Source organism: Xanthomonas sp. WHRI 8932A (assembly GCF_035012785.1).
Lineage (GTDB): Bacteria > Pseudomonadota > Gammaproteobacteria > Xanthomonadales > Xanthomonadaceae > Xanthomonas.
Genome location: NZ_JAYGQQ010000005.1, coordinates 173,015 through 230,685 on the forward strand (window position 1 = coordinate 173,015; position 57,671 = coordinate 230,685).

Annotated in this window: 48 protein-coding genes, 3 other RNA genes and 1 riboswitch (2 of these 52 running past the window's edge); of the genes, 23 read left to right on the plus strand and 28 right to left on the minus strand. The window is 64.1% G+C overall.

What is annotated here, in order from left to right:
• Positions 1-64, plus strand: a riboswitch (SAM riboswitch) (it extends 57 nt beyond the left edge of the window).
• A gap of 71 nt (positions 65-135) precedes the next feature.
• The 3 genes from VC212_RS09790 to VC212_RS09800 are packed head-to-tail and all read left to right on the plus strand — an operon-like array spanning position 136 to position 3,466.
• A complete protein-coding gene (locus VC212_RS09790; RefSeq protein ID WP_115528610.1) occupies positions 136-1,167 on the plus strand; it encodes a homoserine O-succinyltransferase in 1,032 nt (343 codons plus the stop codon).
• Positions 1,164-2,381 carry an O-succinylhomoserine (thiol)-lyase gene (locus tag VC212_RS09795; protein ID WP_323515402.1) on the plus strand — a complete coding sequence of 406 codons (1,218 nt, stop codon included), beginning with the start codon at positions 1,164-1,166 and terminating at the stop codon, positions 2,379-2,381. The genes VC212_RS09790 and VC212_RS09795 overlap by 4 nt, the downstream gene beginning before the upstream one ends.
• Positions 2,378-3,466 (plus strand): homoserine dehydrogenase, encoded by a 1,089-nt coding sequence (locus VC212_RS09800; RefSeq protein WP_323515401.1) that lies wholly within the window; start codon positions 2,378-2,380, stop codon positions 3,464-3,466. The genes VC212_RS09795 and VC212_RS09800 overlap by 4 nt, the downstream gene beginning before the upstream one ends.
• Before the next feature lie 350 nt (positions 3,467-3,816).
• On the opposite strand, the gene VC212_RS09805 is transcribed toward VC212_RS09800, so the two are convergent.
• Both VC212_RS09805 and VC212_RS09810 read right to left on the minus strand, forming a co-directional pair.
• Positions 3,817-4,812, minus strand: a complete 996-nt coding sequence (locus tag VC212_RS09805; protein WP_323515400.1) for an alpha/beta hydrolase — start codon at positions 4,810-4,812, stop codon at positions 3,817-3,819.
• Positions 4,813-5,382: 570 nt separating this feature from the next.
• Positions 5,383-6,765, minus strand: coding sequence for an L-serine ammonia-lyase (locus tag VC212_RS09810; RefSeq protein ID WP_055849375.1), 1,383 nt, complete (start codon positions 6,763-6,765; stop codon positions 5,383-5,385).
• An 86-nt stretch (positions 6,766-6,851) separates the two neighbouring features.
• Here VC212_RS09810 and VC212_RS09815 point away from each other — a divergent pair, with 86 nt between their 5' ends.
• The gene (locus VC212_RS09815) at positions 6,852-7,085 is read left to right on the plus strand and encodes a glutaredoxin family protein (protein WP_323515398.1); all 234 of its coding nucleotides are present in this window, start codon (positions 6,852-6,854) and stop codon (positions 7,083-7,085) included.
• Positions 7,086-7,551: 466 nt separating this feature from the next.
• Here VC212_RS09815 and VC212_RS09820 read toward each other — a convergent pair whose 3' ends face one another.
• The 4 genes from VC212_RS09820 to VC212_RS09835 form a co-directional block, all read right to left on the minus strand.
• Positions 7,552-8,136, minus strand: a complete 585-nt coding sequence (locus VC212_RS09820; protein WP_323515396.1) for a cold shock domain-containing protein — start codon at positions 8,134-8,136, stop codon at positions 7,552-7,554.
• A gap of 131 nt (positions 8,137-8,267) precedes the next feature.
• Positions 8,268-8,837 carry a YceI family protein gene (locus tag VC212_RS09825; protein ID WP_311238697.1) on the minus strand — a complete coding sequence of 190 codons (570 nt, stop codon included), beginning with the start codon at positions 8,835-8,837 and terminating at the stop codon, positions 8,268-8,270.
• A gap of 9 nt (positions 8,838-8,846) precedes the next feature.
• Positions 8,847-9,410: a cytochrome b gene (locus tag VC212_RS09830; protein WP_055849383.1), complete on the minus strand. Its 564-nt coding sequence runs from the start codon at positions 9,408-9,410 to the stop codon at positions 8,847-8,849.
• A complete protein-coding gene (locus VC212_RS09835; protein WP_323515395.1) occupies positions 9,407-10,069 on the minus strand; it encodes a YceI family protein in 663 nt (220 codons plus the stop codon). The genes VC212_RS09830 and VC212_RS09835 overlap by 4 nt, the downstream gene beginning before the upstream one ends.
• A 96-nt stretch (positions 10,070-10,165) precedes the next feature.
• On the opposite strand from VC212_RS09835, the gene VC212_RS09840 reads away from it, so the two are divergent.
• The 3 genes from VC212_RS09840 to VC212_RS09850 all read left to right on the plus strand — a co-directional run bounded on the left by VC212_RS09840 (position 10,166) and on the right by VC212_RS09850 (position 21,363).
• A complete protein-coding gene (locus tag VC212_RS09840) occupies positions 10,166-13,723 on the plus strand; it encodes an ATP-binding protein (RefSeq protein ID WP_323515394.1) in 3,558 nt (1,185 codons plus the stop codon).
• Between the two features lie 82 nt (positions 13,724-13,805).
• Entirely contained in the window at positions 13,806-17,354 is a 3,549-nt protein-coding gene (locus VC212_RS09845) for an ATP-binding protein (protein WP_323515393.1), read from the plus strand.
• A gap of 469 nt (positions 17,355-17,823) precedes the next feature.
• Positions 17,824-21,363 carry an ATP-binding protein gene (locus tag VC212_RS09850; RefSeq protein WP_323515391.1) on the plus strand — a complete coding sequence of 1,180 codons (3,540 nt, stop codon included), beginning with the start codon at positions 17,824-17,826 and terminating at the stop codon, positions 21,361-21,363.
• Positions 21,364-21,453: 90 nt separating this feature from the next.
• On the opposite strand, the gene mdtD is transcribed toward VC212_RS09850, so the two are convergent.
• Positions 21,454-22,875: a multidrug transporter subunit MdtD gene (gene mdtD, locus VC212_RS09855; RefSeq protein ID WP_323515390.1), complete on the minus strand. Its 1,422-nt coding sequence runs from the start codon at positions 22,873-22,875 to the stop codon at positions 21,454-21,456.
• 694 nt (positions 22,876-23,569) lie between these two features.
• Here mdtD and VC212_RS09860 point away from each other — a divergent pair.
• Positions 23,570-25,102: a helix-turn-helix domain-containing protein gene (locus VC212_RS09860; RefSeq protein ID WP_323515389.1), complete on the plus strand. Its 1,533-nt coding sequence runs from the start codon at positions 23,570-23,572 to the stop codon at positions 25,100-25,102.
• A 17-nt stretch (positions 25,103-25,119) separates the two neighbouring features.
• Here the strand turns inward: VC212_RS09860 and VC212_RS09865 are convergent, their stop codons facing one another.
• From VC212_RS09865 to VC212_RS09955, 19 genes are all read right to left on the minus strand, one after another.
• Entirely contained in the window at positions 25,120-26,370 is a 1,251-nt protein-coding gene (locus VC212_RS09865) for a hypothetical protein (protein WP_323515388.1), read from the minus strand.
• Positions 26,371-26,594: 224 nt separating this feature from the next.
• Positions 26,595-27,218 (minus strand): hypothetical protein, encoded by a 624-nt coding sequence (locus VC212_RS09870; protein WP_323515387.1) that lies wholly within the window; start codon positions 27,216-27,218, stop codon positions 26,595-26,597.
• A gap of 213 nt (positions 27,219-27,431) precedes the next feature.
• A complete protein-coding gene (locus VC212_RS09875; protein ID WP_323515386.1) occupies positions 27,432-29,360 on the minus strand; it encodes a hypothetical protein in 1,929 nt (642 codons plus the stop codon).
• 36 nt (positions 29,361-29,396) lie between these two features.
• Complete coding sequence (locus tag VC212_RS09880) at positions 29,397-30,080, minus strand: glycoside hydrolase domain-containing protein (RefSeq protein WP_323515385.1); 684 nt, start codon at positions 30,078-30,080, stop codon at positions 29,397-29,399.
• 172 nt (positions 30,081-30,252) lie between these two features.
• Positions 30,253-30,600 carry a hypothetical protein gene (locus VC212_RS09885; RefSeq protein WP_323515384.1) on the minus strand — a complete coding sequence of 116 codons (348 nt, stop codon included), beginning with the start codon at positions 30,598-30,600 and terminating at the stop codon, positions 30,253-30,255.
• Positions 30,601-30,875: 275 nt separating this feature from the next.
• The gene (locus VC212_RS09890; RefSeq protein ID WP_323515383.1) at positions 30,876-31,958 is read right to left on the minus strand and encodes a hypothetical protein; all 1,083 of its coding nucleotides are present in this window, start codon (positions 31,956-31,958) and stop codon (positions 30,876-30,878) included.
• A 19-nt stretch (positions 31,959-31,977) separates the two neighbouring features.
• Positions 31,978-32,325 (minus strand): hypothetical protein, encoded by a 348-nt coding sequence (locus VC212_RS09895; RefSeq protein WP_055850379.1) that lies wholly within the window; start codon positions 32,323-32,325, stop codon positions 31,978-31,980.
• A gap of 79 nt (positions 32,326-32,404) precedes the next feature.
• The gene (locus VC212_RS09900; RefSeq protein ID WP_082473490.1) at positions 32,405-33,055 is read right to left on the minus strand and encodes a RebB family R body protein; all 651 of its coding nucleotides are present in this window, start codon (positions 33,053-33,055) and stop codon (positions 32,405-32,407) included.
• Positions 33,052-33,270 (minus strand): RebB family R body protein, encoded by a 219-nt coding sequence (locus VC212_RS09905; protein ID WP_228324248.1) that lies wholly within the window; start codon positions 33,268-33,270, stop codon positions 33,052-33,054. Before VC212_RS09905 ends, VC212_RS09900 begins: the two co-directional genes overlap by 4 nt.
• Before the next feature lie 50 nt (positions 33,271-33,320).
• Positions 33,321-33,608: a hypothetical protein gene (locus tag VC212_RS09910; protein WP_323515382.1), complete on the minus strand. Its 288-nt coding sequence runs from the start codon at positions 33,606-33,608 to the stop codon at positions 33,321-33,323.
• 148 nt (positions 33,609-33,756) lie between these two features.
• A complete protein-coding gene (locus VC212_RS09915; protein WP_104614476.1) occupies positions 33,757-34,035 on the minus strand; it encodes a RebB family R body protein in 279 nt (92 codons plus the stop codon).
• Positions 34,036-34,087: 52 nt separating this feature from the next.
• On the minus strand, positions 34,088-34,354 hold the full coding sequence (locus VC212_RS09920) for a RebB family R body protein (protein ID WP_055849430.1): 267 nt from the start codon (positions 34,352-34,354) through the stop codon (positions 34,088-34,090).
• Between the two features lie 30 nt (positions 34,355-34,384).
• Positions 34,385-34,654, minus strand: a complete 270-nt coding sequence (locus tag VC212_RS09925; RefSeq protein ID WP_115528595.1) for a RebB family R body protein — start codon at positions 34,652-34,654, stop codon at positions 34,385-34,387.
• Between the two features lie 38 nt (positions 34,655-34,692).
• Entirely contained in the window at positions 34,693-34,980 is a 288-nt protein-coding gene (locus VC212_RS09930; RefSeq protein WP_055849437.1) for a RebB family R body protein, read from the minus strand.
• A gap of 995 nt (positions 34,981-35,975) precedes the next feature.
• A complete protein-coding gene (locus VC212_RS09935; RefSeq protein ID WP_323515381.1) occupies positions 35,976-36,278 on the minus strand; it encodes a hypothetical protein in 303 nt (100 codons plus the stop codon).
• Entirely contained in the window at positions 36,278-37,342 is a 1,065-nt protein-coding gene (gene hemE, locus VC212_RS09940) for a uroporphyrinogen decarboxylase (protein WP_055849442.1), read from the minus strand. Before hemE ends, VC212_RS09935 begins: the two co-directional genes overlap by 1 nt.
• A gap of 13 nt (positions 37,343-37,355) precedes the next feature.
• Positions 37,356-37,607 carry a WGR domain-containing protein gene (locus tag VC212_RS09945; RefSeq protein WP_039414382.1) on the minus strand — a complete coding sequence of 84 codons (252 nt, stop codon included), beginning with the start codon at positions 37,605-37,607 and terminating at the stop codon, positions 37,356-37,358.
• 1,156 nt (positions 37,608-38,763) lie between these two features.
• On the minus strand, positions 38,764-39,876 hold the full coding sequence (gene aroB / locus VC212_RS09950) for a 3-dehydroquinate synthase (RefSeq protein WP_323515295.1): 1,113 nt from the start codon (positions 39,874-39,876) through the stop codon (positions 38,764-38,766).
• Positions 39,873-40,415 (minus strand): shikimate kinase, encoded by a 543-nt coding sequence (locus VC212_RS09955; protein ID WP_055850381.1) that lies wholly within the window; start codon positions 40,413-40,415, stop codon positions 39,873-39,875. The genes aroB and VC212_RS09955 overlap by 4 nt, the downstream gene beginning before the upstream one ends.
• Positions 40,416-40,619: 204 nt before the next feature.
• Between VC212_RS09955 and pdxH the strand changes: the two genes are divergently transcribed.
• The 9 genes from pdxH to VC212_RS10000 all read left to right on the plus strand — a co-directional run bounded on the left by pdxH (position 40,620) and on the right by VC212_RS10000 (position 46,877).
• Positions 40,620-41,219: a pyridoxamine 5'-phosphate oxidase gene (gene pdxH / locus VC212_RS09960; RefSeq protein ID WP_323515293.1), complete on the plus strand. Its 600-nt coding sequence runs from the start codon at positions 40,620-40,622 to the stop codon at positions 41,217-41,219.
• 335 nt (positions 41,220-41,554) lie between these two features.
• Positions 41,555-41,971: a YjfI family protein gene (locus tag VC212_RS09965; protein WP_055849451.1), complete on the plus strand. Its 417-nt coding sequence runs from the start codon at positions 41,555-41,557 to the stop codon at positions 41,969-41,971.
• A gap of 12 nt (positions 41,972-41,983) precedes the next feature.
• Positions 41,984-42,757 carry a PspA/IM30 family protein gene (locus VC212_RS09970; protein WP_115513536.1) on the plus strand — a complete coding sequence of 258 codons (774 nt, stop codon included), beginning with the start codon at positions 41,984-41,986 and terminating at the stop codon, positions 42,755-42,757.
• Positions 42,758-42,823: 66 nt separating this feature from the next.
• A non-coding RNA gene (locus tag VC212_RS09975) (sX9 sRNA) lies at positions 42,824-42,899 on the plus strand.
• 31 nt (positions 42,900-42,930) lie between these two features.
• Positions 42,931-44,010 carry an ion channel gene (locus tag VC212_RS09980; RefSeq protein ID WP_115554296.1) on the plus strand — a complete coding sequence of 360 codons (1,080 nt, stop codon included), beginning with the start codon at positions 42,931-42,933 and terminating at the stop codon, positions 44,008-44,010.
• Positions 44,007-44,684, plus strand: a complete 678-nt coding sequence (locus VC212_RS09985) for a YjfK family protein (RefSeq protein ID WP_323515292.1) — start codon at positions 44,007-44,009, stop codon at positions 44,682-44,684. Before VC212_RS09980 ends, VC212_RS09985 begins: the two co-directional genes overlap by 4 nt.
• A gap of 34 nt (positions 44,685-44,718) precedes the next feature.
• Positions 44,719-45,123 (plus strand): DUF350 domain-containing protein, encoded by a 405-nt coding sequence (locus VC212_RS09990; RefSeq protein WP_115513533.1) that lies wholly within the window; start codon positions 44,719-44,721, stop codon positions 45,121-45,123.
• Between the two features lie 13 nt (positions 45,124-45,136).
• A complete protein-coding gene (locus VC212_RS09995; RefSeq protein WP_115513532.1) occupies positions 45,137-45,709 on the plus strand; it encodes a DUF1190 domain-containing protein in 573 nt (190 codons plus the stop codon).
• Position 45,710: 1 nt separating this feature from the next.
• The gene (locus tag VC212_RS10000; RefSeq protein ID WP_323515291.1) at positions 45,711-46,877 is read left to right on the plus strand and encodes a glutathionylspermidine synthase family protein; all 1,167 of its coding nucleotides are present in this window, start codon (positions 45,711-45,713) and stop codon (positions 46,875-46,877) included.
• Between the two features lie 464 nt (positions 46,878-47,341).
• Here the strand turns inward: VC212_RS10000 and VC212_RS10005 are convergent, their stop codons facing one another.
• Entirely contained in the window at positions 47,342-48,712 is a 1,371-nt protein-coding gene (locus tag VC212_RS10005; protein ID WP_323515290.1) for an MFS transporter, read from the minus strand.
• Between the two features lie 97 nt (positions 48,713-48,809).
• Here VC212_RS10005 and soxR point away from each other — a divergent pair, with 97 nt between their 5' ends.
• The 3 genes from soxR (at position 48,810) to VC212_RS10020 (ending at position 51,999) form a co-directional block, all read left to right on the plus strand.
• The gene (gene soxR, locus VC212_RS10010; RefSeq protein WP_055850382.1) at positions 48,810-49,256 is read left to right on the plus strand and encodes a redox-sensitive transcriptional activator SoxR; all 447 of its coding nucleotides are present in this window, start codon (positions 48,810-48,812) and stop codon (positions 49,254-49,256) included.
• Between the two features lie 450 nt (positions 49,257-49,706).
• Positions 49,707-49,782: non-coding RNA, sX9 sRNA (locus VC212_RS10015), on the plus strand.
• Between the two features lie 210 nt (positions 49,783-49,992).
• Positions 49,993-51,999: a M1 family metallopeptidase gene (locus tag VC212_RS10020; RefSeq protein ID WP_323515289.1), complete on the plus strand. Its 2,007-nt coding sequence runs from the start codon at positions 49,993-49,995 to the stop codon at positions 51,997-51,999.
• Positions 52,000-52,616: 617 nt separating this feature from the next.
• Here VC212_RS10020 and VC212_RS10025 read toward each other — a convergent pair.
• Positions 52,617-52,693: non-coding RNA, sX9 sRNA (locus VC212_RS10025), on the minus strand.
• Between the two features lie 174 nt (positions 52,694-52,867).
• Here VC212_RS10025 and VC212_RS10030 point away from each other — a divergent pair.
• The 3 genes from VC212_RS10030 to VC212_RS10040 form a co-directional block, all read left to right on the plus strand.
• The gene (locus tag VC212_RS10030; RefSeq protein WP_323515286.1) at positions 52,868-56,023 is read left to right on the plus strand and encodes a TonB-dependent receptor; all 3,156 of its coding nucleotides are present in this window, start codon (positions 52,868-52,870) and stop codon (positions 56,021-56,023) included.
• A 468-nt stretch (positions 56,024-56,491) separates the two neighbouring features.
• The gene (locus tag VC212_RS10035; protein WP_323515285.1) at positions 56,492-57,253 is read left to right on the plus strand and encodes a SapC family protein; all 762 of its coding nucleotides are present in this window, start codon (positions 56,492-56,494) and stop codon (positions 57,251-57,253) included.
• Positions 57,254-57,257: 4 nt separating this feature from the next.
• Positions 57,258-57,671, plus strand: the start of a protein-coding gene (locus VC212_RS10040) for a cupin-like domain-containing protein (protein WP_323515284.1). Its footprint extends 615 nt past the window's final position; the window shows 414 of its 1,029 coding nt (coding positions 1-414); it begins with the start codon at positions 57,258-57,260; the stop codon falls past the right edge of the window.

The window sequence follows — 57,671 nt, forward strand, 5'->3', positions numbered from 1 at the left end:
GCGCAAGCGCCCGCGTTTGGTGCCAAATCCTGCGGGGACCTCCGCGTCCGCCGAAAGATGGTTCGAATCGTGCCTTGTGCACCTCGAACGCGAGCTCCCGCGAAGCTCGATGGCCGATCCACCCCGGATATCGCCATGAGCCTCGTGACCACAGCATCGCCAACTATCACTGATTACCTGGATACACCTGCCGCCGACATCGACGGCGCCATCGCGTTGCGCGGCGACATTGCCGTGTCGTTGCCGATGCGCCATGCCGGTATGCGCGAGGTGCGCCTGCGCTACGAGCTGATCGGCGCTGCCAATGCGCCGGTGGTATTCGTTGCCGGCGGCATCTCTGCCCATCGGCATCTTGCGGCCAGCGATGTGTTCCCCGAAAAAGGCTGGGTGGATGGCCAGGTCGGTGCGGGCCGCGCGCTGGATCCTGCATCGCGCCGTCTGTTGGCATTCGACTTTCTCGGCGCCGATGGCACGCTGGATGCGCCGATCGATACAGCCGACCAGGCTGACGCGATTGCGGCGCTGCTGGACGCGTTGGGAATCGCCCGCCTGCACGGCTTTGTCGGTTACTCGTATGGCGCGCTGGTCGGGCTGCAATTCGCCACCCGTCATGCTGGCCGCGTGGGTACCTTGATTGCGGTGAGCGGGGCGCATCGCGCGCATCCCTATGCCGCGGCATGGCGCGCACTGCAGCGCCGCGCAGTGGCGCTGGGCCAGCTGCAATGCGCGGAAAATCATGGGCTGGCGCTGGCGCGGCAGTTCGCGATGCTCAGCTATCGCACGCCGGAAGAGTTCAGCGAGCGCTTCGATGCGCCGCCGGAAGTGATCAATGGCCGCGTGCGTGTGGCCGCCGAAGACTATCTGGATGCCGCCGGTGCGCAGTACGTGGCGCGCACGCCGGTCACCGCATACCTGCGCCTGTCCGAATCCATCGACCTGCACCGTATCGACCCGGCGCAAGTGAGCGTGCCCACCGTCGTGGTGGCGGTGGAAGGCGATCGCCTGGTGCCGTTGGCCGACATGGTCAGCCTGGTCGAAGGTCTTGGCCCGCGCGGCAGCCTGCGTGTGTTGCGCTCGCCATATGGGCACGACGCCTTTCTGAAAGAAATCGATCGCATCGACGCGATCCTCACTACTGCCCTTCGCATCACCGGAGAAACCGCATGAGCTATCGTGACCCCGCCGACGCCCCTTGTACCGCCGCCACTGCCGCCGTGCGCGCGGGCATCGACCGCGATACCGCCTACGGTGCGGTGACCCCGCCGATCGTGCTGTCGTCGAACTTCTCCTTCGACGGGTTCGGCAACAAGCGCCAGTACGACTACACCCGCAGCGGCAACCCCACCCGCGATCTGCTCGGCGAAGCGTTGGCCGAGCTGGAAGGCGGCGCGGGTGGGGTGATCACCTCCACCGGCATGGGCGCGATCAATCTGGTGCTCAATGCGCTGTTGCAGCCCGGCGATACGCTGGTGGTGCCGCACGATGCCTACGGCGGCAGCTGGCGTCTGTTCAATGCGCTGGCCAAGAAGGGCCATTTCGCGCTGATCACCGCAGACCTCACCGACCCGCGCTCGCTGGCCGATGCATTGGCGCAGTCGCCCAAGCTGGTGTTGATCGAAACCCCGTCCAACCCGCTGCTGCGCATCACCGATCTGCGCTTTGTCATCGAAGCGGCGAAGAAGGTGGGTGCGTTGACGGTGGTCGACAACACCTTCCTGTCGCCGGCGCTGCAAAAACCGCTGGAATTCGGCGCCGACGTGGTGCTGCACTCCACCACTAAATACATCAACGGCCATAGCGATGTGGTGGGCGGTGCGGTGGTGGCGCGCGATGCCGAGCTGCATCAGCAACTGGTGTGGTGGGCCAATGCGCTGGGCCTGACCGGCTCGCCGTTCGATGCTTTCCTCACCTTGCGCGGCCTGCGCACGCTGGATGCGCGTCTGCGCGTGCATCAGGAAAATGCCGATGCGATCGCTGGGTTGCTGGACGGGCACGCGGTGGTCAATCAGGTGTATTTCCCGGGACTGGCATCGCATCCGGGCCATGCGCTGGCGGCGCGTCAGCAGAAGGGCTTCGGCGCGATGATGAGTTTTGAGTTGAATGGTGGCGAAGCGGCGGTGCGCGCCTTCGTCGATGGGTTGCGCTACTTCACGCTGGCCGAGTCGCTGGGCGGAGTGGAAAGCCTGATCGCGCATCCGGCTTCGATGACGCATGCGGCGATGACCGCCGAGGCACGTGCGGCGGCCGGAATTTCCGATGGTTTGTTGCGGTTGTCGATCGGGATCGAATCGGCCGAAGACCTGCTGATCGACCTGCGCGCCGGTCTGGCGCGTGCCGAAGCGACCCTGACTGCGGCCTCCCGCAAACAGGTCGACGCGTGAGCAGCGTATTGCCTGTTTCGCGACGTGCATCCGCGGCGACGGTCACCCCCACGCCACGTTTGGCATTGCTGGGTACTGGTACCGTGGGACGCGCCTTCGTGACGCGCTACACCGCCCTGCAGCAACGCCAGCTGCGGTTGCCGCGCTTCGATTGGCTTGCCAACTCGCGGATCGCTCAGGATTGTGGCGTGAGTGCGGAGCAGGCATTGCTGCAGGCCAACGCGGCGCCGCGTGGCCAGGCGGTGTTGCAGCCGTGGGCCGAAACCGTGGCGCTACGTGCTGGTGACGTGCTGGTGGATGCCACGGCCAGCGATGTGGTGGCCGATTGGCATGTGGAGTGGTTGGGGCGCGGCGTGCATGTGGTCACCGCCAACAAGCTGGGTCAGGGCACGGCGTTGTCGCGTGCGCAGGCGCTGCTTGCCGCCCGCCATGCCAGCGGTGCGCATTACGGCGACAGCGCCACCGTGGGCGCAGGCTTGCCGGTGTTGAGCAGCGTGCGCGCACTGGTGGCAGGTGGCGACCATATTCATTCGATCGAGGGCGTGCTGTCGGGATCGTTGGCATGGCTGTTTCATCGCTACGACGGCAGCGGCGCGTTTTCGCAATGCGTGCGTGAGGCAGTGGCAGCGGGGTACACCGAGCCGGATCCGCGGATCGATCTGTCCGGCGAGGATGTGCGGCGCAAGCTGTTGATCCTGGCGCGTGCGGCCGGTTGGCAGCTGGAGGCCGAACAGGTGCATGTTGAGTCGCTGGTGCCCACCGGCTTGGCCAGCGTGTCGATCGCTGAACTGGACGCGCGATTGGGCGCGCTGGATGCCGAGATGAGCGCGCGTTGGCAGCAAGCACGCGCAGCAGGGCGGTGTCTGCGCTTTGTAGGCCGCGTGGACGCGCATGGCGCAAGCGTGGGTCTGCGTGAGCTTGCGTTGGACCATCCCTTGGCCGGTGGCGCCGGCACCGACAACCGTGTCGCCATCAGCAGCGACCGTTATCGCGAGCAGCCGTTGTTGATCCAGGGCCCGGGTGCGGGTGCGGAGGTCACTGCGGCCGCGTTGCTGGACGATGTACTGCGGATCGTGGCTGGTTGATTTGGGGAGTGGGGTCGCGAGACGTGCGGTATCTCTCGCAAGCGTGTCCGGGTTGTGTGCAGGCGTCTGGGTTGTTGGCGGTCGAGGACGAGAGAACGTCTGCGCGTTCTCTGCGTCTTGTCGCTTGACCGGCGTGTGTGCGGCTCCCAGCGCTGTAACGCGCCTCGTCGCTCGCAAGACGACGATTCAGTCACGACAAGCATCCGACCGATTCGATCCCGGTGGCCTGCAGCCGTCTTCTGCAGTAATCGTCTGACCAACGCTGCGCGATGGCCGCAACCGGGAGCAATCCGGCTGCGGTTCGCACAAGGCATTCACCCACGGCATCGGTCTGCCGCGCGCTGTGGCGGTTACGGCGTGAGCGCCTTCAACAGCGCGGCGTTGAAACGCGCCGGGTCCTGCACCTGCGGCGAGTGCCCCAGGTCTGCAAATTCGATCAAGGTCGCATTCGGAATGGCCGCAGCTGCCTGCTTGCCCAGTTTGGTGTAATCGCCGACGCGCGCCTTGACCTCTGGCGGGGCGGTGTCCTTGCCGATTGCGGTGCGGTCCTTGAGACCGATGAACAGCGTGGTCGGCACCGCCAACTTGGGCAGCTCATAGACGACCGGTTGGTTGAAGACCATGTCGTAGGTCAGGGCCTGATTCCAGGCGACCGCCTGTTTGCCGTCGCCCAGCGACATGCCTGCCTGCATGCGCGCCCAGCGTTCGAATTCGGGCTTCCATTGACCGGCGTAATACACGTCCATCTGGTACTTCTTGATACGGTCGAAGCTGATCTTGAGTTCGTTGTCGTACCAGGCATCCACGCTGCGCCACGGAATGCCGGCGGCCTTCCAGTCTTCCAGGCCGATCGGGTCGACCAGGGCGAGGTGTTCGGTGGCCTGCGGGTACATCAGCGCGTAGCGGATCGCGAGCATGCCGCCCATCGAATGGCCGACGACCACGGCGCGGTCGATCCCCAGCTTTTGCAGTAGCGCGTGTGTGTTGTCGGCGAGCTGCGCAAACGAGAACTGGTAGGCCGCCGGCTTGCTCGATTTGCAGAAGCCCACCTGATCCGGCGCGATCACGCGATAGCCGGCCTGGCTCAGGGCCGCGATGCTGGATTCCCAGGTGGCCGCGCAAAAATTCTTGCCATGCAGCAGCACGGCGGTGCGCCCGTTCGGCTTGCCGGTGGGGGCGACATCCAGATACGCCATTTCCAGCGCTTGCTGCTGCGACGTGAACGCGTAGGTCTTGACCGGGTAGGGGTAATCGAAGCCTTCCAGACGCGGGCCATAGCTGGCTTGCTGGGCCATCAGCGGGCCGCAGGCCAGGGTCAGTGCGAGTGCACAGGCGAGGTGTCGCATCGTGTTTCTCCATCCGGGATCCGTGCGGGAAGGCTACATGGCGCACCGTGGTGGAGGCGTGGATCCGGGCGTTGCCGCGGCAGTGCGCACGTTGTGGTGGAAGCCGCGGGTGCGTGCGGGTTGTCCTCATCCGCCCTTCGAGCAGCTTCGCGCGTGGCGGGATGGGCAGATGCCGTCTTGCTATTTTCGCTGCTGCGGTTTCAGCTAACTACAGACAGTGCGTGGTGTCTTGAGCCATGCGAACGAGGCGCGCGCTGTCGCTGGTCTTCTCAGGGCAAACTGACGTGCAGTGTGACTTTTCGAAAGAAGCGCAAGTGCGATTTAGCGCTGTTGTTCGCCAGACGCGCAGGGCGGCAGCGTGGTACGCAAGTGGGTGTCGCACTGCGTGGTCGAGATGCCGCTTTGCGCTGCGCGTCGGGCAGACGCGCGCGGACGCTGCGCTTGCTGCATCGTGCAGACCGACCACGCCTTGCGCTCACCGCGGCGCGGCTAGTCCCTGCATTTCGCTACGACGCACAAACGCATTCCAATGCTGGGCACAGACGCCGCATCAAAATGCTATCGGCAGACTCAGCACTCGATCACGTTCACCGCCAGGCCGCCGCGGCTGGTTTCCTTGTATTTGTCCTGCATGTCGCGGCCGGTGTCGCGCATGGTCTTGATGACCTTGTCCAGCGAGACCTTGTGCTTGCCGTCGCCGCGCATCGCCATACGGCTGGCGTTGATTGCCTTCACCGCGCCCATCGCATTGCGTTCGATGCACGGGATCTGCACCAAGCCACCGATCGGATCGCAGGTCAGGCCGAGGTTGTGTTCCATGCCGATTTCGGCGGCGTTTTCGATCTGGCCCGGGTTGCCGCCAAGTGCGGCAACCAGGCCGCCGGCTGCCATCGAACAGGCCACGCCCACTTCGCCCTGACAACCGACTTCGGCGCCGGAGATCGAGGCGTTTTCCTTGTACAAGATGCCGATGGCCGCTGCGGTGAGCAGGAAGTCGAAGATGCGTTGTTCGGACGCGCCGGCGCAAAAACGATCGAAGTAATGCAACACCGAGGGAATGATGCCGGCCGCGCCATTGGTCGGCGCGGTGACCACGCGGCCGCCGGCTGCGTTTTCTTCGTTGACCGCGAGTGCGTACAGGTTGACCCAATCCAGCGTGGTCAGTGGGTCGCGCATGGCCGCCTCGGGTTTGGACGAGAGCTCGCGATACAGTGCCGGCGCGCGACGCGACACGTTCAATCCACCGGGCAACGTGCCTTCCTGGCGGATACCACGCTCCACGCAGGACTGCATCGCCACCCACAGTTCGCGCAGGCCGGCGCGGATTTCGTCTTCGCTGCGCCAGCTCTTTTCGTTTTCGAACATCAGCGCGGCGATGCTCAGGCCGCTGCGTGCGCACTGGGCCAGCAGTTCGTCACCACTGAGAAACGGATACGGCAGCGGCGTTTCGTCGGCCACGATGCGGTCGTCGGCGGCGTCGTCCTGATTGACCACAAATCCGCCGCCCACCGAGTAGTAATCGCGAGTAGCGATCACGCCTTCATCGGCATCGTAGGCAGTGAAGCGCATGCCGTTGGTGTGGTACGGCAACTTCTGCCGCTTGTTCATCGGCAGGTCGCGCTTTTCGTCGAAGCCGATCTCGTGCTGCCCCATCAGTGTGATGCGCTTGCTGCTGCGGATACGATCGAGCGTGGCAGGAATGACGTCCGGGTCGATCAGGTTGGGGCGATGGCCTTCCAGCCCGAGCAGCAACGCCTTGTCGGTGCCGTGGCCGCGGCCGGTCAGCGCCAGCGAGCCGAACACCTCGGCGCGGATGCGCACCACATCCTGCAGGCGGCCGGCATCGAGCAACCAGCGATGCACGAAACGCTCGGCGGCGCGCATCGGCCCCACGGTGTGCGATGAACTCGGACCGATGCCGATCTTGAACAGGTCGAACGTGCTGACAGCCATGGGTGCCGGAGAGGTGAGCTTAAAGGCGGTTATTCTAGTCGTTCGACGATTGCGGCACGGCTGCAGCGCAGCATGAGACCTGTTCGATGGCCCTGACCCTGTACCAGCGCGACGATTGCCATCTCTGCGACCTGGCGGTGGAAGTACTGGCGCAGGCGCGTGCCGGCGAGTTCAGTAGCGTGTTTATCGACGACGATGTGGCGCTTGAGGCCGCTTATGGCGCACGTGTGCCGGTGTTGCGCGACGTGCACGGACGCGAGCTGGACTGGCCGTTCGATGGCGCGCGGTTGCGAGAGTGGTTGAACGCCGGTACACGCTGATGCGGCGTATGCGCATGCGATATGCGCCAGCTTAGGGATTTGGAGCGGCTGAAAACGACTTCATGCCGGTCTGGTGCGGAGCTGCGGGTCTGCGACTTGGCTGCAGGGTCCTTGCCCGCCCACCGTCGCGGGACACGCTGCAAGTACGTCCTTGTAAGTTCTTACGCGGCATCCATGCCGCGTAAGGTCCCGCGACGGTGGGCGGGCAAGGACCAGTCGAGAGTGTCGGGGTGCACGGCTTTAAAAAAAGCCACCGACTCACTCGCTGGAGCGGTGTCCTTGCCGATCGCGGGACCGTATGGCGGCATGGATACACGGACGTACTCGCGGCGTGTCCCGCGAGCGGTGAGGGTACCGCGCCCTCGACCGACTCGGCCTTTGACCTGGGCTTTTGACTGCATCTAACAAGATGCGGCTAACACACGATTCTTGTCGGCCGACCGTTCAATGTGTCAGCCGCATTGATTCAGCGGCACCACTGGTCCTCGCACGGCACACCATCGTGGTCGCCGTCCATTACGGTGTTTGGGCAGTGCTGCAGTACGTAAGTAGCTTCGGCGCAGGAACTCATCTGTGTGCAACGCGTGCGCCCGCCACAGCTGTATTGCGCGGTGGGCGCAGACGCGGGAGCGGTTGCTACGGACGGTGTTGGCGACGACGTTTGCTCCAATGCCGGTGTCGGGGTGAACACATCGATCAAGTAATCGCGCTGCTGATAGGCAAACGCCCCGCAACCGAGCGCCAGCATCATGAGCAAGGCCTTGCCAAGCCCGATCTGCCCTTTTGCCGGCGGCGTGCGTGTCGTATTGCTTCGTGCAGGGGCGTTGTATTTTGGCGCGTGCGTACCGGCACGCACGACCCGCACCGCGCGCGGGCGACCATCCGGACCCGGCTCTGTTTCGAAAGAGACCACTTCGCCGATACGTGGCGCCTCGGCGCTGCGCGCAAACGCAGAAATGTGCGCGAACACGTCATCGCCCGGTTGAGCAGGGGTGATGAAGCCGAAGCCACGGTCGGTATTCCAGCGGGTCAACGTTCCATGTGTGCGCATTGGCGGCGTCCCCGAGTAGACGCCAAGTCTAGCTGTCGTGCGGTGTCATCCCGCATGCGGGCATAAAAAAGCGGCGGACCCGACGAGGTAGTCCGCCGCTCAGTGGCCGCGTCCGGTTGCGGCCTGTGGCTTTACTTCGCCTTCAACACGACCTTGGTGCTGATCGCGGTTTCGTTGGGGATGGTCTTGGTGTCGGCCCAGTCGCCACCGCCCACGCCGAAGTCCAGCCGCTTCACCAATGCCTTGCCGGCCAGCACGGGCTGCGCGCCCGGTGTCCAGGTAAAGGTCAGCGTGACCGGCTTGCTGACGCCGCGCAGTTCCAGGGTGCCGTCGGCCGCGTACTGATTGCCGCCGAGCGCACGGAACTTGTCGGCGCGATAGCGCGCGGTGGCGAACTTGGCGACGTTGAAAAAGTCCGGGCCTTGCAGGGTCGAATCGCGATCGTTATTGCCGCTGATCGCGCTGGCCAGCGGGATGCGCACATCGAGCTTGGCGGCGGCCAGATTGGCCGGATCGAAACTCAGCGTGGTGTCGAAACCTGGGAATTTGCCGGTGAACACTTCGCCTTCGTACTTGCTGGCGAACACCAGCGACGAGCCGGGCGCCTGGACGTAGTCGGCGGCCAGCACCGGCGCGGTGGCGAAGGTGGCGACCAGCGACGCGGCGACCAGCAGGGGAGAGGCGAACAACTTGGACGACATGGGAAATCCTTAGGGTTTGGAGGACAGCCAGCCGCGCGGCAACATCCGCGCCAGGGTGGCATCACGCTGGAAAATGTGGTGGTACAGCGCAGCGCCGGCGTGTGCCAGCACGACAGCGATCAACAGCCAGAAGCCCCACTCGTGGATGGCATGGGAGGTGGCGCGTAGCTGCTCGTCCGGGCCGCTGAGCTTGGGCACCGCGAACAGGCCGAACCAGCGGAACGGGCGCAAACCGCTGCTGGAGTCGTACAACCAGCCAGAGAGCGGCATGGCGAAGATCATTGCGTACAGCAGCCAGTGGGTCAGCCCGGCGATCCGTTCCTGCCAGCGCGGGGTGCCCGCCACCGGCGGCGGCGCGCCTGCGTACAGACGCCAACCCAGCCGCGCGATCACCAGCGCCAGCACGGTCAGCCCCACCGATTTGTGCGCGGTATAGACCCAGAAGTATTTCGGTGTCTTGGGCAGTTCGCCCATGGTCAGGCCGACGATGCCCAGCACCAGAATCAGCAAGGCGATCAGCCAATGCAGGGTCTGGCTGACACCGCCCCAGCGCTCGTTGTTTTTCAGGCTCATGTTCCCGATTCCTGGGCGGCGGGCGCGTCAGTGGTGGCAGGTTCGGCTTGCGGTGGCGCTGCGTCGTCGTCGGCACGGCCTTCGCGCACGGCTTCGGCTTCGATGCGCAGTTCCACGCTGTCGCCGATCATCGATTTCCACGCATCGATGCCGAACTCCGCCCGACTCAGCGTGGCGGTTGCCGAGAACCCGACAGTGCGGCGAAACGGCGGCAGCGGATGGCGTTTGAGTGCGTTGAGGGTGACGTCCAGGGTCACCGGGCGGGTGACGCCGTGCAGGGTCAGGTTGCCGGTGACCTTGGCGTGGTTCTCGCCGCTGGCTTCCACGCGCGTGGAGACGAAATGCGCGTCGGGAAAGCGCTCGGCGTCGAGTAGGTTACGTGCCAGGGTGGCCTCGTTCCACTTGGCATCGCCCAGGTCGGCGCGGTGTATCGGCACGGTCACGTCCAGCCGCGCGGCTGCCCAGTCGTCCGGGTCGAACACCAGGGTGCCGCTACTGCCCGATACGGTGCCCAATGCCTTGGAAAAGCCGGCATGTTCGACCGCAAACAACACGCGGGTGTGCACCGGATCCAGCGCATAGCGCACCGGTGCGGCGGAGGCGGCCAGGCTGGTCAATGCCAGAGCGGGAAGGAGCAACAGGCGGGCGAGGGGTGTCATGGGCGGATTCTAGACACATCCCGGCGCTGCGCGCGCGGCTTGCGCTTGCAACGATCCATTGCGAGCATGCCGGCTGGACGTGGAAAGGATTCCCGCATGCGCGGTCTGTTATTGGGGTTGCTCGTTGCGTTGATGGCGTTGCCGGCCCTGGCCGAGGTGCCGGCCATCCCGCGCTTTCGCATCGTGGGTGCCGCCGAAGGGCTGCCCTCGACCATGATTACCGCAATCGCACAGGATCGTGCGGGCTATCTGTGGATGACCACCACCGATGGCCTGGTTCGGTATGACGGCGCCGAGTTCAAGGTATGGCGTAACGATCCGACCGATCGCTACTCGCTGCGCAGCAATAACCTGCAGGCGATGTATATCGACGACCAGGATCGCATCTGGCTGGCGCTGGCGGGTGCCGGGTTGACAATGCTGAGCGCCGATCGCAACAAATTTACCGCCTATCTGCCCGACGACGTTCCCGCGCTGTCGTTGGGAGACATCTATGCCATTGCCGGCCGCGGCGATGAGATCTGGCTCGGCATGTCGACCGGGAATGTCTTGCGCCTGAATGCCAAGGGAAATTTCAGCTCACTCGATCTTGCCAAGATGGAAGACCCACTAGACCCCAATCCGGTCTATGCCCTGGCCCTGGACGACCGTGAGCGCATGTGGATCGGGACGCTCGGCGGTTTGGCGTACTACGACGGGCTGGCCTTGCACCGCGTGCGACCGGATGGCGATGCCGGCGGCATCAATGCGCTGCAGTGGGTAGGGCAACGGCTGTGGAGCTCCTCGGACACCGGGTTGCGCTATATGGATTCGTCCGGTGGGTGGCATACGCCCACCTGGGCCTCGATGTTTGCGACAGGCAATCGGGTCTGGACGGTGGCCGATGCCGGAGATGGCGAATTCTGGCTCGGCACCGAGCAGGGGTTATGGCACACCCGCGCCGGTCATCCACCGACGCCGGTCAACAACGGGGATGAACCGTTGGTTTCCAATCGTCATGTCACCACCATCTGGCGAAGTCCGCATGGAGGGATCTGGGTGCCCCTGCATGGCCGCGGGCTTGCCTACCTGCGCGAAGACTGGCGTCGGACGGCAGCCTTCAAGCAGGTCAACGATCAAGGCAAAGGCATCTCTTGCAGTCTTGCATTGGCCAATCGCTCTGGTGGTCTGTGGCAATTCGACAGCAGTGGCAGGTTGCTGCGCTACGACACGTCGTCTGGTGCCTTGGTGCAGACCGGAATCCAGCATCCGGATTTGCGTGAGATGGCAATCACCTCCGCACTGGAAGACAGTCGCGGGCAGCTCTGGCTTGGTAATGGACGGCATGCACTGTCGCGTCTGGATCTGACCACTGGTGGGCTGACCCATTTCACCGGGGATGGACCCGACGAGGCGGTGTTCTGGATCGGGGAGCCGGGCGATGGCACCGTGTGGACAGCGTTCGAGCAAGTGATCCAGCGACGCGACCTCGTCAGCGGGCGCGTCCTGGAGACGATCTCCCCAAACGATCTGCATGGCCTGAAGGAGTTGCCGTACTACCAGATCAGCCTGGGGCCGGATGGGCGCGTGTGGATCAGCGGTACTGGCGGAGTGTATGCCTGGCATGCCGACACGCATCGATTCATGCTGGTGCCGGGGCTGGATGTCGACTTCATCCAGCGCTTTGTCGTCAAGGATCGCAATCGCATCTGGCTTTACATCGCCGGCAGACTCGAGCGCTGGGAGCAACGTAATGGTGTCTGGAAACGGGTAAGCCGCATTCGCGCTGCCGAAGGATTTCCTGCCATGGATGCCTACGGTCTTGAGCTGGATGCGCTTGGGCGTGTGTGGATGTCCGGCCCGCGTGGCCTATGGCGTATCGACCCCCGCACGACGCCTGCCAAGATCCGCAGTTTCAGTGCACGTGACGGGTTGACCAGCCAGGAGTTCAGTCGCCGCTGTCTGCTGATGTCCAACAACGGTGTGTTGGTGGGCGGGACCGCCGACGGATTCACGCTGCTGATCGATACCAATGCGCCAGACGTTCCCTCGTTTACCCCGCAGATGCGACTGGAAGCGGTGAGTGTCCAGCAGGGCGATCGACGTCGCGCATTGCCGATCGGCGGTGGTTTTTCGCTGGTACCGAGCGATCGTCAGTTGCGCATCAATATGCGGCTGCTGTCTTTCATCGACCCGATGGCGAACCGTTACCGCACGCGATTGAACGGCTTCGACACCGATTGGGTCGAGCATGGGGCTGCGGGGATGCGCGAGTTTTCATCGTTGCCGCCGGGCAATTATGTGCTTGAGATGCAGGGTGTCGATCCACTTGGCAATGCATCGCAGGTGCAATCGTTGCAGTTCTCGGTGCTGCCACCCTGGTGGCGCAGCGATATCGGTATTGCAGTGATCTGCATGCTCGGCCTGCTGCTCAGTGCACTGCTTGCCGCGGCCTACCGGCATCGTGTGCGCATGCGGGCGCAGTGGCAGCTGGCCCAGCACAAGCGCGAGTTGGCAGAGCAGGCGTCGTTGGCCAAGACACGCTTTCTGGCGACCTTGGGGCATGAGGTGCGCACGCCGATGACCGGTGTGCTGGGGATGAGCGAGCTGTTGTTGCAGACACCGCTGGATGCGCGCCAGCAGGGCTACGCCGGCGCGATCCAGTCGGCCGGCAAGCACTTGCTGCGACTGGTCAACGATGCCCTGGATCTGGCGCGGATCGAAGCCGGCAAGCTGCCGCTGGACAATCGCGATTTCGATCTGCGCCTGTTGATCGGGCAGGTGGTCGAACTGGTTCGTCCCAGTGCCGAGCAGAAGCAACTGGCGTTCGCGTGCGAACTGGATGACACGCTGCCGCCGGCACTGCATGGCGATGCCAGTCGGGTGCAGCAGATTCTGCTCAATCTGCTGTTCAATGCAGTCAAGTTCACCGAGCGCGGCGGCGTGCATTTGCGCGTCTCGGCGTTGCCGCAGAGCCCGACGCAAGGCATCCGGGTGGAGGTGCGCGACACCGGCCCCGGCATGAGCGTCGAGCAGCGTGGGCGCCTGTTCCAGCGCTTCGAACAGGCCGAAGGCGCACTGACCCTGGCCCGGCATGGCGGCAGTGGGCTGGGCCTGGCGATCTGCCGTGAGCTTGCTGCGGCGATGGGCGGCGTGGTGAGCGTGGACAGCGAATTGGGGCAGGGCGCGTGCTTCGTGGTGGAGCTGCCGCTGCGTTGGGTGGCGACGTTGCCTGCGGCGGCACCGGCTCCAGCACGCGCGGTCGCTGCCCGGGATCAGGCACCGCTGCAGTTGCTGCTGGTGGAAGACGACCCGACCGTGGCGCAGGTGATCGTGGGGTTGCTGCAGACGCGCGGGCACCAGGTCACCCATGTCTTGCATGGGTTGGCCGCCTTGGCCGAGGTGAGCACGCGTAGCTTCGACGCCGGATTATGCGATCTGGATCTGCCTGGCCTGGACGGTGCCGCGCTGGTGGCGCAACTGCGCGCGCGCGGGGTGCGCTTCCCGATCGTGGCGGTGACCGCGCGGGCCGACGCCGATGCCGAGCCGCAGGCGATGGCGGCTGGCTGCAATGGTTTCCTGCGCAAGCCGGTCACCGGTGAACTGCTGGCGAACGCGCTGGCAAGAGCGCTTGCCGACGCTGCCGACTCGCCGGACGACAGCGCCGCCGACTAGGGGCAAGTGTGCTGGAGCGGGTAAAGTGCAGTCCGGCCGGGGAGTGCGCGCGATCGCGCAAGTGGCCGCGACAAGGACGACCATGAAGACGCTAGTGCGGTGTTTGCTGGCATCCATGCTGCTGCTGTTTGGCATGGATGCGGTGGCAGTCAATCAAATCGAGACGCCGCGGATGCGCCGGTTCGGGCCGGCCGAAGGTCTGCCTTCGCGCATGGTGCTGGCAATGGCGCAGGATCGGCAGGGCTATGTCTGGGCGGCGACCAGCGACGGCCTGGCGCGTCATGACGGTGTCGGCCTGGAGGTGTGGCAGCACGACCCGCACAATGCCCGCTCGATTCCCGGCAACGAGGTGGAAACGCTGCTGGTCGACGATCGCGACCGGGTGTGGTTGGGCGTCAACGACTCGCCACTCAGCATGCTGGATGCGGACCGTGCGGTATTCACGACCTTTCCGGACGTTGCGCAAGCCTGTGTCGGGCAGGTCTGGGCGCTGGCGCAGGCACAGGGTGCGCTGTGGATCGGCAGCAGCGGCGGTGGCCTGTGCCGCCGTGAGGAAAATGGCCGCATCACGGTCTTCCGTGCCACGCCTGACGCAACGGACGGGCTGCCCAGCGACACCATCTTGAGCATGCTCACCGATGCGCGCGGCAGCTTGTGGATCGGTACCGCGGGCGGGTTGGTGATGCGCGACGGCGAGCGCTTCGTACGCGTCGCACCCGACCGCCTGAGCGCGACTGTCTTCAAGCTCAGCAAGGATCCGGACGGCACGCTGTGGGTGGGAAGCGGCAAAGGCCTGTACCGGGTGACACCGGCCGGCGTGTTCGAACCCGCACCCTGGGAAGGAGCTTCCAGCGTGCGTGCCGGCAGCGTGGTGCACGACGTGCATGGCGGTTACTGGGTGGGTGCAGCCGATGGGTTTTTTCGCATTGCCCCGGGCGAAACCACGCTACGCGTCATGGAGGGCGATCGGGGCAGCGGCTTTCTCACCGCCCACAGCGGCGTACTCGATGTGATGCAGGACCGTCAGGGCGGTCTGTGGTTGGGGCTGATTTCGCAGGGGTTGGCCTATCTGCCGCCGGACTGGCGGCGTTTCTCCACGATCCTGCAGGCGCAGGGCAAGCCGCTGGAAAGTCTGTACCTGATGAACGCGGCCGCTGACGGCGACAGCTTCCTGGTGACAACCGGCGAAGGGGTGTATCGCGTCGGCGATCAAGGCGAGATCGTCCCTGTGCTGCATAGCGATGTGCTGGGCGGCGGCAGCGTGCAGTCGGTGCTGCCGGCCGGCGACGGCAGCCTGTGGGTGGCGCTGCAGAACGGCGTGACCCGCTATCAGCCCAAGACCGGAGAAAAACACCCACTGGCAATGCAGATCGACACCTCCGACGCGCATCGCGTGGAGCTGATGACGCCGGGCATCGATGGTGAGTTCTGGTTGTCGATCGTCGAAGGCGGCGTGCAGCGGCGTGCGGCCGATGGCCGCCTGCTGGCCACCTTTCGCTTCGGTACCGACCTCAGCGAAGTGGGTGACATGGTGCAACAACTGCTCGTGCGTCCGGATGGCTCGGCATGGGTGGCCGCCGGTGACGGGCTGTGGGTCTGGCAGGGCGAGCGCTTTCGCAAGGTGATCGGCGGCGCCGGCGCTGCGTCTGAAGTCTATGCGTTGGCGTTCGTGTCGCCGCGCGAGTTCTGGGCCGGGCGGCCTGGGGCGATCGAGCGCTACCGCTGGGATGGCCGGCAGGCACATCTGCTGGAGCGGGTGGGCCACGCGCAGGGCATGCCCTCCACCGAGATCCGCGGCCTGGCGCTGGGCGGCACCGACACCGTATGGGCGACCACCTCGCGCGGCCTGTACGCCTACCGGCGCGGGCAACCGCAGGTGCGCATGTTCGGGCAGCGCGACGGCCTGCCGGACAGCGAATTCTCGATGCGCCCACCGGTGACCGGCCCCAGCGGGCAGGTGTTGGCATTGACCACCAGCGGCATCGTGTTGTTCGACCCTGCGCAGCCATTCGCGCCGGCACCGGTGGCGCGGCTGGTGATCGAATCGGTGCAGGTCCGCCGCAACGATGCCGAGCGTCCGCAGGCACTGCCGCACAAAGAGACGATCGTGCTGCAGGCACGCGATCGCGATCTGCGCATCAGCGCGCGGTTGTTGTCGTTCGTCGATCCTGCCTCGGCGCGCTATCGCTACCGTGTGGAGGGCTACGACGCGGGGTGGGTGGAGCAGGGCGCTACCGGCGAGCGCGTGATGTCGCGGCTGCCGCCCGGCGACTACCGCATCGACGTGCAGGCGCGTTCCGGCGACGGCGACTGGATCGCCGCACCGTCCCTGCACCTGCAGGTGCGTCCGCCGTGGTGGCTGAGTACGCCAGCGCAATTGGTTGCGGTGCTGCTGGGCGTGCTGCTGGTTTGCATGGGCGTGTGGGGCTGGCGGCGACGCGTGCGGCGCCAGCAGGAGTGGGTGCTGGCGCAGCAGCGCCAGCAACTTGCCGAGCAGGCCTCGATCGCCAAATCGCACTTTCTGGCCACGCTGGGGCATGAGGTGCGTACGCCGATGACCGGTGTGCTGGGCATGAGCGAGCTGTTGCTGGCCACGCCGCTGGATGCGAAACAGCGCAGCCATGTCGATGCGATCCGCAAGGCCGGCGCGCATCTGCTACGGCTGGTCAACGATGCGCTGGATCTGGCACGGATCGAAGCGGGCAAACTGGAATTGGTGCAGCAGCCGTTCGATCCATCGCAGCTGACCCAGGACCTGGCCGACTTCATGCAGCCCATCGTCGAGGCGCGCAGGCTGCGGTTTCATTACCGCAATCAGCTGCCCGCCAATCTGTCGGTGATGGGCGACGCCACGCGCGTGCGGCAGATCCTGATCAACCTGCTCGGCAATGCGATCAAGTTCGCCGAGCGCGGTGAAGTGGGGCTCTCCGTCAGCCGGCATGGCGACTGCCTGCGCTTCAAGGTGCGCGATTCCGGCCCCGGCATCGGGCCCGAGCAACAGAAGCATCTGTTTCAACGCTTCGAACAGGGGGAGGGCGCGCGTACCAGTTCGCGCTATGGCGGCAGTGGGTTGGGGCTGGCGATCTGCCAGGAGCTCACGGTGGCGATGAAGGGTCAGATCCGCGTCCGCAGCCGACTCGGCGTCGGGACCCAGTTCACTGTGGATTTGCCGTTGCCGATCGATCGGTCGGCCCCGCGTAGTGCTGCGGGCGAAACACGCACGCTGGCCGGCGCGCCGCTGCGCATCCTGCTGGTGGAAGACGACCCCACCGTGGCCGAAGTGATCAGCGGGCTGTTGATCGGGCGCGGCCATCGCGTGGTGCATGCCGCACACGGTCTGGCGGCATTGTCCGAAGCGGTCGATGGCGGCTTCGATGTCGCGTTGCTGGACCTGGATCTGCCAGGCCTGGACGGCTTTGCGCTGGCCTCGCAACTGCGCCGGCTCGGTCACGGCTTCCCGTTGCTGGCGGTCACCGCACGCGCCGATGGCGATGCCGAACGCCAGGCACAGATCGCCGGCTTCGACGGATTCCTGCGCAAACCGGTGACGGCGGACATGTTGATCGAGGCGATTGCGGCGGCATGCGCAACGGCGCGCGCGCGCGATCAGTCCATGTCTATGCCAGGCTGAGCTGGCGGACAGCGCTCACCGCGCACGGCCTGCTTCAGTGCCATGACGGAGATGGCACTGAAGCACTGGAGGTGGCCCGCATCGGGATGGGCATGCGGGCAGTGGGCCGCACATCGACGCTGCCTGACAGTGCGCGCCACGGGTATGCCAACCCGGCCGCGCAAGCCTTGTGATCTGCCGGGCAACGACAGTTGGCCGAAGCTTGAGCCCATGGCCTTGCGGTCCAGGTGCCGCTGGCGATGCTGCAATCTGGCCAAATGACCATGGTGCCCATCCTGCGTGGGCTCGACACCCTGTGCCGCTAGCCGCGGCGTCGCGATCGAATTGCTGGCGCTGCCGGCGCTGCTGGAGCGGCTGCTTGAGGCCGCTTGGGCTTGCCCGCGTACCGCGCGGCCCGCACTATGCGGCGACTTGTCGTGAAACGTATCCAGTGCGCCTTTTTTTGTCTTTTCTCTATCGGTTATCGGTCTTGCTGCCGCTTGGCTTGTGCATCGGTGTGCCAACCGCATTGGCAGTACGCGCACCGGTGACTCCGGTGCCTACCCAGATCACGCTTGCGGATGGGCTGCCGTCGGAGACCATCAGCGAACTCGCCGAAGACAAACAGGGCTATCTCTGGCTTGCCAGCGATGATGGTCTGGCCCGATTCGACGGGCGCAACTTCCGCATCTGGCGCATGGAAGAAGGGCTGCCCAGCAATGCGGTCTGGACGGTCTGCGTCAGCGCCGACAATCGGGTGTGGATGGGCTTCGAGAACGGCGGTGCCGGTTTCCTGGAGAACAAGACGCGCATCTTCAAGCCGTTTGAGAGCCCGCAGTTTCCGGAGTTGCGCGAAATCACGGTGTGGGCATTGGCGCAGACCCCGAACGGCGACATCTGGCTGGGCACCGCAACCCATGGTCTGTATCGGCGGCGACCCGATGGCAGCGTGCAACGCTTCTCCTATGTGCCGGGCGATGACACGAGCCTGCCGGCTGACAGCGTCATGGGGTTCGAGGTGGCGCCAGATGGAACGTTGTGGATTGGCACTCCTGGCGGGGTCGCACGCTGGAACGGCACGCGGCTCGAACGTGTGGCGCTTCCCGGAAACTCCCAGGCCGTCAACCGGCTGTACCTGGAGCGTAGCGGCGACACACTGTGGGTGTCGGATGTTACCGGCGATTTTTTCGGGGTGAAGGCCAACGGTCAGGTCCGTCCCCAGCCATGGCGTGACATCTCGCGCAAACAACGCATCCTGGGCGTGCTGCTGCACGATCGCAGTGGGCGGTACTGGCTGGACGCCAATCGTGGCATCGGCTTGGCGGTTACAGGGCAAAACATTCGTAACGTGCCGATCTACAGCTTTTCGGCACACGGCCTGGTCGAGCGGAACTGGATGTCCGCCTACGAAGACCGCGAAGGTGGACTGTGGTTTGCGGCGCTCGAAGGAGGGCTGTGGCACCTGCCTCCCCACTGGGACATGTTTGCCGTGCTGTCTCACCATAGCAACGCTCTGCAGTCGCCGGCCAATCCGTCCATCACGGCAACGACGTCGGCGGCCTCTGGCGGCATCTGGTTGACGGGCACGAAAGGCGTGCTGGAATACCTCGACCCGGCAACCGGGAACCTGCGGCAAGAGCGGCCCAAGATCGGCAAGTACGTTGCCGCGGACTACATGCTCGAAAGCCGGGCCGGCTACGTCTGGATTGGGGTCCACGACGAATTGGTGCGGTATGACCCGCGCTCGCGCCAGGTCAAACGCTGGCAGTTGGGCAGCAATGTCGATGCCGATGCATCCCTGGAGCGGGCAGGCCGGATGGCCGAGGATGCGCAGGGGCGACTGTGGGTCACCGTTGTGCAGCAGGGGCTGCAGATCAGAAGCGAGGAAGGGCAATTGCTTCGGACCATCGTCGAAGGCAGTCATGGGCTGGAGGCGTTGACCATTCTCGACATCCGCGCGGGTCCGGATGGACAGATCTGGCTTGCCAACAATGCCGGGTTGCGGCGCTGGGATCCGGCTGCCGACCGTTTTGTGCCGGTGCGCGGCGCGCCAACGCTGCCAACGCAGGTCTTTCGTCTCGCAGAAGGCAACATCGTCTGGATCGGATTGACGGGGCAGATACAGCGCTACCTCTGGGATGGTCGGCAGCTCAAGCATCTGGACACGGTGGGGAAAGATCAGGAATTCCCGATGGTGGCGCCGAACGGCTTGGTGGTCGATGCCAAAGGTGTGGCCTGGGTGTCGAGTCAGCGCGGCTTGATCCGTATCGATCCCGGCAGCAAGCTGGTGCGGGTGTATGGGGTACACGACGGGCTTCCAAGCCCGCAATTGCAGCCCAACACCCTGGTGCAGGCGACGGGCGGGCAGATCGTTGCAGGTTCTCCCGACGGCGTGGTGGTGTTCGATCCCACTGCCATGCGCCCCAACACCCGCAGGCCGCCCCTGCTGATCGAGCGGGTTGGCCTGCGGCGTGGCGAACGTGGGCTGGATGTCACCGGGCAAGAGCCGTTGAGGATGCAGGACGACGACCGCGACCTGCACATCGTGGCGCGTATGCCCACCTTTACCCACCCGGAGTCGTCCAGCTACCGCTTCCGTCTGAGCGGCTACGACCCGGACTGGATCGACGTCGGTCCCAGCGGTGAACGTCTGTTCTCGCGGCTGCCGTCGGGGGACTACACCCTGGACGTGCAGGGGCGTACCGCCGATGGCATCTGGTCGGCGACCCAGACATTGAAGTTTCAGGTCCTGCCGCCGTGGTGGCGTAGCCCGTGGGGGCTGCTGCTGCTGGTCACCTTGGCGGTGTGCGTGGTGGTGGCAGCGGTGCTGTTGTATCGCCGGCGATTGCGCCGGTTGAATGCCTGGCAGTTGGCGGTGCACAAGCAGGAGTTGGCCGAGCAGGCATCGCTGGCCAAGACCCGCTTTCTGGCCACGCTGGGGCATGAAGTGCGTACGCCGATGACCGGTGTGATGGGCATGAGCGAGCTGCTGCTCAAGACGCAACTGGATCACCGGCAACGCAGCTACACCGAATCCATCCGTCGTGCCGGTGCGCACCTGTTGCGGTTGGTCAACGATGCGCTGGACCTGGCGCGCATCGAATCCGGGCGCCTTGAGCTGGATCAGCAGCCGTTCTCGTTGCGTCAGTTGATTGCCGAGGTCGAAGCGTTGATGGCGCCGCTCGCACAGGAGCGTGGCCTGCGTTTCAGCCTGGAAGTGGGCCTGCTCGGGGACATCACCGCCAGCGGCGACCCTACCCGGATTCGGCAGATTCTGCTCAATCTGCTCAGCAACGCGATCAAGTTCACCGAGCGCGGGGTGGTCGGTTTGAAGTTGACCACGCTGGGGTCGTATCAGGGCCTGCGGTTCGAAGTCGCCGATACCGGCCCGGGCATCAATGCCGACCAGAAAGCGCGGTTGTTCCAGCGGTTCGAGCAGGGCGATGGCGCCAAGACCACCTCGCGCTACGGCGGTAGCGGTCTGGGTCTTGCGATCTGCCAGGAGCTTGCCCTGGCGATGGGCGGGCATATCGAGGTGATCAGCCGGCTTGGCTCCGGGACGCGATTTGTCGTGGACCTGCCGCTGCGTTGGGTCACCTCCAACGCTGCGCTCAGCGGTGAGGTGACGCGTGCCAGCGCGGTGATCGCGCCGCAGCGCATCCTGCTGGTAGAAGACGACCCGACCATCGCCGAGGTCATCATCGGCCTGCTGCGCTCGCAGGGGCATTCAATGGTGCATGCGCCGCACGGCCTGGCCGCATTGACCGAGGCCGCCGACAACACGTTCGACCTGGCGCTGCTGGATCTGGATCTGCCCGGCCTGGACGGGTTCGCACTCGCGCGGCAATTGCGCGTTTTCGGTTACGAGATGCCGCTGATTGCGGTGACCGCACGTTCCGATGAAGCCGCCGAACCAACCGCCAAGGAAGCAGGCTTCGACAGTTTCCTGCGCAAGCCGCTGACCGGCGACATGCTGGCCGACACCATTGCCGATGCATTGCGACGGGTCCGTCCGCGCGAAGACATCTAAAAAAAACCGCCGCATCATTGGCGGCACCTGTGCCATGCGCGGCCCGCACGCCCCGCGTTTCAACGCGTCCGCGCCAAGCCGTTGCGCCGATTACTCGGCCACCGCTTCCACGTCCTTGGGATGCGGCCGTGTGTCGGCCAGCTGCCAGAAGATCAGCGTCGACGTCAGCGTAATGCCGCCCACGCACAGGAAGGTGGCATGCAGTGCCGCAGTGGCGCCGTGCGTATCGCCCAGATGAGTGTTGAAGGCGGCCAGCAGGCTGCCGGCGGCCGCCGCGCCGAAGCCGGTGGCCAGCATCATCACCATCGACAACAGGCTATTGCCCGGGCTGGCCTGATCGCGATCCAGGTCGCGCAAGGTCACGGTATTCATGACGGTAAATTGCAGCGAATTGACGCCGCCGAAGCAGGCTAGCTGCAGCAGCCGCAACCATAGCGGTTGGCCCACATCGATCAGTGCGAAGCTGGCCATCGCCAGGCCCACCAGCACGGTATTGATCATCAAGGTGTTGCGGTAGCCGAAGCGTCCGACCAGCTTTACCGCTGCGCGTTTTGCGGCCATGCCGGCCAGCGCCACCGGCACCATCATCAGCCCGGCATTCATCGGGCTCATCTCCAGGCCCACCTGCAGCAGCAACGGAATCAAGAACGGCATCGAGCCACTGCCGACCCGCGCGAACAGGTTACCCAGAATGCCGATGCGATAACTCGCTACCTTGAACAGCGCCAACGGAAACAGTGCGTTGCCGGTATTGCCGGCATGCAGCCAATAGCCGGCCAATGCCGCCAGCCCACCGATTGCCAGCAACATCACAAACGCATGCCGCAGCCCGAGTTCGGAAATGCCATCCAGCGCCAGCGATAGCGCCACCATGCCGACCGCGAGCATCAGATAGCCGGCCAGATCGAAGCGCCTGCGTGCATCGCCGTAGTGGTCCGGCATGATCTTCAGTGCGGCGATAAAGCCGATGATGCCGATCGGCAGGTTGATCAAAAACACCCAGTGCCAGGACGCCACTTCCACCAGCCAACCGCCCAAGGTCGGGCCGATCAGCGGGCCGATCAGCGCGGGAATGGCGATAAAACTCATGGCGCGCAGGAAGTCCTCGCGCTCCACCGTCTTGAGCACCGCCAGCCGGCCCACCGGCAACAACATCGCACCGCCGATGCCTTGCACGATGCGCGCGCCCACCAGCTGCGGCAGCTGCTGCGCTGCCGCGCACAGCAACGAGCCCAGCGTGAACACGATGATTGCGGCCAGAAAGGTACGCCGTGTCCCGATGCGATCCGCGATCCAGCCCGATGCCGGGATGAACATCGCCACCGCCAGCGCGTAGCTGAAAACCACCGACTGCATCTGTAGCGGACTCTCGTGCAGGCTGCGCGCCATCGACGGCAATGCCGTATTGACGATGGTCGCATCCAGCATCTGCATGAAGATTGCCAGCGATACCAGCCACAACAGCGGCTTGATGGTGGCGTAGCCACGCAGGATGGGGGCGGGCTGGGACATGGGGATCGCCATCGGAAGGACAGCGCATTCTCTCAGCGCCGTTGTGCAGAAAGTCGCAACGGTGTGCGCATCTGATCAGAACGTGCATGTCCTGCGGACTGCAGTGAAGGGTCGCCCGAGGTGTTGCCGAGCTGCTTGCAGGGCGCGCGGTCGATTCATGTACCCCGGCACTGCGTGGCAGCGAACGCCTTGCCACCCCGGCGCTGCGTCACTGCTTCCGATGCCTTGCATGCGAGGACTGCATCGCAGTGTCTTGGCATCAGCGCATCCGCTAACGTCGCTCGCTTGCTCGGCGCAATGCGGGCTCGTTTGCACGGGTGGTTGCTGGAGATCTTCGCAGCACGCCATCGCCATGCCGGCAACGAATGAGACGAGCCTCACCCAATGGACGATAGGGGCAGCCACATGCCACGAATGGTCGGGACAGGCACTAAGCAGCGTGTTAATGCCCAATATGGCTTTGCAACAAGCGTCTGATTCGCTGGCGACTACTTGGTGCCTCCAACGGGTCCAGCCAACGCAAGCGAGGTTCATCCCACAGTGCGATGGATCGATCGAGCGGGACACGCGGGGAGCATTGGATTGTCGCGAAAAGCCGAGTCGTTTCTTGGAGCGTTGCCGACGGTCTGGTCAGGGATGGCGCGACTTGGGTATGGCCGCCTTCTGAGCGCGCCAGTATCGGGTCGGACTATCAATGAAAAAGCAGGTCTTCGATGTATTGCGGCGCGCCTATCTTCCGGGCGATCCCCAGGCAACAATGCTCGGAAAGATCGCCGCGGAACTGGCGCAGAGCGAACTCTTGAACGACGCGACATGCGCGTTTTTCGGGGTGGAGGGCAGCGATGCGCCTGCTCCGGATCTGGCGAACGAGCAGACGACGATCACCCATGATTTTCCTGTCCAGCATGCCCATCACGTTCTTGGCACACTGAGAGTGACGCCGGCCCAGGGCGGTATGACCACGCAGGCGATGACGTTGTGCCAGCGAATCGCCACCTGTTGTGCCTATCTGATCAAGCGTGATGCCGCGCGGGCCTGGGCGGAAGATCGATTCGATCGGTCGTTGTTTGTGGCAGGCGTGTGCGAACAGGTCTGGATGATCGATGCGTTCGTCGAGCGTGCCGCAGGCAGTCGCTTGCCGGCCATCGTGCGTGGTGGGTTCGGCACCGAGAAAGAGGAAGTGGCCGTCTTGCTGCATGCAACGGGGCCCTGGCGGGATGGGCCGTTTGTCGCGGTGGATTGCGACGAAGCGGATGGCGACCCGTCGGCCTGGTTCGAGCGCGCGGCCGGCGGAACGCTGTACTTGCAAGGGGTGGATGAGCTGGACGCAGCGCTGCAGCGTCAGTTGTCGCGGTGTCTTCGGGGGCGGCACGGCCGCTGGTCCGCCTCGGGTGCCGATGTTTTCACCCGGGTGATCGCCTCCACCACTGCCGATCTGTCGCAGCGCGTGCGCTCGGGGCAATTCTCGCGTTCGCTGTTGTCGCAACTCGATGTGCTGTCGATCGAGCTTGCCGCGTTGTGTGAGCGGTTGCCGGACATCGCGTTTCATCTCGAGCACGTGCTGGAACGGCACGGCTTCGATTCCCGGCAATGGGTGACTGACACACTGATGGATGCCCTGACGCAGTATCCATGGCCCGAAAACCTGCTGGAACTGGAGCGGGTGGTGCTGCGCCTGGCGGTCATGACCGCAGGCAGGCCGATTCAGCTCGCCGATCTCCAGCAACATGCACCTCGCCTGGCCGCAAGCCTGCTGCAAGGACAACAGCGTGTCGCGGGCTCAGTGCCATCGCAGCCGCACGATGGTCCGCTCGCGCCCACGCTACCGGCAGCGCCTGTCGATTGGATCGACGGTCTTCCGCACCGTCCAGGTCAACGCCTCGCCACCTTGCATGACGCCCTGCGGCGAGCTCTGGTCTATCTCGGCGCGCATTACGCCGAGCCGCTGACCCTGGGCGATCTGGCGCGACAGGCGCACGTCAGCCAGTCACATCTGGGCTTTCTGTTCCGCGAGGAGCTGGGCACCACGTTCAAGCCGCTGCTGCAGCAGCTCCGTATTGAGAAGGCCAGGCAACTGCTGCATCAGCAACGCAAGCTGCGCATCACCGAAGTGGCGCTGAAGGTCGGTTTCGGCGACCTGAGCCATTTCGAGAAGAGCTTCCGGAGGCTTGTTGGCCTGAGTCCGCGCGAATTCCGCAACGCTGATAGAGCAGGTGGGATTGACTAGCCGCAAATGCGGCCTGCTCAGACTGGGTCCCTCTGGTGACCCAGTACGGAGTCGTATGCCTGGTAGAGGAGGGCCGTGGTGACAGGAAGCGGGTTTTGGGCCAATGCCGTTGCAATCAGCAGTTCGGCTTCTTCGATAGCATTCCCAAACTGCTTGATGTACAGGTCACGGTGATGCCAGTTCACGAAGACCGGGGGCTGCCGCAACATCGGCAATGAGCCCAGCCCCACACCCCAGTAGCCGGAGCCCACTCCCACATTTCTGTCCGTACTTCTCCAGGCATGTTCGGCAACGGTGTAGGTGTGACTGCGCATCGCAACATAGCCTTCGTTATCCCTGAGGATTTCGTCATATAGACCAAGCAACTCCAGAACGTTCAGGTTCAGGCATGCATCGAGCTGGGTCCCATTGCTCTTCAAGAATTCTTCCGCCAAATGCCGCACGATCCTTCCTGGTGCTGAGAAGCTCTGTGCACCCCTGTCGCCCCCATTCGCGAACGCGTTTCCCGCCAGGGTGGCGTGCTTGCCCGGTAGTGACAGCAACGTGTTGTTCCTCTGCACATCCGGAATGATCGGGGCAAATCCTTTGGATCTCTCATCTCGCGCGTACACCGCAAAATAATTAAGGACGTTGGCGCCCAAGGTAGTCCTGCTGGCCTGGAAATTGCCGGTGCCCGGCACAGGGTCCACTGCAAAGATGTTGACGGGGATATCGCCAAGTTCCGCGTCTGCGCGCATTGCGTTTGCCATCATGTGGCATGTGACGGCGCCGCGGCTCCAGCCAATCAGGTTCACGCAAGTAGGCAGTGGCTGCTGCAGAATCCGCGCCCGCTCATGCTGCAAGGCCTGTGGCGTGATCTTCCGGTCTGGCTTGCGAAACACCCCACCGAAGTCGATGGGCATGTCATACCCTGCCAACCTGGCCTTGGCCATTTCGTTACGCAGAATGTTTTTTTCCGTATCCGTCATCTTGGTGCGCATGTAGGTGGGATCTTTCTTGATCACCGCAATCGCATGTTTGACGTTCTCCTCCCATCCTGTACCGAATAAATTCCCTCTAGAATTTAGATAATATCCTGGGCGGGTCCACTTGTGGTCTTCCTGGTGATTTCCGCTGCCCGGGCCGTCTGCGATGATCCAGTCGTCAAACTCGATTCCCTGATGGTTGCGTGCCAGTGTGGAAATGAGCTCTCCATTCAAATAGTTCGCATTGTTGTAGTCTTCACTGTTGGAGCCGGTTCCGCTGAAAAATACGGTAAAAACAGACATTATGATCGCCTCCAGGTTTGCTGGTTGATAAGGCCTGCGTCCCTTCGGGTCAGGATGACTGCAGGGCGCAATATCGCGTCGTGGCGCGATGAGGTCGGTATTCTTGAATTCCCCAGGGGAGCGATACTCTGGAGGTAAGTAGGTGAAATCGATGATGTGGGTCGATTTGATTTTTCACAAACAGACAGGTTCCCATTCCAGGAAAAGCGAGTGGCTCTGACAGGCTACTGAAATCCGTCCATCATGTTTTGCATCAGGTGGCCCTGTAGTGAGTCCTCGACTTTTGTCAGCTGAGAAACATAGCTGGAGTAGTCGTTTGTTGAGTCGAGGAGGTAGTTGATGAGGATCGTAAGAGACGCGAGGACACAGTTGAAACTGTTGAATCCATCTCCGCTTCTCAATGCATAAACGTTAATTTGCGACGACGCCACATCGAACCATTGTGGGAAATTCTCGGCATCTTCCGCCGTCACCGGTATCTCGAAGCTGATGCAGGTAGGGTCGCTCAGCATGGCGATGTCGTCCTGCCAATGGCCGCCACCGCCTTCGCCGAAGAACGCCCAGGGATAGCCTGTCACGTTTGGCACAAGCCCCCTCGCGAGTTGGACTTGCCCACCGACACGGGAAATGACGGCCGTATGTCCGGTAAACTGCTCCAGCAGTGGGGAGCGCGATAATCTTGAGGATCCGATTCCTAGATTCTGCTCGGTCCAGGTGATTAGCCCTCGGTCGGGATTGACCTCGTAGCGCATGTTTGGCGAATGGTTCCACCACCCCTGATGGCGCGACATGCCCACAATACCGACGGAGTTGTCTTGTCCTGACATCGAGTTGAGTAGCACTGTCATCTTACATCTCCTTTATAACGAAACGGAACATGCCCGTTGGCGTGTCTCGTGCCAGGTCGAGCGACCAGGATGGAACCCCGTCGCTGATACAGCGGGCCATGCCTTGCCAGTAAATAGGCAGTGGCTGAATGCCGGCTAATGCTGGATTATTAGAATGGTTCGCTCACCGAAAGAGTCGGTGGCTAGGGTTTACATATGGATGTGATTACACGCTCAATAAAGTCGCGAGTGCTCGGAAAGCGCGTGTTGAATCAGCTCGTATTGTCGCCCCGATTGTCTTCGTAGTACGTAGTCTGCAGTCAATGCGATAGCCGCCTTGCGTTGCGCTTGTATATCCAGCAGTGACGCGCGGCATTTTTTGAGATCTTCTCCGAGAGGGTGGAACGGTGCTTCATATGAAGTTGCGCTGGTAAGGGTGATCAGGGTCAGTATCGTGTTTTCGTTACATAAGGCGATCGTCGTTTCATGACTGATACTGCCCGCTCGCGGAGTGCTATGTCGGTGCATTCGTATTAGTGGAAAATCGTCTAGAGAGCGAGACAATTCGGCGGATTTCAGCGTTATCTGTTTCTCGTAAGGGATGCGAACGACAGCGGCCATGTCCATTCCAAGGAATGGAAATTGTTCAACATCAATGTAGGGATGTCTCTTGAGCAATTCGATCAACGCAAGGTCGTCGCTGAACGCCGCTGAGAGAGGGGGTAGCTCAGGGAATGCAGTGCGATGAATTTGGTGGACTATCGCTTTTAGGGCACTGCGTGCGCGCATAATGCGGTGCGATGTTGCCATGTCGGCATTAAACGCTTGATCGGCGGGGCTGCGTTGGGGATCAAGGGAGAGACTCCGTAACTCGACTGATGTCATCAAGTCTTTCATCAGTCTGGTCGGGTTTTCCTCCTTCAATGTTTTCCCGGCGATGGTGCTGAGCGTCGTTATGAAACAAGTGCGGTAGGTGTCCTGCCGGTCTACCTGTGCCGTATCGCTCTCCCCGTTTGCCTGGTCAAACGATGTGGCCGAGTCGTATAACCTGATAAAGCGCCTCTCGTACTCGCTCAGCGCTTGTTTTTCGCGGGAACTGTTGTCGGCAACCTTGCACAGCGCGATCATGGTTTTGCGGAAGTGGTAATCCAGGCTTGGGAGCGCCAGTTTTCCCAGCTCCGGATCCCTGCTCATCGGTCGATAAGGTTCAAGGTCGGACCAGGCCATGATGGCGCCGATCGTGTCGGGCCTCAGGATGGTTATGCCGACAAGCTTCATCAGTACATGGTGACTGCCGGTATCATCCTTGTACGTTTTGTGTTTTTCCTCGATGCTGTGGTTGTTCCTGCGAGAATGGCTGGTGTTCGCTCCTGCTGGGCTTTGCTCGAAATGCCAGGTGTATGCGAGGCGATACGCTTTACTGAAATCTCCCCGTTTGCTGGTCAGAATGCTGGGTGTGGGTGTCGTCGTAGGTCCGTTACTTGCGGCGGGCCCAGCATCGCCCTTTCCATATCGGTCGTGCCGTTGCTTGCTGACGTCTTTGGGTGTCAAGCGTTGTGCGTGTCGTTCCAGATCAAGTGAGTTCAGTCCATACGGATTTTGTGTGTGTTTCAGCTCTTCGCAAATGAGGTTTGCCGCTTGAACAGTTCCGCTTCTGAGCTCAAGAAGATCGATTGTTCGGACACTAAGAGGCTGGTTCGGCGTCTCTGCAGGAGCGATTTTTGACCTCATCTGAGTGTCTCGATGCAGGCCGAGCGCAATCTGTATGCGAGCCGCAGCCAGTTCGTCGGAAACGATCCTTTTCGCGCGTCTGTAGCAGTTTTGTTGAGCTCTTGCCGGAAGCCATGGGTTAACGAGAATTTGCATCTCCCATGCGGAAGTGCCGCTCCGTAGCGGATCGGCATCCTCGCTCAGGCAGGCATTGAGTGCATTGCGTCCTGTGAGATGGATGCGCACGAGGCATCGATCCCGGTGCGGAGTTTGCCTGGTCACGATGCAGTCGATCTCGGTCTGGTTGAGGCCGCTGATGCGCTTGTCCAGTTGCGTCAGGATTTGAATAACCGCGCAGCGAACATTGGGGTATTGCTTGGCGTCGTTGATCGAGGTGGTGAGTACCCGGCTGGCGGCGCGATGCTTTTCATGGTGTTGCTGACTTTCGTGCATTCGACTTCTCCTTGACGCAGGACCCATGCGGAATCACTACGCGCTTGGATCGGCCATGCTTGAATAGCTGAGGTCCAGTTCAAGGCCGTCGCACGGCGTACCAGGAAGCGATAGCGCCGCATTCTGCTCGTATTGCCAGAGCATGGCCTGGGAATAGCCGCAGCCGGCCGGGTCGGCGGCCTGGATATGCTGAATGTCGCCGGCGTAGGGATGGCGGCCCGCGGTGGAGACGCGCCAGGCCCAGACGCGTGGGGATGGGCCGGGGCCGATCCGCGACAGCAATTCCACTGCGCGCGCGTGCGAGCAATACAGGCCTGGCGAATATCCATTGCCTACCAGCGCGGCGATCCACATACGGATGTAGTCGATGGCCGCCTGGGACGGGCTGCCGCCATCTTCCCAGTCGAGATAGACCACCGCGCCGTCGGGGAAACCTTCGGCGCGTGCCAGCGCTGCGGCTTGTGTTCCATCGATGCTGCCCTGCCGGGCGGTGACGTCGCGCGAGCCTGGGCCGGTCGTTTGCTGACCGAGGTAGACGGGCGCAAGGCCCCAGCCTTGCGCGGTCAGCGCAGCGCGTTGGCCCATCCAGCCCTTATTGGCATGGCTTGGCGCCGGTGCCAGGTAGTAGCCGCACCATGCCAGGTCGGTCTGGGTCTTGAGCCAGTCGAGGGCGGGCGATCCGGGGAATTGATCGATGTCGAAGCCTGTGTAGAACGGCATGTCAGAAGTCCTTGGGATCGGCGTTGGCTGGACCAGGGCGAGATGGCCGGAACGAATTGGCTGCGCCGCTGGAGTGACGTTGCGGCAGGGAATCGGGCGACCGGTTCCCTAAGAGACCGGTTGGTTCACCGCAAGAACGGGCGTCACCGCAGCGCCGAAACGCATCGCTCCGTCAGCTGGCTGTTCCGTCGCCGGCGTTCGGAGTGGCCGGCGACGTCGCCGCCATCGCCTGCTCGGCCTGCTGCTGCGCGGCGGCAACGGCAGCGGTTGCGGCTTCATCGGCCTGCTGCAATGCCTGACGGGATGCATAAACCGCCTGCTCGTTGTCGGTGACGGCGGCGGTTGCGGCCTGCATCGCCGCCTGTACGGCCCTGTCGCTGGCGGCTATTGCCTGTTCGACCTGAGCTTGTGCGGCCTGCAACGCGGCATCGATTGCCGATGGCTCAGGCGGTTGCGCAGTACTTGCGGTTGGCGCTGCAGCGGTCGTGGCTGCTGGGGTCGGAAGGGTGTCGTCGGACATGTCGGTGTCTCCTGAAGTGGAAGCGGGTTGGAGCGGGGCAATGGCATCGCTTCGCGGGTGCTGTATCGGTGCCGGCAGCGATGCAGTATCGGGCGGGCGCTGCGCTGCAGATGTGCGCAGCATCTCGCCCAGTGCGTGTTCGGCCTGCGTCATACCCTGGCGTGCGGCCGCCAGGGCCGCGGCGCGTCCTGCGTGCACCGCGTTGCGGACTGCGTCGGCGGCGCTGATCGTCGGCGGTGCCTGGTCTGTTGCCGCGGGAAGCGACGTTGGTGCGTTCACTCCGGCTCCTCTGCATCCTGGGGCACGCTCGCACTCATACTCGCACCCGCACTCGCCGGCGCCGCCCCGAAATCGCGGAGCGAGATGATGCCGTTGTTGACCTGTAGCAACGCAGCCAGAGTGTCGTTCTGCATGGCGAACACGCAGCTGTTGCCATCCTGGCCCAGCACGCCATGGCTGGGCCGGTTGGCCGCCAGGAATGCCTGTGCGGACTGCAGATAGAGGCGGATTGCATCGCTCGCTGCCTGGTTGTCGCCTTCGCCTTGGTAGCTGGTGTGTTGGACGATCTGCTGGGCGGCCAGCGATAACCGCGCGAAACCGATCTGGCGACCGCGCGCCAGCCATTCGGCAACACTCATTGCGACCTCGTTGGGCGAGGGCAGCCCCTGCACTTGTGGGCAATCCAGGGCAGCGAACAGCAGCGGCAGCAGTGTCTGCAGTGCCGAGGATGCCGCAAGCGCGCGCTCGTCCTCAGTGGCGAGCGTGGCGGTGCAGGCCAGATAGAAGCGGTAGTAATCGCAAAATTCCAGCGGTGTGCGCGCCTGCTCGATGGCGAATGCGGCGGCCTCCTGTTGCAGCGCAGGCGTCACGTTGGCTGGCGGCGCTTCGGCGGCCAGTTGGCGCAGCGCCAGGCTTTCCTGCAGGTCCAGCGACTGGAACACTCCGGCGCCCTCGACCTTCAACTGCGTCAGAAGACTACGGCCTGCGGCTAGGTCGCTTGCGGTAAACAAGGCGTTGTCGTGAAAAATGCGCTGCAGCTGCGCTTTGACCACCGACCCGGTATCGCCGGATTCTGCCTGTGCGAGCGTGCCCAGGTCGGCCGAACTCAAGGTCATCAGCTTGACCGGGCTGACCTTCAGCGCCAGCTGCGGGAGCAAGGTCAGGCGCGAGCCATGCAGACCTTGCTGCACCTCGTCGAGCAAGCTGGTCTCGTCGGGGAAGTCATAGCGCGCGCCGGGCGATTGGATCGCCCAGTCCAGCCATTGCGTGCCTCCATCAATAAAGGCCATGGCCTGCCTGCCCAGTGACGACAACATTCTTGGCATCGAGATCAGGCGGCCTGCGACAGAAACGGACATTGCATGACTCCTTGTGGATTCAACCAGCGGGGAAATTCTTCAGCACCAGGCCTGCCGCCGAGCCGATCCTGGCGAAGTCGTCGGTGGCGCCCTGCATCAGTGCCTGCGCCTGGACGAGCGCGACAACATATTTGTCGTCGCCGGTAGCCAGGTACTGCGCCATCGCCACGCCGACCGCGGTAGTCGCGATGGTCGAGACATTGCGCAGCGCATCGGTGGCGTCCTGTACTGCGATGGCAGTCGATTGCGCCACCGATTGATAGGCTTTGCCGGCTCCGCTTGTCAGTACGACCTGCGGGCTCATGGTCGCAAGCTGCACCTGGTTGATGACGTCGATGACCTGCGCATTGACCTTTGTCGGTTCCATCTTGGTTCCCATGGAAGGATCGGCCGCCTTTCAATGAGGCCTGGTGATAGGGGGGCAACACGCCATGTCCGTAGACGGTCTACGACTGAGGAGGTGGCGCAGGTGCAGGTGCAGAGCTAGATGTAGATGAAGGTGCAACAGGAGCAATAGGTGCAGATGCACGAACAGCTGCGGGAGTGACAACAACTGCAGTTGCGGGTGCAGCAGCAGAAGCATCAGAAGTGGCAGCATGATCTGAGCCGGCGCCGGGGGCGGGAGGACTGGTGGGCAGAGGGGGCGGCACGCTTAGCGCATGCACTTGCATGAGGTCGGCGGTTGCGGTCGCCGCGTTTGCCGACGCTCCCTGCGCCTGCGTTTTCAGCACATCGACGGCCACCTTGGCTTCTGCAGCGGCGGCGGCGATCAGCGCTGCCGGTGGAGGCGGCATCGGCGGCGGCCCAGGCAGGGGCGCGACTGTCGGTGCAGGGCCGGGTGGTGCGGGTGGCAACGGCGCTGGAACCGGGAACGGTGCCGAAATCATCTTGGCGCAGGCCGCGGTGATCGCTGCGGCATTGATCATGCCGGCGCCCTGCTGTCGGTTGACCGCGTTGTGCATCGCCATGCCTAGCGTCTCCAGCATCACGGCATCGAGCATGCCGAGCGCCTGCGCAGGTGCCTGACCGGTGGTCAGCGTCACGATGCTGCTGACGGCGTCGACGATCTGGCTGTTCACGGTACTGTCGTCGATCATGACGAAGTCGCTCCCTTCTGGATGATTAAGGCAAGAATCTGGGTGAGGGCGGCATCGGCAAGCACCTGTCCGCGTTGCTGGTTGGCGACGGCGTTTTCCATTGCCAGTGCGATCGAGTCCGCTAGCGCCAGATACGTCGCGCCCATTGCAAAAGCCGGGGCCTGCCCGATGGTCAGCGCCGCGCCCGTGGCGGCAGTGCCGACCAGGCTGGCCACGCTTGCGGCACGTGCGCTGGGCTGCATGACCGTGCGCTGGCGTTTGCGTGCTAGGCCAACAACGGCCTGCGCTGGGCAACGCTGGCCGATGCCGCGAACAGGACGGTGGTCTGTGGCTCGTGTTTGCACGCGTACTGCAAGGCCACGCCGTTGTGTACGCGTTCGAGGAGTGCGAAATTGCCGTACGGTACGTCGATCACGCTGTCGGACTGCTGGCGGTACACCAAGGGCTCAACGCCGGGAATCATCGGCAGGATGCCGTCGAACTCGACGTTCATCACCGCTTTCTGGTGCGGCGCGAACGTCGCCACGATGGTGCGGCCTCTGATCAGTCTCACAACCACGTCCAGGGTGTTGGACGTGGGGACATGATGTAGTTGCAACATGATGCGTCCTTTCTCGATGCGTCCAGGGGGTAGGTCACAGCGGCAATGGCAGTGCAGACCGGGCGTCGCTCTTGCGGCAGCAGCGGCGCCCGGTTGCCGCTTACCGAAGCCCGGCGCTCAGGATTTCCCGGGTGGCGACGCCATCGGACGCGGTGTCGATCGCATACAGGGTGGACACACCCTGGGTCGTCGATGCCTGCATCGTCACGTAGGACTGCTGCTGGTTGTTGGTGGCGTTGTGGGCGGCGTTGGACAGCGCCTGGCTGGTGGCGACGAACAGATTGCCCATTGCGATCGCCGGCGCATCGCCGAGGACCTTGGTGTTGACCTGGGAAACCGAATCGGTGATCTGGCTGTTGACGGCAGTCGGAAAGGCCATGGTGATAGCTCCTTGAGGTAGTGGAAAAATGAAGACGTCGCGGCGTTAGCGGTTAGCCGAGCATCTTCTTGGTGGCGGCACCCGTGGCGCCGGTATCGAGCGAATACAACAGCGAAACGCCCATCGTGGTGGCTGCTTGTGCGGTGATGTACATCTGCTGTTGCGCGAGCGTTGCGTTGTGGGCTGCGTTTGCCAGCGCCTGCGCGGTGGCCTGGTACAGATTGCCCATGGCTGCGGCAGGGGAACTTCCCAGTACCTGCAGGTTGGCCTGGGTGACCGAGTCGGTAATCTGGTCGTTGACGGCGGTGGGAAATGCCATGCGCGGATGTCCTTGGCGTCAGCCTGGCGATTAAACGCTCAGGATCTGCTTGGTGGTCACACCGGTGGTGGCGGTGTCGATGGAGTACAGCGTCGCCACACCCATCGTGGTGGCCGACTGCGCGGTGACATAGCTCTGCTGCTGCGCATTGGTCGCGTTATGGGCGGCATTGGCCAGCGCTTGCGCCGTTGCCTGATAGAGATTGCCCATGGCGATTGCGGGCGCGTCGCCCAGGACCTTGGTATTGACCTGGGTAACGGAATCGGTGATCTGGTTATTGACTGCGGTCGGAAATGCCATTTCGTGCTCCTTATGTGCCAGAGATCAATGCGATTAACTCAGCCCAGGCCCTTCACGCCAGTGCTCAGGATCTGCTTGGTCGCCATCCCGGTGGTGGCGGTATCGATGGAGTAGAGCGTGGCGACCCCCATCGTGGTGGCCGACTGCGCCGTGACGTAGCTTTGCTGCTGCGCGTTGGTCGCGTTGTGCGCGGCGTTTGCCAACGCTTGTGCGGTGGCCTGATACAGATTGCCCATGGCGATGGCGGGGGCATCGCCCAGCACCTTGGTGTTGGCTTGTGTGACGGAGTCGGTGATCTGGTCGTTGACGGCGGTTGGAAATGCCATGTGTCTCTCCTTGGAATGTGACGACGGTTGGAATGCTTGAAAAGCGCGACGGTGTCGAGGTTTGCCAGGTGGTTGGCCTGTCGAGAGAATGTGCAGTTCCACCGCATCACCGTGTCGCCACGATAGAGCGCCATCGATCGAAGAAATTGGGGTTAACGATGGCAATACCGGGGTTAACGACGTGAATGCTGTTCTGCTTTAGCGTTGTATCCGACTTAATTCCGGTTTTATCGAATCTTGCAGCGCGTTCAGCGGTAAACCGCGATGCGGTTTGCACTAAATCCCTGTAGAACCGACGGGAGCGCCGCAGTTGGCAATCGCGGTGATCTTTGAATGTTTTTCCGCTTGATGGCGCTGCGTGTGCCAAGCGCCACAGGTTGTGCGCGCGATCGCGTTTGCGATGTGTGCCGGACGATCAGATGCGTATCGATCGATAGCTGCGGCTGAGTCTGCTGACGAGCGCGCTGCCTGAGCACCACGCCATGATTCGAGGGTGGGACATCGACGCATCGAATGTGGGCGGTGCGACGCCACTGATGCCCAGGGTGTGGGTCGGTAGGCGTTGCCAGGCGCAAGCGCATGAGCCTGTAATCGGCCCGGTGTGCGGGGACGATTGCAGATAGCGGTTCAGCGCTGCGGTGCGCGCTATACGCGGCGTTGGCCTGGGTGGCGCGGTCTTACGCGGTGCGCTGCGTCGCGTTGATGACGTCAACGCAGATGGCATGTGCGGGCACAGGCTGCCACCAGTTGGCTATAGGAGATGGACGGGAGCGCACTGCAGTAGGTGGCGATTGCTGTGCGTAGCAAGCGTGTCTCGCGGTGCGCGATGCGATGCGTCGCGTTGATGACGTCAACGCAGATGGCGTGTGCGGGTACAGAGCGCTGCCACCAGTTGGCTGTAAGAGATGGACGGGAGCGCACTGCGGGAGGCTACGACTGCTGTGCCTAGCATGCGTCTCTCGCGGCGCGCGATGCGCTACGTCGTGTTGATGACATCAACGCAGACGGCGTGCGCGAGCACAGATCGCTGCCACCAGTTGGCTGTAGGAGATGGACGGGAGCGCACTGCGGTAGTTGGCGACTGCTGCGCGCAGCATGCGTGTCTCGCCGTCGGCGCAAAGAGCGGTGATCACGCTCTGTCTCAGTTTGTGGCTTGGTAAATCACGGGATTTTCGGCTTTTCTGTCCAGCAAGGTGCGTGTGCTGGTAAGCGCCATCAGTCGCCGCTCGGACCAGGTGCTTGCGCACAACCGAGTCGTGATCGACAGCGAACATCGCGCTGTCGATCACGTAGCGCATCAGCGCTTGCTCAGGCTCTGCACCGCTTCCACCAGCACGCCGACGTGATCCGGATTCATGTCAGGCGACATGCCGTGACCGAGGTTGAACACGTGGCCCTCGCGCGAGCCGCCGTTGCCTTGGGCGTAGCTGTCCAGGGTCTTGCCGACTTCGCTGCGGATCGCCTCGGGCGAGCCGTACAGGGTGGCCGGGTCCAGGTTGCCTTGCAGGGCGACGCGGCCGCCGGCGCGCTGGGCGGCGTCGGCCAGCGAGATGGTCCAGTCCACACCCACCGCTTCGGCACCGCTGGCGGCCAGGTCGGCCACGTAGGCGCCGTTGCCCTTGCCGAACAGCACCAGCGGAGTGCGCTCGGCGCCGTCGCCGCGTTCGAGTTCGCGCGCGATGCGGGTGAGGTAGGGCAGCGAAAATTCGCGGTACATCGCCGGCGACAGCACGCCACCCCAGGTGTCGAACACCTGCAGCGCCTGCGCACCGGCCGCACGTTGTGCAGACAGGTACGCAATCACCGCATCGGTCACCGTGCTGAGCAGGTGGTGCAGCACGTCCGGGGCATTGAAGGCCATTGCCTTGATGCGCGCGTATTCCTTGCTGCCGCCGCCTTCGATCATGTAGCAGGCCAGCGTCCACGGGCTGCCGGAAAAGCCGATCAGCGGTACCGCGCCATCCAGTTCGCGGCGGATCAGGCGCACCGCGTCCATCACGTAGCGCAGCTCGGTTTCCATGTCCGGCACACCCAGGCGATGGATGGCGGCGGCATCGCGCACCGGGTGACGGAACTTGGGGCCTTCGCCTTCGACAAAGTACAGCTCCAGGCCCATCGCATCGGGGATGGTCAGGATGTCGGAGAACAGGATCGCCGCGTCCAGCGGAAACCGCTGCAGCGGCTGCAAGGTCACTTCGCAGGCGATGTCCGGGTTCTTGGCCATGCCCAGGAAGCTGCCGGCGCGCGCGCGGGTGGCGCGGTATTCCGGTAAGTAGCGGCCGGCTTGGCGCATCAACCACACGGGGGTGCGGTCCACGGGCTGACGGTTGAGGGCGCGCAGCAGGCGATCGTTCTTGAGCATGGGAGATGTGTCCTCAGCGCGGCGCGTCGGCGCCGCCGGTGATGAGTTGGAAACCGCGTTTGAGTTGGGTGTCGCGGGCCTTTTCGAATGCCCGGTCGGCCTCGTCCTGCAGCAGGTACTGGTCGCGTCGCAGTTGCGTGCGCCCACCGATCTGGCCGCTCTCGCGCAGTAGTTCCCAACCACCGAACAGGTCCGGTTGCAGGGTCAGCTGGACGTAGCGGAGCGGCTCGTTGCCGCCGGAATCGTGTTGCAGGAGGATGCGCATGCAGCCGATTGTAGCCGGGCAGTGCTGAAGGCTGGGGGGCAGTGGGCGCGCCGTGCTGCTCCGCTTGCGAAGGTCCATCGCGGGCAGTGGGGCGGAAATCGGTGCCTTGGATGCCTGGTGGCTGATGCGTTGTGCTGCGGTTGTCTGTGCGTAGGAGCGCCGCTGGGCGCGCTGGGTTTTATGGAGAAGGCCCTCGCGCCCAGGGGCGCTCCTACGAAGGCAGCGGTATCCAAAGGCAGCGGTGTCGTGCTGTAGGTGGGTAGGGCTCTGGTCGTAGGAGCGCACCTGGGCGCGATGGGGATTTACCGGCGAGGCCCATCGCGCCCAAGGGCGCTCCTACAAGGCAACGGTATCCAAGCGCAGCAGTGGCGCGCTGTCACATGCGTCGGCCTCGTGGCCGGCGATCAGTTACGTGGTTGGAAAAGGCGTCAGGCCGGACGGTGCGCGGTTGATCGGTGCACAAGCGTTTCGCAGAAACGCCCTGGGCGCGATAGGGTTTTATCGAGAAGGCCCATCGCGCGCAGGCACGCTCCTACGAAGGCAGCGGTATCCAAAGGTAGCGGTGTCGTGCTGTAGGTGGGTGGGGCTCTAGTCGTAGGAGCGCACCTGGGCGCGATGGGGATTTACCGGCGAGGCCCATCGCGCCTAGGGGCGCTCCTACCAATGCAATGTCTTCACGCTGTCAGATCAGTGGGCGTCGGGGCCGGCGTTCGACGGCGGTGTTGCGTGGCCGTCTAGCAATCCGTGCTTGTCTTTGCTGGCAAACCTCGACCTCAACTCAGCCAACCCCAGCTTCAATTAGCCGACGCAACCTCAACCTGCCGACGCACCCTCAACCAGCCGACGCAACCTCAACCAGCCGACGCACCCTCAACCAGCCAACGCAACCCCAACCAGCCAACGCACCCTCAACCAGCCGACGCACCCTCAACCAGCCGACGCAACCTCAACCAGCCGACGCAACCTCAACCAGCCGACGCACCCTCAACCAGCCAACGCAACCCCAACCAGCCAACGCACCCTCAACCAGCCGACGCAACCTCAACCAGCCAACGCAACCTCAACCAGCCAACGCAACCTCAACCGGCCAACGCCACCTCAACCAGCCAACGCACCCTCAACCAGCCAACGTAACCTCAACCGGCCAACGACAACCTCACCCCGCCAGAATCCGCAGCACCGCCGCCTCGTCCACATCGGGCACCACTTCGGCCTTGCCGATGCCGCGCCACAGCACCAGGCGCAGCCGGCCGGCGACGTTCTTCTTGTCCAGGCGCATGCGCCCCAGCAGGGCCTCGGGCGACAGGCCGGGCGGGATCTCGGTGGGCAGGTCGAACTCTTGCAGCAGGGTGCGCAGCGCCTCGGTGTCCTGCGCGTCGCTCATGCCCAGCGCGGCCGACAGGCGCGCGGCCAGCACCATGCCCACCGCCACCGCTTCGCCATGGTTGAGGTTGTCGTTGCCGGGCGCGCCGTAGCCTTGCTCGGTCTCGATGGCGTGGCCAAAGGTGTGGCCGAGGTTGAGCAGGGCGCGCTCGCCTTTTTCCAGCGGGTCGCGCGCCACGATCTCGGCCTTGTGTTCGCAGCTGCGGGCAATGGCCTGTGCCAGCGCCGCGGCGTCGCTGTCGAGCAAGGCGCGGCGTTCGGCGTGCAGCCACTGGAAGAACAGCGGGTCGCGGATGGCGCCGTACTTGATCACTTCGGCAAGGCCAGCGCGCAGTTCGCGGGCGGGCAGGGTGTGCAGGGTGTCGGTATCGGCGATCACCGCGCGTGGCGGATGGAAGGCGCCGACCAGGTTCTTGCCCTGCGGGATATCCACCGCGGTCTTGCCGCCGACCGACGAATCCACCATCGCCAGCAGGCTGGTTGGCAGCTGCACGCAGTCCACGCCGCGCATCCAGCAGGCGGCGGCGAAGCCGGCCAGGTCGCCGACCACGCCGCCGCCGAGCGCGAACACGCAGGCATCGCGAGTGGCGCCCAGTTCGGCCAGCGCGGTGATGGCGGCGCCGAAGTTGTCCAGCGTCTTGGAGGCTTCGCCGGCGGCGATCACCAGCTCGCCCAGTTGCAGGTCCGGGCGCGCCCGCAGCAGCGCGCTGCGCACGCCGGCCGCGTAGTGCGGCGCCACCTGCGTGTCGCTGAGCAACAGCACGTGGCGGCCGCGCACATGGCTGGCCAGGCGCGCGCCGTCGGCCAGCAGGCCGGGAGCAATGGTGATGGTGTACGGCTGCGCACCGTCGACATCGACGCTGCGCGAGGAACGGGGAAGTGTCATGCGGGGGTACTCGACATGCGCCATTGCGCAGCCAGGCGCAGCACCAGCTGCGCGGTGGCCTCGGCGGGGGAGAAGTGATCGGTTTCCAGGGTGAGGTCGGCGACCTCCTGATACAGCGGGGTGCGATGTGCGGCCATCGCGTGCAGCACCTGCTCGCGGTCGGCGCGCTGCAGCAGCGGGCGATTGCGGTCGCGCGCCAGCCGGGTGAGTTGCGCCGGCACGCTCACGTGCAGATAGACCACAAACCCGCGCTCACGAATCCGCGCGCGGTTGAGCGGATCCAGCACCGCGCCGCCACCGGTGGAAATGAGTTTGTTGTCCTGTTGCAACAGCGCCTGCAAGGTCTCGGTTTCATGCTGCCGAAAGCGCGCTTCGCCATGCTGTTCGAAGATGGCGGGGATGCTGCTGCCCACGTGTTCGACAATGGCCTGATCCACATCCACAAACTCCAGCCCGAAGCGCTCGGCCAGGCGGCGGCCGATGCAGCTTTTTCCGGCGCCCATCGGGCCGATCATCACGAGATTGGGTGCGGGGTTCATGCGCACGGATCGTAGCATTCTGCACGCGCGGACCGGGCCGCCCGATGTGCGCTAATACCAGCGCGTCCCGCGCATGGCCGGTGCCTGCCGCAGCAACCGCGCGCCCATGGCAATGCCAACTGCGCAGGCGGCGACAGCCAGCCCATGCGACAAGCGCGTGCGATGCGCCCACAATGGGCGCTTGTCCTGCTGCCACCTACCGTCATGCCCGATCTGTACGCAGAAGCGCTTGCCACCTTTACCGCGCTGTATGCCGAGGCGCAGAACAGCGCCGAGCTGGAAGCCAGCGCAATGACCGTGGCCACCGCCAACGTGGATGGGCGGCCGAGCGCGCGCACCGTGCTGCTCAAGGCCTTCGACACGCGCGGATTCGTGTTCTACACGCATCTGGACAGCGCAAAAGGCCGCGATCTGCAGACCCATCCGCAGGCGGCGCTGCTGTTCTTGTGGCGCAGCTTGCGCGAGGCCGGCATCCAGGTGCGTATCGAAGGCGGCGTGCAGCTGGTGAGCGCGGACGAATCGGACGCGTATTTCGCCTCGCGCCCGCGCATGAGCCAGATCGGCGCGTGGGCTTCGTTGCAATCGCAGACGCTGGGCTCGCGCGAGGAGTTCGATACGGCGATCGCCAAGGTCGAAGCCACCTTCGAAGGCCGTGAGGTGCCGCGTCCGGACGGCTGGGGCGGCTTCCGGGTGGTGCCGCAGGCGTTCGAGTTCTGGTACGGCGCCAAGTTCCGCCTGCATGAGCGCTGGCGCTATGAGGCCGATGCGGCCAGCCGGTGGACCAAGCGGATGCTGTACCCGTAAGTCCGGCCATCTGCGGCGCGCTCGCGGGCGAGCCGCTGGCGCACGGTGCGGTATTGGCGCTGCGACGCCTGCTAAAGAGAGGGCGCACCCGGTCGGTGCCACGTACCGCTGCCTTGGCGTGCAGGCGCGCGATGCCTGGCGCCTGGCCTCTGCCGCCCTGTCCGGACGCCTCGCTGCCCTGGGTAGACCGAGACCTGGCCGTGCTGCTCACCTGCCCAAGCCGCGGCACTGGATGCGGCATAACCGGTGCCAAACGGCACGTTCTGCCGGTCGCGAACAGTCTGTAGTATGTCCGCCCATCGCTTGACCATCGTTTCCAAAGGACAGGACATCGTATGACGCAGTACACCACTGTCGAATTGCACGGCCTGCTGGCCGAGCGCTACCGCGACCAGCCGATCGAGGTCGAGTTGATCGACGGGCTGGAACCGGCCATCAACCTCATCCTGGCCGACCACGGCGACATGCAGATCCAGGTTGCCGCCTCCGGCTCGCAGGTGTTCGTTTCCACGCTGCTGGCCAACGCCGACCAGGTCAGCGACCGCGCAGCCTTCAACGACGCCTGCCTGCGGCTCAATCCGCTCAATCCCTTGTCCAACCTGGGCCTGGTCCAGGTCGATGGCAAGGATGCCTATGTGGTCTTCGGCGAGCTGTCGGCGTCGTCCACGCTCGACCAGATCGACGAGGAAATCCAGACCCTGGCGGCCAATACGCTGGATGCCGCCGAATCTCTCAAGCCGTTCTTTTCCTAAAGGCGTGTTGTCATGAGTATTTTTTCCAAACTGATCACGCTGCTGCGTGGCACCGCACATGAAACCGGCCAGAAAGCGGTCGACGCCAACGCGTTGCGCATCCTGGACCAGGAAATGCGCGATGCCGGCGCCCAGCTCACGCGCTCGCGCGAAGAGCTGACCAAGCTGATGGCGCAGAGCAAGCTGGCGCAGCAGAAGATCGACGCGCGTGGCGGCAAGATGGCCGAGTACACGCGTTATATCGAAGGCGCGCTGGCCAAGAACGACGAAGCGCTGGCGCATGACGTGGCGGTCAAACTGGCCGCGCTGGAAAGCGAAGACGCCGGCGACAAGGCGTCCAAGACGTCGCTGGACCAATCGGTGGTGACGCTCAAGGCCACCATCCAGAAGACCGAAAACCAGCTGCGCGGCATGCGCCAGCAGATCGACACCGTCAAGGCCACCGATGCAGTGCAGAAGGCGCAGGCCGCCATCGCTGCGCGGCATTCCGGTGCCAGCAGCAAGATGGGCTCGGCACTGGAATCGCTGGAGCGTATCAAGGCGCGCCAGGCCGAAACCTCCGCACGCATCGAATCGGCCGAAGAGCTCGAATCGTCCACTGGCGATGGCGATCTGAATCGGCGTCTGGCCGCAGCCGGCCTGATGGAAGGCGAATCCAATGCAGCCGCGGTGCTGGCACGCTTCAAGAAGCCGGCCGCCCAACTCGGCCACGACACCGCCAGCGGGACCGCGCCGTTGATCGGCCAGGTGCGCGACGTGCAGCAGGTTCCCCGCAGCGACAGCTAACTTAGAACAGCTAATAAAACGACTGTGCTCACCGCCAGGCGGGCGCGGCCGGTGCTCGGAATCCTCATGTACCACTCGTACACTCCGGTTCCTGCGCGTCGTCCACACCCACCTGGCGACTGCTCGCTACGTTTTGTCAGCCGCTCTTACAGCGCCACGGCACAGGACGCGCCATGATCATTGTTGGAAAGCTGTTCCGGGTCTTGCGGCGCCATGTGCGCCGCGTCAGTTGGGGCATGGTGGCGCTGGCGTTGCTGGCCCACATGGGCCTGAGCTGGGCGTTGCTGTGGCTGGCTGGCGAGCACAAGCTGGTCGGTCTGGATGCGTTTCCGTATTACTACATGACCACCGCCACCACCATCGGCTATGGCGACCTGTCGCCGGGCTCGGTGGCCGGGCGCTATATCGCCGCGTTCGTGTTGATGCCGGGCGCGGTGGCGTTGTTCGCCACGGTGCTGGCCAAGACCAGCGGCGTCCTCATCACGTTTTGGAGGCGTCATTCCATGGGCAAGATGGCCTACGCCGATTTGAGCGGGCACACCATTTTGATCGGCTGGCAGGGCGCGGCCTCGGCACGCTTGCTGGAGCTGCTGCTGTCGGACACCGCCACCGACGACGAAGGCGTGGTGCTGATCGCCGAAGGCGTCGCTGAAAACCCGATGCCCGACCACATGCGCTTTGTCGCCGCCGAGTCCTACACGCATACCGAGGTGTACCTGCGCGCCGGCATCGCCGGCGCGGCGCGGGTGATCGTCAATCCGCCGTCCGACGACCAGACCCTGGCCGCGGTGTTCGCGTTGATGGCGCATGCGCCGCGCGCGCATGTGGTGGCGCATTTCGACTCGGCCAGCGCCGCGCGTCTGGTCAACCACCATTACCCGGCCATCGAGTGCACGCGCCCGATGACCGCCGAAATCCTGGCCCGCGCCGCGCAGGACCCGGGCAGTGCCGCCATCACCGCCGAGTTGTTGTCGGTGGACGATGGCCCCACCCAGTTCAGTCTTGCCGTGCCTGCGGAGGTGGACGCGCTGGATTACAGCCGGCTCGCCGCCGATTTCAGCCAGCGCGGCGCTTTGCTGCTGGGGCTGCGTGCGCCCGATGGCGCATTGCGCTTGAACCCGCCAGCACGCACCGCTGTCGCCGGCGGTGCCATGCTGTATTACCTGGCCGAACAGCGGGTGCCAGCGCAGGCGATTGCGTGGCAGGCACTGCGCGCCGCCGACCCCATTCCTGCATCGCCACAAGGTGTTTGACGATGAGTTTTTTCAGCAAGTTGTTCGGCCAACCGCAACCCCCACCGTTGCCCAGCTCCGGCACCGGCGCCATCGGGCACGCACTGCCGCTGGGCCTGCGCGTGGGGGGGCAGGTGGCCATCGATACCACGCTGTACCGCATGGCGCCGGATGCCATGACCGCCGAGTTGCCGAGCGGCAATCAGGGCATCCCGTGCTATGGCCACGTCAATCTGGGCGATGGTTATTCGCTGCACCGGTTCTATCTGGACGACGATGCGTTTTTGCAGGTCACCACCGTGGGCGGCGATCTGGAGGCGATGAAGGCATTCGTGTATTGCGAGACGGTGAACCCGCCGAGCAAGCAGGCGTTTCAGGAGTTCGTGATGCGGCACCCGCACCTGGGCGCGGCGCAGATCGAGTACGCCGGCAAACGCTGGGAGCGCGCCACCCAATCCACCGATGATGCCGCGCGCATTCCGCCGATCGCCTACGACGAGGTGCTGTACCGCTATCAGCCGCCGCGCCGCGATGGCGACCTGACCCATTACGCCATGCTCTACAGCCGCGATGTGCCCGAGCTGCAGCGCGAAGAGTTCCTGCTGGTGACCGGCGAGGATTCCGGCCCCAACGAATTTTGCGTGACCTACGCGGTCGGTATCGACGTCACCGTCGCCGACCTGGACATCACCTGAGCGCGCGCTAGCCCTTCACTCAACCGGTCCTGTCATGAATCCGATCAATCTGCAGAGTTTTCTCGCGTTTCTTTCCTACTTCGGTACCGGCCTGGGCGTGTTGATCGTCGCGGTGGTGCTGGTGACCCTGGTCACCCCGCACAAGGATTTCACCTTGCTGCGGCAAGGCAATGTGGCTGCCGCCACCGCGCTGGCCGGCAACCTCATCGGGGTGGCGCTGCCGTTGCATTCGGCCATCACCCATTCGGTGAGTCTGATCGATGCCTTGATCTGGGGCGTGGTCGCCTGCGGTATCCAGGTGGTGGCGTATCTGCTGGCCAACCTGGTGGCCGGACGCATCTCGCGGCAGATCACCGACAACGTCGCCGCCGCCGGTATTTTTTCTGCCGGCGTGTCGATCGCGGTTGGCCTGATCAACGCCGCAGCGATCACGCCGTAACGGAGCCTGCGCCATGAAGCGATCACGCAATCTCAAGCTCACCCTGATGGCGGCATTGCCGGCCGCGCTGGTCACCGGCTGTGGCTCGGAGCCGGAAACCGGCGTGGTGCTGCAGTCGGCCTCCGACTGCTACCAGGTCAAGCAGGAACAGAACGACATCCAGCAATGCCTCAAGGCCTACGACGAAGCGGTGGCCAAGCACCAGCAGGCCGCGCCGCGTTTCAACACGCGCTATGAGTGCGACGAACAGTTCGGTAGCTGCACCGCGGTGCAGAATCAGGGCCAGCAGAGCTGGATTCCGCCGATGGGCGGTTTTTTGCTGGGTTACGCGCTGGGCAACATGACCGGCGGTGGCGGCTATCGCTACGGCGGCTCGATTCCGCTGTATCGTGATTACCGCAGCGGCGGCTATTACAAGCCCAATGGCGATCTGGCCAGCAATCGCATCGGCAGCGTGCGCGGACGTAGCGGTGCGATCGATATGCCGACGCGTGCGATCACCGTGTCGCGCTCGGGCTTTGGCTCCAGTGCGGCGGCACGCAGCTCGTTCGGCAGCGGCGGGCGCAGTTCCGGGTTCGGCGGCTGACATGCAACGCATTGCAATTGCCGAACGCCCGGATTGGCGCACGCAGGCCGAGTCGCTCGGTTTCCATTTCCACACCATCGACGGCGAGCCGTATTGGGACGAACGCGCGTACTACGCCTTTTCGTTGCGGCAGATCGAAGACGACATCGAAGCGCCCACCCAAGACCTGCACGACATGGCGATGCAGTTGGTGGACGAAGTGGTCGGCTCCGAGGCGCTGCTGACCAAGCTGGCCATCCCGCCGTTTTACTGGGACTGGATCGCCAACTCCTGGAAGAACCGCGACCCGCATCTGTATGGCCGCATGGACCTGGCGTACTCCGGCAACGGCCCGGCCAAGTTGTACGAGCTCAATTACGACACGCCTACCTCGTTGTATGAGGCTGCGTATTTCCAGTGGTTGTGGCTGGAGCAGCAGATCGCCGCCGGCGTGCTGCCAGCGGGCACTGATCAGTACAACCTGATCCAGGATCTGTTGTGCGAAACGCTGGGCGCGCTGGCGGTGGATGGCGGGTTGGGTGCGCAGATGCATTTTTCGGCGGTGCGCGACTCGCTGGAAGACCGCGCCACTGTGCGTTATCTGCGCGATTGCGCGCATCAGGTCGGCATTGCGACCGAAGAAGTCGCCATCGAAGACATCGGCCTGAGCGCCGAAGGCTGGTTCACCGATGACCAGGACCGCGTGATCCAGACCTTGTTCAAGCTGTATCCGCTGGAATTCATGATGGAAGAGCGCTTCGGCCCGGCGTTGATCGCCAACCGCGTGCGCCTGATCGAACCGGCATGGAAATCCGTATTGAGCAACAAGGGCATCCTGCCGCTGCTGTGGGAACGCCATGAAGGGCATCCCAATCTGCTGGCAGCCCGTTTTGCGCAGGCCGGCGAAGCACCCGCTGCCGGTTGGGTACGCAAACCGCTGCTCTCGCGCGAAGGCGCCAACATCGCGCTGGTCACCGCGCAAGGCGAGGCCGCACACACCGATGGCCCGTATGTGGACGGCCCGGCGATCCTGCAGGCGCACCACCCGTTGCCGGTCTTCGATGGCCGCCATGCGCTGGTGGGCAGTTGGGTGGTGGCCGATCGCCCCGCCGGGTTGGGCATGCGCGACGACGATGGCCCGATCACCCGCGACACCTCGCGCTTCGTGCCGCATGTGATCGTGGACTGATCTCAACGCGTCGGCGCGTTGCAGATAGGCGATGTGGTCGTACCGACGATGCGCACCACGCGTGTCCAGGTAACTGCGGCGTTTGCTTTGCATACGCCGCAGTTGCGCGCAAGCCCTGCGGGCTGTGCGACGCAGCGCAGGTTTTCCACACCCCCTGTGGATGGAACTTGCACAAGGCTGTGGACAACTGCGTGTAGGCCCCGGCCCGCAACGCTGTCAAGATGGGTGGCGAAAAAATGACCAATCGCTCGCGGTGGGCAAGCCGGCGCAGGTTTTGCAGCGATCTGGACAGAATCGGCAAACTTCTGGAAGCGCTCTGCGTCGCGATGTCACTGCGGATGCAGTCGGCCAACCAGGCATGATCGTTTGCAGAAGGCCTGCACAACGTATCCGCGTCGATCCGATGCGCATGCGGCATCCGCCTATCCGCACTACAACTCACCGCGCCAACCACGCAGCCCTCGTCACACTCGCCGCGCCACAAAGAAGCCCGCCATCGCCAGCAACCAGGCCAGCGCGAAGACGCTCAGGTAGGCCGCCCATGGTGCCGACGCCAACAGCGCGGCGAAGAGCGCGCCGGCCAGCGCCAGCATGCCGGCAACGGCAATCGCTTCGCTCAGTTGCATCGCAGAGCTGTTGGCGCCTTGCTGCGCCGGTGGCGACAAGGCCAGCGTCAGCACCGACAGGCTGGGATACACCAGGCCCATGCCCAGGCCGGTCAGCGCCCAGCCGGCGACTGCCAGCGGCACCGGAATCGCCGGCCACACCGCGCCTGCGCCGATCACGATGCCCAGCGTCATCAGCAGCGCGCCGGTCTTGAGCAGGCGCGGCCGCGACCAGCCGGCGCGGCTGTGGCCCTGGTACCACGAGCCACTGAACCAGCCGAGCGCGCCTACGCTCAGTGCCACGCCCGCCAGCAGCGGCGTGAGCCCGCGTTCGCGCGACAGCAGCAACGGCAAGAACGCCTCGAACCCGAAGAACGCCGCCGCGGCGATGCCACGCAGCGCGATCACGCTGGGCAACCCGCGCGCCAGCCGCAGCGTGCCGTCCGGCAACAGCTGCCACGCGCAATACAGCGTGAGCAACAGCGGCGGCAGCATCGCGCCCAGCGCAGTCATGCCGCGCAACTGACCGCCCAGGTACACGCCCAGTACGCCCAACGCCGCGCCGATGGCCCAGCCCAGCGAGGCAGTCGGCGCGGCGGGATCCGCATTGGTCCAGCTCCGCCCGCGCAGTGCCGGCCACAGCATCAACCCGGCCGGAATCGCCAGCAGCGGCACCGATAGAAACACCCAACGCCAGCCCACGTGCTGCACGATCAACCCACTGATGCTCGGCCCGATCAACGACGGCACCACCCAGCCGGCGGAGAAGGCGGCAAACACGCGTGGCCGCAACGCTTCCGGATACAGCCGCCCGACAATCACGTACAACGCCACCGAATACGCGCCGGCGCCCAGCCCCTGCAACAGGCGCCCGGCGATCAGCGACGGCATGCTCGGCGCCAGCCCGGCGATCAATAGCCCGATCACAAAACACAGCAGCCCGACGCCCAGCGCGCCGCCGGGGCCGCGACGGTCGCTCCAGCGCCCGGCGGCGGTCATGCCCACCACGCTGGTGGCCAGTGTGCCGCCAAAGGCCAGCGCGTACAGCGGCAAGCCGTTCAACTCGCGCGCCACGGTGGGCATGGCGGCGGCCACCGCCAGCGATTCGAAGGCATTGAGCGATACCAGCGCGACCATGCCGAGCGTGGCGGCGCGATATGGCGCTGCCAGGATCGAGGTGGGGTGCGTGGCGTGGGGCGGTGTGGCGGGCAGGGCGGTATCGGTGGGCATCGAACATCCAGAGCGAGTGAGCAGGGGCGTGACCGTGGCGCTTGCGTCGGTCATGGCCGCGCAGCATCCTGCCTCAACCAAGGTTGAGGTCAAGGCAATGCAGCGTGAGTTGTCGGTGGGCGAAGTGGCCAAGCGCAGTGGCGTGGCGGTATCGGCATTGCATTTCTATGAGCGCAAAGGCCTGATCCGCAGCCTGCGCACTGCAGGCAACCAGCGGCGTTATGCGCGCGATGTGTTGCGGCGCATCGCGGTGATTCGTGTCGCGCAACGGCTCGGGGTGCCATTGCAGCAGGTGCTGGACGCGTTCTCGGTATTGCCGGATCAGCGCACGCCCACGCGCGCGGAATGGGCGCGCATGTCCGCGCGCTGGCGCGGGCAGCTGGATGCGCGCATCAGCGAACTGCAGGCCCTGCGCGACCAGCTCACCGATTGCATCGGCTGCGGCTGCCTGTCGTTGCGCCGATGCCGCTTGAGCAACCCGGACGACGCACTCGGCGCGGACGGCGATGGTGCGTTGCGACTGGGCAGCTTGATTCCGGAATAAGAGTGGCTAACGAAACGTAGCGAGCGGGCGCCTGGCGGTGAGTCTGGTTTTGTCGGCCGTGTCTTGGTGGATGCGGTCAGAAGTCCAGGTCAAACGCTGAGTGGATCGCGTGCGCGGTGCCTTCGCCGCTCGCGGCACACGCCGTGAACCCGTCCATGGGGGCTCGGTGGCGGCATCCATGCCGCCACACGGTCCCGCAATCGGCGAGGACACCGCACCAGAGAGTTTGCTGGCTGCTTTACTCAAAGCCATGCATACCGACCATCCCGACTGGTCCTTGCCTGCCTACCGTCGCGGGACCTTACGCGGCATGGATGCCGCGTAAGCGCTGACAAGGACGTACTTGCAGCGTGTCCCGCGATGGTAGGTGGGCAAGGGCCCTGCAACCAAGAGCAGCTAATAAAACTACTGTGCAGCCGCCAGGGCGCGCGGCCGGTGCTCGAAATCCTCATGTACCACTCGTACACTCCGGTTCCTTCGCGCCGTCCGCACCCACCTGACGACTGCTCGCTACGTTTTGTTAGCCACTCTAAGCCGCAGATCAGCCGTTCTGCGGTAGGCAGGCGTGGATTAGTTTTGGTAGCCGCTCTCAGCATCACCGGCATGGCCGTCGTGTAGATCGTCGAGCGGAGCGCTGCTGCCGCGGAATCGTGCAGCGCCATCCGGGACCAATGGCATTCCCGCGCGCGGCGAGGCGCGCCGTAGGATGGAAGTCCCCCACGCCGCAGGATTTCGCATGACCCCCACCGTGCGCCGATCGCTTACCGTTGCATTGTCACTTGCATGCGTTGCCGTGCCCGCACTTGCCGCTCCCGCACCAGCCAGTTCCGCAACCGCAGCACCCGCACTGGCCAGCCCTTTCGATCCACTGGCCTTGTTCGCCCCGTTGCAATTACCCGATGCGCCCAATGCGTATCGCAGCGGCAGTGGCGTGCCCGGGCCGTTGTTTTGGCAGAACCGTGCCGATTACCAGCTCGACGCGCGCATCGATCCGGCCAGCCACACACTCACCGGCACCGCCGCCATCCATTACACCAACCACAGCCCGGACACGTTGGACGTGCTGTGGCTGCAGCTGGACCAGAACATGTACCGCGCCGACGCGCGCGCGGCGGCCAGCCGTCCATCGCGGCGCACCGAGTTCACCGAGGGCATGCAGATCGCCAGCGTGGAGATCGAGCGCGATGGCCGCCGCCAGCCCGCGCATTTCGTGGTGGACGACACCCGCATGCGCGTGGATCTGCCAGAACCGCTAGCCGGGCAGGGCAAGGCGCTGACGCTGCAGATTCGTTACCGCTACCGCATTCCCGGCACCTGGGGCGGGCGCACCGCCTACAGCGCCAGCAAGCAGGGCGAAATCTACGAAATTGCGCAGTGGTACCCGCGCATGGCCGTCTACGACGATCTGCGTGGCTGGGACACGCAACCGTATCTGGGCTCGGAGTTCTATCTGGAGTACGGCGACTTCGATTACGCGGTGACCGTGCCGGATGGATTTCTGGTGGCCGGTTCCGGTGCGTTGACCAACCCGACCGAGGTGCTCAGCCGCGCCGAGCAGCAACGTCTGCAACAGGCGCGCGACAGCGACCGCACGGTGCTGATCCGCACGCCTGCAGAGGTCGCCGCACGCGCAGCGGCGCCGGCAGCCAGCGGCACGCGCACCTGGCGCTTCCATATGGAGCACACGCGCGATGTCGCGTTTGCCGCATCGCCTGCGTTCGTCTGGGATGCCGCACGCATCAACCTGCCGGGCGGCAAGCAGTCGCTGGCGATGTCGGTGTACCCGATGGAGGGGGTGGGCGCCGATAAATGGAACCGCTCCACCGAATACGTCAAAGGCGCGATCGAACATTTTTCGCAGTGGTATGCGTACCCGTGGCCTGCTGCGATCAACCTGGGCGGCTACGGCGCGGGCATGGAATACCCGGGCATCGTGTTCGACGGCTTCGAAGACGGCGGCAAGGACCTGTTCTGGATCACCGCACACGAGATCGGCCACACCTGGTTCCCGATGATCGTCGGCTCCAACGAACGCCGCCATGCCTTCATGGACGAAGGCTTCAACACCTTTATCGATGTGTACGCATCGGATGCCTTCAACAAGGGCGAATACGCGCCCAAGCGCGACTCGGAATATGCGCCCAAGGGCGGAAACCCGGTCGATGAAATCCTGCCGTTGCTGGCAGATCGCACGGCGCCCACCTTGATGGATATCGCCGATGCCACCAGCGAAACCTACCGTCATCCGCTGACCTATTTCAAAGGCGCGTTGGGGTTGGTGTTGCTGCGCGAGCAGATTTTGGGACCGGAGCGCTTCGATCCCGCGTTTCGCAAATACATCGCCACCTGGGCTTACAAACATCCCACGCCTTCGGATTTCTTCCGGTTGATGGAAAGCGAAAGCGGTGAAGACCTGAGCTGGTGGTGGCGCGGCTGGTATCTCAATAACTGGCAGCTGGACATGGGCATCGCCCGCGCGCAGTACGTCGATCACGACCCGGCCAAGGGGCTGCAGCTCACCTTGCGTAGCCGGCAGAAACTGGTGATGCCGGTCACCGTACGCGTGGATCTGGCCGACGGCAGCCACCTGGACCGTCGCGTGCCGGTGGAGACCTGGCTGCAGAACACCGCCCCGACCTTGACGCTGCCCACCACGCAGAAAGTGCTGCACGTGACCCTGGACCCGGATCATGCGCTGCCGGATGCCGACCGCAGCGACGATCGCGTGGACGTGATCGGCTGACCGACGCCAGCGCGAGCGGGCTGACGACCCCGCTCGCCAATGCGCGCAATCGCCGCGCGCTGCAACCGCGCTACACGGCGCAATCGATTGCGAAGATTGCGCCGCTTTTCTTTGTGCACCCGTCCGCGCTGCACTGGTTTCCAACGCCACGACGTCAGCCAGCATCAGTGCATGGCCATCATGTGCGTGGTGCGTCTGAGTCAACCACGGTGTTGTCGATGCGACGTTTGCGCAATCGCCTTGCGCGACCCTGCTGCGCCGGTTTCATTGTGCGAATTTCACCGTAGCTGCCGCCGGTTTTCGCGCAATCGGATGATAACGCTTACAGCCGCGCTGCCATTGAGTACCGCATGCGGGCTCAAGCGAGTGCCGTATCGGCTGTAACAGTGCGTGCCCATCACTATGCTGCAACGCACGGTGACAAGCGCTTTATCGCCTGACTAGGCTGCGCAGCGTGTTAGCGCTATCACTGGCAGACACACCGTGCAGGGCACGCGTTGCGCAGCTATCGCCGACATCACCTCTGTTGGCGATGTCTGCTGCAGGCATGCAATGCACAACGCAGTCGACGATCGTAGGGGCGATCGGCGGCATGCGCGCTAGGGGACCGTTAGAGCAACCAACAAAACGTAGCGAGCAGTGGTCAGGCGAGTGCGGACGGCGCGCTCAGAACCGGAATGTACGAGTGGTACATGCCGATTCCGAGCACCGGCCCCGTCCTTCTGGCGGCTGCACAGCAGGTTTGTCAGCTGCTCGTATTCACAGCAGTGCTATTCCATCGCCCGCCGGGCGGTGGTCATGACTTCGCCGTGTCGCATGCCGCGACATCGGCCGTAGGCGGTTGGACTCCACTCCCGAGGACACATCGATGCGTCGTACGTTGAACAGCTTCAAGTCGAAGGCCATGTTCACCTTCGTTGGCGGCCTGTTGGTCATCAATCCCGCGTTTGCGCAGGACGTCGCGCCGCCGACACCCGCGCCGCAGTCCAGCAGCGACTCCGCCACCACGCTCGATACCGTCAACGTCACCGGTATCCGCAGCAGCCTGGACCAGTCGATGGGCATCAAGCGTGATGCCGCCGGTGTGGTGGATGCGATCAGCGCCGAAGATATCGGCAAGTTTCCGGACACCAACCTGGCCGAATCGCTGCAACGCATCACCGGCATCTCGATCGAACGCCGCGATGGCGAAGGCGCGCAGGTCACCGCCCGCGGCTTCGGCCCGCAATTCAATACGGTTACGCTCAATGGCCGCCTGATTCCCGGTGCCGACGCCTTCGGTGCGCCCGGGCAGACGCCCATCGGTGGCGTGGATGTGGGCACGCGCGCATTCAATTTCGCGCAGCTCGCCTCCGAAGCCATTACCGGCATCGAAGTGTTCAAGACCAGCCGCGCCACTGCACCCAGTGGCGGTATCGGCGCCACGATCAACATCCAGACCGACAAGCCGTTCAATCACGAGGGCGTGGTGGCCAATGCCGGCGCCAAGATGGTGTCCGACCGCTCGCAGCCGTTCGGCGATTCGCTCACCCCGGAAGTGTCGGGCATCTTCAGCTACACCAACCCGGACAAGACCTTCGGCATCGGCCTGAGCGCCAGTTATCAGAAGCGTCATGGCGGCTCGGTGCAGGCCACCGAAAATCGCTGGAACATTCAGCGCTGGACCGGCACCGACCCGGCACTGCGTCCGGACACCGTGGTGACCAACGCGCCGGCCATCGGCCAGCTGTATGGCCTGCCCAACGATATCCGTTACGCGTTTGCCGATTTCCAGCGCGAGCGCATGAACGGCCAGGCGGTGATGCAGTTCGCACCGACCGACAGCCTCACGCTGACCCTGGATTACACCTATTCGTCCAATGAAATCCGCGAAGAACGCGGCGAGCAGGGCATCTGGCTGCAACGCGCCAACAGCTTCACCGATCTGACCTTCGATACCGGTCAGACCGTGGCCACGCCGGTGTATCTGCGCGATGTGCCCAACGGCGCCAAGGACTTCGGCATGGAGCAGCAGCGCAACGAGCAGAAGTACACGCTCGGTTCGCTCGGCTTCAACGCGGACTGGCAGGTGAGCGACCGCTTTCAGCTGACCTTCGATGCGCACAACTCCAAGACCCAGAGCCTGCCCAACGATCCGGTCACCGGCGGCAGCGCGACTTATTTCAGCTTTGCCGGCACCAACAACTGCACCGGTGGTCCGTCCTGCGGCGGCCAGTGGGGGCAGGAGTTGTGGTTCAACAACTCGCTGCCGATCGGCGCACGCACGTGGTATCCCACCGTCGCCGATTCGCTGGCCGGTACCAATGGCGTGGTCAACCCGGACTTCACCAAGAACAATCTGGGTTCGCAGGTGCAGCGCATCTACTATCAAAAGCAGGTGACCGAGACCAAGGAAGGCCGCCTGGATGGCAAGTTCGATTTCGACGACGGGCGTTTTCAGTTCGGCGTCAGCTCGTCCAACACCACCATGCACCGCCTGACCAGCGACAATTACTCCACGCTGGGCGACTGGGGCGTGGCCAACGCCGGCAGGGAGCCGGGCATGACCGACCTGTTGCGGCCTGTGAGCATCGTCGGCATGTTCGATGACTTCAACGCCAATGGCGCCGCGCGTAATGCATGGCGCGGCGATGCCAGCCAGCTGGCGCTATGGGGTGGAAGCCAGTACGGCGCTGCGACGCGCTACAACCCGCTGTACAGCGCGGACAATCAGGTCGAAGAAAAGACCCGCGCGGCGTATGTGCAACTGGAATTGACTGGCGACATCGCCGGCATGACCACCAACACGCGCCTGGGCCTGCGTTACGAGCGCACCGATGTGGAATCCACCTCGCAGGTGGCCACGCCCGTCGCGCTGCAATGGCAGGCCAACAACGACTTCCAGTTGCTGCGCTCCGCCGAACAGCAGCCCTTCAGCGAGAAGACCAGCTACAACTACATCCTGCCGAATCTGGATTTCAGCATCGATATCACCGATTCGCTGAAAGGCCGTGCCTCGTTCGGCCAGACCATTGCGCGGGCGCCGTACAACAACCTCATCGCCGGACCCACGCCGAACACGCCGTCCGGCTCGGTCCTGATCAACCCGTCCAACCGCGCCAGTGGCGATTCGCAGACGCCGACCTTGGACCCGCTGGAATCGGACAACCTCGACCTGGCGCTGGAATGGTATTTCGCCGATGCCAGCTATGTGTCGGCCACGTTCTGGAACAAGCGCGTCAGCAATTTCATCGGCACCACAGTCTCGCGCGAAACCCTGTACGGCTTGACCGACCCGACCTCGGGGCCGGACGCGCAGGCGGCATTGGCGTTCCTGCAAAGCGGCGCCTGCACCGCGCAGGTGGGCGCCGCCGGCAACGACGTGGCGGCGGCCTGCTCGGCCAACGATACCTCGCTGTTTGCGGCAATGGCCTTGCTGCGTAACGCCGCTGCCACCGGTGGCCTGGGTGCGTATAACGGCGGCTCGGCGCAAAGCCTGGCGTTGGAAAATGCGTACGACATCGTGGGCAATGCATCCGACCCGCTGTATCAGTTCGATGTGTCGCGACCGGTCAACCAGAACAAGGCCAATATTCACGGCTGGGAGCTGGGCGGTCAGTACTTCTTCGGCAGCACCGGCTTTGGTATCTACGCCAACTACACCATCGTCGAAGGCGATGTGGCATTCGACAACAACGTCATCGATCGCGATCAATTCGCGTTGCTTGGCTTGAGCGATACCGCCAACGTGATGCTGATGTTCGAGAAGTACGGTTGGAGCGCGCGTCTGGCCTGGAACTGGCGCGACGAGTACCTGATCGCGGCCAATCAGGACGCTTCCAATCGCAACCCGTACTACGTCGAGGCTTATCAGCAGATCGATCTCAGCCTCAGCTACGCGTTCAACAAGCAGCTGTCGGTGGGTTTTGAGGCAATCAACCTCACCGGCGAAGACGTGCGTTGGCACGGGCGGTCGGAGAAGCAGATCGTCCGCCTGATCGACCAGCAGCCGCGCTATACGTTGGGTGTGCGCTACGCGTTCTGAGTGCATCGCAGTGGTTTTCATGCTTTGACGCCAGTGCGGCCTGTCTGCGCAGCCGGTGTGTGCCTTGGTGCACGCCGGTTGCCGCGCAGGCCGTCTCTGCGCGATACACGCATGCGACTGTGCCAGTCGACATTTGTGTGGGCGACGCTGCCGCGCCAGCCGCACTAGCCACACCAGCCACACCAGCCACACCAGCCACACAGGCTGCATGCGTCACCCGGCAGCGATATCGGAGACGAGCGCAACAGGCGGCACAGTTGCGCTGCGTCATCGAAGTGAAACCGGCCCACGGATGACGTGTCCGCCAATCGACAGCCCATCATCTGCAGTCCGGCGGCACATGCTGCTCTGCCGCTTGCCGGCTTCGCACTTTTTGGCAATGCTCGCGGGCAGCAGGCGCGGCATGTCGTCGCGTGATCGATCCCCGACCGGTGCAGTGCCCATCGCAGGCCACTGCTGGAGCTTTAGATGACGCGATATGCAGTGCTCAACAATGTGGCGCACCACGATCTGCGCGTGATTCTGCGCTTTGGTGCCGAATTCGGCGATGCGGTGGGCTTTGTGCCGGCGTTCGTCACCGAGTACGCCGAGCTGCAACGCGAATACCCGCTGTTCTTTCGCAAGGATGCGGCCACCGGCGCCTATCAGTCGGTGGCGCTGCTGGGCTTTGCGCCCGACGAAAACCTGTTTCTGCAAGACGGCCGCTGGAATGCCGGTTACCTACCAGGCATCGTCGCCAAGGGGCCGTTTCTGATCGGGTTTCAGGAGCAGCGTATCGATGGCGCGCTCGTGCAGGAGCCGGTGATTCATGTCGACCTGGAGCACCCGCGCATCAGTCGCGCCGACGGCGAGCCGGTGTTTATGCCGCAGGGCGGGCACAGCGCCTATCTGGAACACATCATCAGCGTGTTGCGCGGCATCCGTGACGGCATGGATGCGGGGCAGGCGATGTGCGCCGCCTTCGATGCGCTGGGCCTGATTCAACCGGTGAAGCTGGATGTGGTGCTCGACGACAGCCACGGCGTGCACCTGGAAGGGCTGCACAGCATCGACCGTGAGCGATTGGCCGCGCTGGATGGCGCAGGCTTGCAGCAGCTGCATCACGCCGGGTATCTGGAAGGCGCCTTCCTGATGCTGGCCTCGCACCACAACCTGCGCCGGCTGATGGGCGAGAAGCAGCGCCGGCTACAGCACGTGCAGGCCGCTGCTGCAGCCGCAGCACACGCTTGATCGCATGAGCGCATTGTCATCGATCGCCCCGTTGCCCGAGTGCAGCGACTGCCGGCCGGATGCGGCGTTGCTGGCGCAGTTGTGCGCGGCTGCGCAGCCGCTGGTGCTGCGCGGGGTGGCGTGCGACTGGGCGCTGGTGCAGGCCGCGCAGCGTGGTACATCGCAGGCCATGGCGCAGTTGCGCGGCATGGATACCGGCCGCGCACTGCAGTATTCGTATGGCGCTCCGGACATCGGCGGGCGGCCGTTTTATCGCGACGATTGCAGCGATCTCAATTTCGAGGTGCAGCGCGGCAGCTTGAGCGCGCTGCTGGACGCGATCGACGCGCATCTGGACGATCCGCAGCCGCCCACGTACTACCTGGCCTCGTTGCCGATCGATGCGTATCTGCCGGGTTTTGCGGCAGGCAATGCGCTG

Coding starts and splice junctions, on each gene's coding strand:
- VC212_RS09790 (WP_115528610.1), top strand. CDS start 136: ATGAGCCTCGTGACCACAGCATCGCCAACTATCACTGATTACCTGGAT.
- VC212_RS09795 (WP_323515402.1), top strand. CDS start 1,164: ATGAGCTATCGTGACCCCGCCGACGCCCCTTGTACCGCCGCCACTGCC.
- VC212_RS09805 (WP_323515400.1), bottom strand. CDS start 4,812: ATGCGACACCTCGCCTGTGCACTCGCACTGACCCTGGCCTGCGGCCCG.
- VC212_RS09810 (WP_055849375.1), bottom strand. CDS start 6,765: ATGGCTGTCAGCACGTTCGACCTGTTCAAGATCGGCATCGGTCCGAGT.
- VC212_RS09815 (WP_323515398.1), top strand. CDS start 6,852: ATGGCCCTGACCCTGTACCAGCGCGACGATTGCCATCTCTGCGACCTG.
- VC212_RS09820 (WP_323515396.1), bottom strand. CDS start 8,136: ATGCGCACACATGGAACGTTGACCCGCTGGAATACCGACCGTGGCTTC.
- VC212_RS09825 (WP_311238697.1), bottom strand. CDS start 8,837: ATGTCGTCCAAGTTGTTCGCCTCTCCCCTGCTGGTCGCCGCGTCGCTG.
- VC212_RS09830 (WP_055849383.1), bottom strand. CDS start 9,410: ATGAGCCTGAAAAACAACGAGCGCTGGGGCGGTGTCAGCCAGACCCTG.
- VC212_RS09835 (WP_323515395.1), bottom strand. CDS start 10,069: ATGACACCCCTCGCCCGCCTGTTGCTCCTTCCCGCTCTGGCATTGACC.
- VC212_RS09840 (WP_323515394.1), top strand. CDS start 10,166: ATGCGCGGTCTGTTATTGGGGTTGCTCGTTGCGTTGATGGCGTTGCCG.
- VC212_RS09845 (WP_323515393.1), top strand. CDS start 13,806: ATGAAGACGCTAGTGCGGTGTTTGCTGGCATCCATGCTGCTGCTGTTT.
- mdtD (WP_323515390.1), bottom strand. CDS start 22,875: ATGTCCCAGCCCGCCCCCATCCTGCGTGGCTACGCCACCATCAAGCCG.
- VC212_RS09860 (WP_323515389.1), top strand. CDS start 23,570: ATGAAAAAGCAGGTCTTCGATGTATTGCGGCGCGCCTATCTTCCGGGC.
- VC212_RS09865 (WP_323515388.1), bottom strand. CDS start 26,370: ATGTCTGTTTTTACCGTATTTTTCAGCGGAACCGGCTCCAACAGTGAA.
- VC212_RS09870 (WP_323515387.1), bottom strand. CDS start 27,218: ATGACAGTGCTACTCAACTCGATGTCAGGACAAGACAACTCCGTCGGT.
- VC212_RS09875 (WP_323515386.1), bottom strand. CDS start 29,360: ATGCACGAAAGTCAGCAACACCATGAAAAGCATCGCGCCGCCAGCCGG.
- VC212_RS09880 (WP_323515385.1), bottom strand. CDS start 30,080: ATGCCGTTCTACACAGGCTTCGACATCGATCAATTCCCCGGATCGCCC.
- VC212_RS09885 (WP_323515384.1), bottom strand. CDS start 30,600: ATGTCCGACGACACCCTTCCGACCCCAGCAGCCACGACCGCTGCAGCG.
- VC212_RS09890 (WP_323515383.1), bottom strand. CDS start 31,958: ATGTCCGTTTCTGTCGCAGGCCGCCTGATCTCGATGCCAAGAATGTTG.
- VC212_RS09895 (WP_055850379.1), bottom strand. CDS start 32,325: ATGGAACCGACAAAGGTCAATGCGCAGGTCATCGACGTCATCAACCAG.
- VC212_RS09900 (WP_082473490.1), bottom strand. CDS start 33,055: ATGATCGACGACAGTACCGTGAACAGCCAGATCGTCGACGCCGTCAGC.
- VC212_RS09915 (WP_104614476.1), bottom strand. CDS start 34,035: ATGGCCTTTCCGACTGCCGTCAACAGCCAGATCACCGATTCGGTTTCC.
- VC212_RS09920 (WP_055849430.1), bottom strand. CDS start 34,354: ATGGCATTTCCCACCGCCGTCAACGACCAGATTACCGACTCGGTCACC.
- VC212_RS09925 (WP_115528595.1), bottom strand. CDS start 34,654: ATGGCATTTCCGACCGCAGTCAATAACCAGATCACCGATTCCGTTACC.
- VC212_RS09930 (WP_055849437.1), bottom strand. CDS start 34,980: ATGGCATTTCCAACCGCCGTCAACGACCAGATCACCGACTCCGTCACA.
- VC212_RS09935 (WP_323515381.1), bottom strand. CDS start 36,278: ATGCGCTACGTGATCGACAGCGCGATGTTCGCTGTCGATCACGACTCG.
- hemE (WP_055849442.1), bottom strand. CDS start 37,342: ATGCTCAAGAACGATCGCCTGCTGCGCGCCCTCAACCGTCAGCCCGTG.
- VC212_RS09945 (WP_039414382.1), bottom strand. CDS start 37,607: ATGCGCATCCTCCTGCAACACGATTCCGGCGGCAACGAGCCGCTCCGC.
- aroB (WP_323515295.1), bottom strand. CDS start 39,876: ATGACACTTCCCCGTTCCTCGCGCAGCGTCGATGTCGACGGTGCGCAG.
- VC212_RS09955 (WP_055850381.1), bottom strand. CDS start 40,415: ATGAACCCCGCACCCAATCTCGTGATGATCGGCCCGATGGGCGCCGGA.
- pdxH (WP_323515293.1), top strand. CDS start 40,620: ATGCCCGATCTGTACGCAGAAGCGCTTGCCACCTTTACCGCGCTGTAT.
- VC212_RS09965 (WP_055849451.1), top strand. CDS start 41,555: ATGACGCAGTACACCACTGTCGAATTGCACGGCCTGCTGGCCGAGCGC.
- VC212_RS09970 (WP_115513536.1), top strand. CDS start 41,984: ATGAGTATTTTTTCCAAACTGATCACGCTGCTGCGTGGCACCGCACAT.
- VC212_RS09980 (WP_115554296.1), top strand. CDS start 42,931: ATGATCATTGTTGGAAAGCTGTTCCGGGTCTTGCGGCGCCATGTGCGC.
- VC212_RS09990 (WP_115513533.1), top strand. CDS start 44,719: ATGAATCCGATCAATCTGCAGAGTTTTCTCGCGTTTCTTTCCTACTTC.
- VC212_RS09995 (WP_115513532.1), top strand. CDS start 45,137: ATGAAGCGATCACGCAATCTCAAGCTCACCCTGATGGCGGCATTGCCG.
- VC212_RS10000 (WP_323515291.1), top strand. CDS start 45,711: ATGCAACGCATTGCAATTGCCGAACGCCCGGATTGGCGCACGCAGGCC.
- VC212_RS10005 (WP_323515290.1), bottom strand. CDS start 48,712: ATGCCCACCGATACCGCCCTGCCCGCCACACCGCCCCACGCCACGCAC.
- soxR (WP_055850382.1), top strand. CDS start 48,810: ATGCAGCGTGAGTTGTCGGTGGGCGAAGTGGCCAAGCGCAGTGGCGTG.
- VC212_RS10020 (WP_323515289.1), top strand. CDS start 49,993: ATGACCCCCACCGTGCGCCGATCGCTTACCGTTGCATTGTCACTTGCA.
- VC212_RS10030 (WP_323515286.1), top strand. CDS start 52,868: ATGCGTCGTACGTTGAACAGCTTCAAGTCGAAGGCCATGTTCACCTTC.
- VC212_RS10035 (WP_323515285.1), top strand. CDS start 56,492: ATGACGCGATATGCAGTGCTCAACAATGTGGCGCACCACGATCTGCGC.